Below are 57,671 nucleotides of genomic sequence, written 5' to 3' on the forward strand. Positions count from 1 at the left end.
GTCGGCCCGGGCCCGTTCGGTGTTGGTCGACCGGTTCGGGTCGGGCTGGAGCGATGTCGGGACCTTTCCGAGAACGACGGCGGGCGAAGCGGACGAGCTATGGGCGGCGCTGGAGGGAGCAAGGGAGCAGGCACCCTTCGTGCTCGTCGGTCATTCCTTCGGAGGGCTGCTGGTAGCCAACGCGGCCAGGCGTCGGCCCGATCTGGTGGCAGGTCTCGTGCTGCTCGATCCGACACCCCCGGAGGTGGTCGCCTTCGCACCGCGCAGCCGGCAGATCGCGCGGATGCGTCGTGGTCTCCTGCTGACGGCGGTGCGGCAACTGTTCGGTGTCCACCGAGGTCCCGGAAACCGGGCGGGTCAAGGCTGCGCGGCAGCGTCGGTCTTCGCCGAGCTTTCGCCTGCCGGTCTGGCGAGAGTCGGCTGGGAGACCGTGGTGTACGACGGGGACCTCGGGGACCTGCCTCTGGTACTGGTGATACCCCGGGATCTCATCGGCGGTGAGGCGGTGCTGGCCGGCGCCCGGGACACTGCCGAGGCCGAACGGATCAGCCGCTTCTACCTCCGGAGCAGGGTGCGGTATCTGTCGGCGTCGACGGCGTCACGGCTGGTGCACACGCCGGAGGGAACGGGACACGACTTTCCGCACGAGGTTCCCTCGTTCGTGGTCGGTGTGGTCGGGGACCTGGTGCGGGAGCTCCGCGCAACGGGCCCGTGACTGCCGCGCGAGTCGGTCCCGGCCGGTGTCGGCGGGAGGAGAAGCCCAGGTTCATGACGGTGCCGACGTGCGTGCTGCCGCGGCACGGCGGCTGCCGAGGGCGAGGGCCTTGCCGATCACCCCGGCTCCGCCGGACACCACGTCCGGGCGCCCCGCCGGTCACGACGTCCGTTCCTCGGACGGGGACGTACCCAGGGACGGCACGGAGGCGAGCAGCGCACGGGTGTAGGGGTGTTGCGGTGTGCGCAGGATGGTCTCGGTGGGGGCGCTCTCGACGATCCGGCCGTGCCGCATGACCGCAACGGTGTCGGAGACGTGGCAGACCGCCGGCAGGTTGTGGCCGATGAAGAGCACCGAGAGTCCGAGCCGACGCTGGAGTTCGCGGATCGTGTTGAGGACGGAGGCCTGCACCGAGACGTCGAGCGCCGAGGTGATCTCGTCGGCGATCAGCAGGCCGGGGTCGACTGCCAGGGCGCGGGCGAGGGAAACCCGCTGGCGCTGGCCGCCGGACAGCTGCCTCGGCAGGCGGTCGGCGAGCCGGGGATCCAGGCCGACGAGGCCGAGCAGCTCGGTGACGCGCGCGGCGCGGGCGGCCCGGTCGAGTCGGCGGAAGACGGTGGCGGCTTCGACGAGCGTCTGGCGGGCCGTCATCCGGGGATCGAGCGCGGTGTCCGGATCCTGGAGGACTACCTGGACGAGGCGGCCGAGCCTGCGCCGGTCCCTGACAGTGCGGGTACGGGCCTCCCGGCCGTCGATCAGGACCCGGCCACCCTGCGCGGGGACGAGGCCGACGATCGCGCCGGCCAGGCTGGACTTCCCGGAGCCGGACTCGCCCACGAGCCCGAGCGTGGTGCCGGACGGGATCTCCAGGGAGACGCCGTCCACGGCGGCGAGGGAGGCGCGGGAGCCGGGATGGCGGACGGTGAGGCCGGTCACCTGAAGGTGGGTCATGAGCGGGCCACCGTCTTCAGGACCGCTGTCACCGGTTCCGGGTGCCAGCAGGCGACGCGGTGGGTGGCATCGAAGTCCTGCCACGGTGGAGCCTGCTCGGCGCAGTGGTCCTGGCGGCGCGGACAGCGGGGCTCGAACGGGCAGCCCGGTGCAGGCACGAGCGGGTCGGGCGGTCCGCCCCCGATCGTCGGCAGCGGTCGGCCGCGGTCGGCGGCGAGGTCCGGCACCGAGGCGACCAGGGCCCGGGTGTAGGGGTGCCTGGCGCCGTCGGCGAGGCGGTCGGCGGGCACGGCCTCGACGATGGTGCCCGCGTACATCACCAGCACTCGTTCGCAGAACTCCCCCACGAGTGCGATGTCGTGACTGATGAACAGAAGCGCGGCGGAGGTGTCCCGCCGGATGTCCGTGAGCAGCCGGGTGATCTGCCGCTGCACGGTCACGTCGAGCGCGGTGGTCGGTTCGTCAGCGATGATCAGCCCCGGTCGCGTCATCAGCCCCGCCGCGATCATCACGCGCTGGCGCTGGCCGCCGGAGAGCTGGTACGGACGTGAGCGCAGCAGCGCCGGGGACAGAGCGACCCGGCGCAGGGCGTCGGCAGCCTCCGCGGTGGCCTGTGCACGGCTCGTGCCGCGGTGGGCCCGGACGGCCTCGGTGAGCTGGGTACCGATCCGCAGGGACGGGTTGAGCGCCGAGGCCGGGTTCTGGAAGATCATGGACAGGCCCGTCGCGAGGTGCCGGTCCCGCTCCTTCGGCGTCAGGGCGGCGAGGTCGGCTCCCAGCAGGCGCAGGGTGCGCCGGGACACCCGGGCACCGTGAGGGAGCAGGTCGGCGAGGGCGAGCGCGGTGAGTGTCTTGCCGGATCCCGACTCACCGACGAGCCCGACGGCCTCACCCGGCCGCAGTGACAGGCTCACACCGCGCACCGGCTGGATCGTGCCGCCCGGGGTGGGGAGTTCGACGGTGAGGTCCTCGACCTGGAGGACCAGCCCGTCCTCGGCGGGGCCGCTCGGCGGGGGCGTTGGTGCGGGGGCGCGTGGCGCCGGGCCGCGGCGGGCGACGCTTCCGGCCAGGGCCTCTCCGAGCAGCTGGAAGGCCAGGGCCGCGTAGAGGACGGCCAGGCCCGGGGCCAACGCGGGCAGCGGCTCGGCGTAGATCCGGTCTAGCCCCTGACTGAGCAGCAGTCCCCAGTCGTAACCGGGCGGTTGGACGCCCAGGCCGAGGAAGCTCAGCCCGGAGAGTGCGACCAGAGTGGTGCCCGCCGCCGTGGTGGCGCTCAGGAGCAGCGGCTCCGCGATGTTGGGCAGGACATGCCGCCACAGAAGCCGGTGGCGGCGCAGGCCGAGGACACGGGCCGCGGCCAGGTGGTCGGTGCCCGCGACCCCCGCGGCGAGGGTCTGGGCGAGCCGGGCGAATCCGGGGACGCCCGCCGCCGCGAGGGCCAGCACCGCCCCGGCGGTGCCCGCGCCGAACACGACCGCGAGGAACATCGCGACGAGGAGTGCCGGGAAGGCGAGCAGGAGGTTGATCATCCCGGCGGTCAGCCGGCGGCCGCGCCTGCCGAGGACCGCGGTGCAGGACCCGACGATGATTCCCGAGCCTGCGCCCAGCAGGACCGCCGCCAGCGCGAGCAGCAGGGAGGGCCGGGTGGCGGTCAGTACCCGGGCGAGCAGGTCCCGGCCGAGGCCGTCGGTGCCGAAGGGATGGGCGGCGGAGGGGCCCCGGAGCACCACCGAGGGGTCCGGGCGGTCGGCTGCCGCGCCCCAGACCATCGGACCGGCCACGGCGAGCGCGACGAGCGACGCCAGCATGAACGCGGTGGCCCAGGCGATGGGTGAGCGCCGGAAGCCGGAGGGAAGGCACATGGGTCACATCTCCCGGATGGCCGAACGGGGATCGAGTACGGCGAGCAGCACGTCGACGAGGAGACCGGCGAGCAGCACGGTGGTACCCAGTACCAGCACCATCGCCTGGACCACCGGGAAGTCCTGTGCGACCGCGGACTGGGCCATGGCGGAGCCGATGCCGGGCCAGGCGAAGACCTTCTCGACCAGCACGGTGCCCGCGATCAGGGCGGGCAGCAGACCGCCGGCGACCGTGAGTGCGGCTGTGGCCGTGTTGGGCGCGGCGTGCCGGAGGTAGCGCCGTGCGGGAGACAGCCGTTTGCTCCGGGCGGTGCGCAGGTAGTCCTCGTTCAGCACCTTCAGCGCTTCCACCCGGACGATGCGGAGCAGGACGGCGGTGGGGGCGAGCGATAGCGCGAGGACGGGCAGGACGAAGGACCCGACGCCCGCCGCTCCGGCCACCGGGAGCAGTTGGAGGCCGACGGCCAGTAGCGCGGTGAGTCCGGCGGCCAGGACGAAGTCCGGCACTCCGGCCATGCCGGCGGTGACCGCCGTGAAGGCCAGCTCGGTTCGCGGGCGGCGGCCGTCGCGGGTACGGACAGCGGCGAGCAGGCCGCCGGGCAGGGCGACGACGAGGGTGGCCGCGAAGGCGAGGCCGGCGATCTCCAGCGTGGCCGGTAGCCGGGTGCGGATCATCTCCGCCACCGGTGTGCCGGTGACCAGAGAGGTGCCGAGGTCTCCGTGCAGGAGGCCGCCGAGGTAGTGCCAGTACTGGGACAGGAAGGGTGTGTCGAGCCCGAGGGCGTGCCTGCGGGCAGCGACCAGGTCGGGGGCGGCGTCGACGCCGAGCGCGGCCCGGACCGGATCGCCGGGGACGAGGCGGATCATGGCGAAGGACGCGGTGAGCACGAATCCGAGGGACAGGAGCAGCCGGAGGGTGCGACGGCCGAGGAACACCGTCCAGGGGTGTCGCAGCAGTTGGGGTACGGACATGGTGGGCCCTCGGTCACTGAGGTGGGCGGTCACTGGTGGAGGCGGATGCTGGTGGGCACGAGTTGGCCGCCGAAGGTGGTGGCGAAGGTGGTGCGGTAGCCGTACACACTGCTCCGGCCTTCGGCGATCGGCAGCGCGTCTGCCGATCGGAAGAGCGCGGCGGCTGCCCGGTTCCAGGTGCCGCATCCGGTGGTGTCGGTCTCCCGGAGCCCCTGGGCGACCAGGGCGTCGTACTCGGGATTGGCCACCCCCGCGAAGTTGAGGCCCTGGGCGGGGGCGGCTCCGGAGAAGAAGGGGATGAAGCCGACCGGCAGGGCGAAACCGGGGGTACTGCCGACCACCACGTCGAAGTCGGAGCTCCCGTACATGGCGTTGACGAGGGCGGGCAGGCTCTCGGTCACCAGGTCGACCTCGGCGCCGAGCTCCGTCCACTCCCGGGCCATCAGCTCGGCGACGGAGGGCAGGGTCGGGCCGAGGTCGGGGCTGGTGATCAGACGGAGCCGGAGCGTCCGGCCGGCCCTGGTCAGCGGGCGGCCGTCGCCGGCGCGGGTCCAGCCGGCGGCGCGCAGGGCCTCGACGGCGTTCTGCGCGGGCAGGTTGGCATCGGCGAGATCGGCGTGACAGACGGCGCCCTCTGCGCCGAAGTCGGTGGCGGGGTTGCCGGTGCCGCCGACGGCGACGTTGGCCAGGCCCCGCCGGTCGAGGGCGGATACCAGGGCTCGGCGCAGCTTCCGGTCGGCGAGTACCCGGCCCGGGCGCTGGTTGAAGAACGTGAGCCCGACCACGGTCGCGACGTCCGCGGTGGTCAGACCGTGGCCGGTGAGCCGGGTGCGGTCGGGCCCGCTCACGCCTGCGATGTCGACGCCTCCGGTGAGCAGCAGGTTCGCCGCCGTGGAGGCCTGCGGCACCACCGTGATGACGATGTGCGCGGGGAGACCGGGGCGCGAGGTCGTCGCCCCCGCGGGTCCCCAGGAGTAGTCGTCGCGGACGGTGAACTCGTACGGTCCGCCGGGGGTGTAGCCGGTCAGGACGTAGGGGCCGGTTCCCTGGGTGGCGCGGTCCAGTGAACCGGGGCGGTCGAGGCCGGCGGGGCAGACGATCGGCAGCAGACCGATGGTGCGGGTGAGGAAGGGGTAGGGGGCGGCGGCAGTCGTCGACACCTTGCCGGTCCCGTCGTCGGCGCTCGCGGTGAACGGGACGTTCGGGAGGACGGTCCGGGCACCGGCGAGCTGGTTGGCCGGGTCTCCCGCGTAGGTGAGTGCCCGGGCCACCGCCGAGGCGGTGAGGGGAGTTCCGTCGGAGCAGGTGACGCCTGGACGGAGGGTGAAGGTGGCCGTGGTGGTGGTGGCCTGCCAGGCGGAGGCCAGTCCGGTGACCAGGGTGCCGTCGGGGGCGAGGTTGACGAGGGAGTCGTAGGCGTAGCGGGCCTGGGCGGCACCGAAGGCGGAGTACGGGTCGAAGCTCGGCGTCTCACTGGACTCGGCGATCCGGACGGTGCCTCGGTCCACCAAGGGGGTGCTCGTCGAGGAGGTGGCGACGCCGCAGCCGCCCAGCGCGACGGTCGAGGCCGTGAGAGCGGCCGCCAGCGCGACCGACGGAGTGCGTCGGAACATGGCGTCATGGTCGCACCGGGGATTGGTCATGGTGATTCAACTGACCTGCGCCCAAGGCGTGTTCGAACATCCCGAATCGCCGGGAGGCTTGACCGGGAGCCGTCGGGGGCGGCTGGGGAGGCGATTCTCGATTCACCCTTACGAGGGGTGCCGTGCCCACCGTGCCACCCGCGCGTTGCTCCCGGGCCGCGGCGAGCGGGTGCCGGCCGGGCGTGACATTTCCTCGAGCACCTAATCCGTTAATCAGACTGATTGGTGTCCGGGTGCGCCGCAATTCAGTTACGCGGGGAGGCCCTCACCCACTCGCACGAGTGAACTCGCAGGGGGTCATTTGGTCCATGCGGGCGTGGCTCGACTAGCGTGATCACGGGATCGGACGGGGCATTCCGACGTCCGGGAGAATCGATTCGTTGGATGAGCCCGGCTTTCTGGATGGAATGCTTCATATCCGCCCGGCTGTGCACTGCTTCGGTGTTCACCGCTCCCGGGTTCCCTGTCATACGTATGCGTAGAGAGGATGGAGCAACATGCCGCCTGTAGTACCGCCTTTCCTGATCGGCCTCATCGTCGCACCACTGGCCAAACGCCTGCTCAAGCCCCTGGTGGGTGGAGTCGTCAAAGCGTCCGTCGGCATCGCGATGGAGGTGAAGAAGGCAGCCCAGGAGGCCGGGGAGAACATTCACGACCTCGCGGCCGAAGTGGCCGCCGATGTGGTGGCCGCCCAGATCGCAGCCGGTGAGGCCGAAGGCCAGTCCGTGGACGGCCAGCCGGCCACGGGGCACGGCGCCAAGGGGGAACCGAGGACCCCGAAGATCCGCGCGACCGCCGTCAGCACCGGCGGAAAGACAAACTGACGCCCCATAAGGGATATCGGCCGCCGCCGGGCGCGCATGCCGATTCATTTCGGCTGAATGTTCCCGGCGGCGGCCGTTGACAGGCCGTTCGCCCGTTGAGAACTACCGCCCACAATTTCCCGCTCCGTCGCCGTAAACCGTCGTGTCCGTGGCGGTTCTCCGCGACCTCCGCAAACAGGTGATCGTACACATGCCATCGCTACTGGGTGCCGCCACCGAATTCCGCTCCGTGGAATTGGGTGCGAGCCCGCGCTCGGTCACACCGGGCCGCCAGCGCTGGGACGTCAAGCTGGTCCTGGGACGCCCCCGGACGGCCGAGATCCTCGCCGCCGCGCTGCGCCACATTCCCGGGATCACCGAGGCCCAGGCCAACCCCGTCACCGGCGGGGTGCTCGTCCGGCATGATGCGCGGCTGCGCGCCACGGACATCGGCCGGATCATCCGCAGAGCCGTCACCCGGGTCGCGGAGGAACCGGCCGGAGCAGGGCGTCCGGCACCGGCCCGCCCCGCCCCCGCATCGGCGCCCCGGGCGGACCTCGGCCCGGTCGTGCGCCCGGTGCTCGCCGTCGGGGGCGGGGTCGCGGCCGGCGTCGCGCTGATCAAGGGCTCGACGCTGAGCAGGCAACTGGTCGCCGCGGGCGGGGTTGCCACGGCCACCGCTGTCGTCCTGCGGAAGGCCTGGCGCGGAACGGTCGACACGTCCCGGGACGCGACCGGGACCGGTGCCGAGCGTCACCCCTTGCTGGAGATCGTCGGTCCGCACCGGCGCCGCCTCTACAGGGCTGCCGCCCTGTCCGTCGCCTGCCAAACCGCGGAGATGGCGCTCGGTACCTTCCTCGGATGGACCGGACTGGTCCTCATCAAGGGTGAGGCGGCTCCGCTGGTGAGCCTCGGTCTGACCACGGCATCCGCTCAACTCTGGGGACTCGCGGGGCTGGTGGCCGTCGCCTGTGCCGCGGTGGCGGGCCTCTCGTACGCCTCGAACCTCCAATGGCGCCGACTCGGCCAGGACATCGAGCACGACTGGCGGAGCCGCACATACCGACACGTACAGCACCTCGAACTGGGGCACTTGGAGGGTGAGCGGACGAGCAAGGTCGCCGGCGCACTCACCAACGACGTCGGCCAGCTGGGCGCCTTCTTCGCCGGCCCGGCCAACGACGTGCTGCAACTCGGCACCAGCCTGGCCGTCCTGGTGCCGGCGTTCCTCCTCCTGGCACCGCAGATCGCCTGGATCGCCTTCCTGCCGGTCCCGGTCATCGCCTGGCTGTCGCTGCACCACCAGAAGAAGGCCGCGGCGGACTACGCCGCCACCGGCGAGTGCCGGTCCAAGCTGGGCAGCCAGGTGATCAACTCGCTCGAAGCCGGCGCGACGGTCAAGAGCTTCTGCACCGAGGACTACGAGGCGGAACGCATCGACGTCCTGAGCGAGTCGGTCCAGGAGAGCAGCCGGCAGACCGACCGGAGCACGATCCGCCACGCCGAGACGGTCCGTTCCTGCACCACCGCGTCGATGGCGGCAACCCTGCTGATCGGCGGACTGTCGGTACTCAACGGCACCCTGCGCTTCGAGGTGTTCAGCCCGCTGATCGGGCTCCCCCAGATGCTGCTGATGCGGATGAGCCGGGTCGGCGGCATCACCGACCAGTACCAGCGCACCCTCGCCTCGTACAACCGGGTCCAGCGACTGCGCACCCTGCCCGTCGAGGCCGACGGCGGCGACGGGACGCTCGACCTCGCCGAGGTACGGGGCGAGGTCGTCCTCGACGGGGTCACCTTCGCCTACCCCGGCCGGCCGACGGCCCTGAAAGACCTCTCGCTGACCATCCCGGCCGGGCAGGTGACCGCCCTGGTGGGCGCCACCGGCTCCGGCAAGACGACGATCGCCAGACTGCTGATGCGATTCCAGGACGCCCAGTCCGGGAGGGTACTGATCGACGGACAGGACATTCGGGACCTGCGGCGGCACAGCCTGCGCCACGCCATCGGCTTCGTCGCCCAGGACCCGTTCCTCTTCGACGGCAGCATCGCGGACAACATCCGCTACGGCAGCTTCGCAGCCTCGGACGAGGAAGTGCTCCGGGCCGCTGCCATGGCCGAGGCCCACACCTTCGTCGCGACGTTGCCGGACGGCTACGACACCTTGATCGGTGAACGCGGTGCCGCGCTCTCCGGCGGACAGCGGCAGCGGATCGCCCTGGCCCGGGCGATCCTCAAGGACTCCCCGGTCGTGATCCTCGACGAGGCCACCTCCGCCGTGGACAACGAGACCGAGGCCGCCATCCAGCGCACCCTGCGAGGCTTCGCCACCGACCGCACGATGGTCGTCATCGCCCACCGCCTCTCCACGGTCCGCCACGCCGACCGCATCTACGTCATGGACAAGGGCGGCATCGTCGCCGAACAGGGCACCCACGACGAACTCCTCGCCCAGCACGGACTCTACGCATCCCTCTGGCAGCTGCAGGCCGGCGAACTCGCCGCCTGACCGCAGACAAGAAGCCACTCCGCCCGCCGATCGCGTGACATCACCGCACTCGGCGCGGCCCGGCACGTCCTGCGCGCATGCCCACCCATACTTCTGGAGGTACCCCCATGTCCCGTCGCGACGGAGACGTCCTTCCCCTGACCGCGGCCCAGCGGGAGATCTGGCTCGCCGAGCAGAGCTCCCGGACACCGATTCCGGGCTACCGCGTCGGCGAATGCCTGGAGATCCACGGGCCGGTCGACCCGGAGCTGTTCGAAGCCGCGCTGCGCCGGGTGGTCGACGAGGTCGACGCCCTGCACGTGACGTTCGTGGACGGCGGTGAAGGCCCACGTCAGGTCCTGCGCGAGTCCTGGGACTGGGCGCCCGTCCATCTCGACCTCGGCACCGAGCCGGATCCCCGGGCGGCGGCCATGGACTGGATGAAGCGGGACCTGGCCCGTCCACTGGACCTCGGCCGTGATCCGCTGTTCGGCCACGCCCTGATCCGGCTGTCGGCGACGGAGTTCCTCTGGTACCTGAACTACCACCACGTGGTGCTGGACGCGATCAGCAGCTCCATGGTCAGGCAGCGGGTCGGCGAGGTGTACTCGGCGATGGCCGAGGACGGTGTCGTCCCGCCCTGCCCGTTCGGCTCACTGCGGGATCTCGTCGACAGCGACGCCGCCTACCGCTCGTCCGTGGACTTCACCGCCGACCGCTCCTACTGGACCGGGCGCTTCGCCGACCTGCCCTCCCCGACCCGGCTCACCGACACGTCCGCGACCGACCCGCACCGGGCCCTGCGCGTGGCCGGGGAGGTGGAACTGCGGAGCCCCGAGGCACTGCGGGCCGCGGCGGGCCGGGCCGGTGTCCGGTGGTCCCGGATGGTGGTCGCGGCGACGGCGCTCTACGCCCACCGGCTGAGCGGCGCCCAGGACGTGGTACTCGCCCTCCCCGTCACCGCCCGTCGGGGCTCCGGACCCGACCTGATGTCCGTACCCGGCACCCTGTCCAACGTGGTGCCCCTGCGCCTGACCGTGCGGCCGGACATGCCGTGGGGCGCTCTCGTCGCCCAGGCGGCCCGGGAGGTCGAGTCGGCCGTCGCGCACGAGCGCTATCGCAGCGAGGACCTGCTGCGCGACCTCGGCGCGCCCGGCAGCATCGGAACCGCGTTTCCGCTGATCGTCAACATCATGGCCTTCAACGCCCGGCCGAGCTTCGCCGGACATCCCGCCTCGGTTCACCACTTCGTGTCGGGGTCCACCACCGACCTGGCCGTCTGGGTCTTCGACTACCGGGACGGCAACCCCCCGCTTCTCCGGCTGCACGGCGCCCCTGAGGCGTACGGCGACGACGACCTCGCCGCGCACCAGCAGCGGCTGCTCGCCCTGCTCGAAGCCGTCGCCGAGTGCGATCCGGACGAGTCGGTCGGCCGGATCGGCCTGCTCACGGCCGAGGAACACCGCGAGGTGGTGTCCCTCGGCACCGGGCCGACGGCGGCGGCTTCGACCGGGAGCCTGCCGGAGCTGTTCGGGGAGCACGTCCGGGCGACTCCCGACCTTGTCGCGCTCGTGTGCGGCGACGTCTCACTGACGTACGCGGAGCTGGACGCGCGGTCGAACCGGCTGGCGCACGCGCTCATCGCACGGGGCGCCGGGCCCGAGCGGCTGGTGGCGGTGTCACTGCCGAGGTCGGCCGAGCTCGTGGTCGCGATCCTCGCGGTGCTGAAGACCGGAGCGGCGTACGTCCCGGTCGACCCCGAGTACCCGGCCGCCCGGATCGCGTACCTGCTCGACGACGCCGGCCCGGCTCTGGTGGTGACCGACGCCCGCAGCGGTGAGCGTCTGCCCGACGCGAGCACGGTGGGCCGGCTGGTGCTCGACGAGCCCGGGACGGCCACCCTGGTGGCGGGCTGCCCCGCCTCGGCCCCGAAGCCGGCCGTCGGTCCGAGCCACGCGGCGTACGTGATCTACACCTCGGGCTCCACCGGCAGGCCCAAGGGTGTGGTGGCGACGCACGGCGGTCTGCTCGACGTGCTCACCGACCACAAGCTCGTGCAGTTCGCACCGCTGCTGGAGGAGCGGCGGCGGCTGCGCGTGGCGCTGACCACCTCGGTGTCCTTCGACGCTTCCTGGAACCAGCTGTTGGCCCTCTTCGCCGGCCACGAGCTGCACGTCCTGGACCATGCGACCTGGACCGACCCCGAAGCCTTCGTGGATTACGCCGCGTGCCGCGGGCTGGACTACATCGAGGCCACCCCTTCCTACCTCCACGTGCTCGTCGCCCATGGGCTGCTGGACCATCCGCAGGGCCGCCCAGCACTGATCGCAGCAGGCGGCGAGGCCGTCCCCGAGCAGCTCTGGAGGAGGTTGCGGGCCGCCGACGGTTCCTCCTGCCTCAACCTGTACGGACCCTCGGAGTGCACCGTCAACTCGGTGACCGCTCCCACTGCATCGAGCCCGCACCCGGTCATCGGCCGGCCCGTCACCAACGCCCGCCTGTACGTGCTCGACGCCGCGTTGCGGCCGGTGCCGGCGGGGGTGCGGGGTGAGCTGTACATCGCGGGTGCGGGCGTGGCGCGCGGCTATCTGAACCGGCCGGACCTGACCTCGGGGCGGTTCGTGGCGGACCCGTTCGGGCCGTCCGGCTCGCGCATGTACCGCACGGGCGACCTGGTGCGGTGGAACGAGGACGAAAACCTGGAGTTCCTCGGCCGCACCGACGACCAGGTCAAGGTCCGCGGCTTCCGGATCGAACTCGGTGAGATCGAGGCGGTCCTCGCCGAGCACCCGGGAATCGCGCGTGCCGCCGTCACCGTGCGCAACGACGAGGAACCCTTGCTGGTCGCCTACGTCGTCCCCGCCGCGGGACATGACGTCCGGGCGGACGCGCTGCGGGCCCGGCTGCGGGAGCAGTTGCCCGAGCACATGGTGCCGTCGTCGTTCGTGGTGCTGGACGCGCTGCCGCTGACACCCAACGGCAAGCTCGACCGTCATGCCCTCCCCGCGCCCGGGCATCGGCCCGTTACACCGGGCCGCGCTCCGCGCACCTCGGTCGAGCATCTGCTCTCCGGGCTTTTCGCCGAGGTACTGGGCCTGCCCCAGGCCGGTGTCGACGACGACTTCTTCGCTCTCGGCGGGCACTCCCTGCTGGCCACCCGGCTGATTGCCAGGGCACGGTCCGTGCTGGGCGTGGAGCTGAGGCTGCGCGACCTGTTCGACGCGCCGACGGTGGCGGAGCTGGCGGCCGCGGTGGACCTCGCGGGCCGGGCGCGCCCCGCGCTGGAGCGGTGCGAGCGGCCCGAGACGGTCCCGCTGTCCTTCGCGCAGCGCCGGCTGTGGTTCCTGCACCGCATGGAGGGCCCGAGTGCCACCTACAACATCCCACTGACTCTGCGGCTGTCCGGCACCTTGGACCAACGCGCCCTGCAAGCGGCCCTGTCGGACGTGGTCGAGCGGCACGAGAGCCTGCGCACCGTCTTTCCGGTGGTCGACGGCGTGCCCTGCCAGCGGGTGCTCGGCACGGCAGGGCCGCGGCTGCGCGTGAGCGAACTCGGCGAACGCGACCTGCCGGACCGGCTGGCGGAGGCGGCGCGGTACGGCTTCGAGCTCTCCGAGGAGCCGCCGTTGCGTGCCGAACTGTTCCGGCTCGGTGCCGAGGAGCACGTGCTGCTCCTGGTGGTGCACCACATCGCCGGTGACGGCTGGTCGACGGGGCCGCTCTCGCGGGACTTGGCGACCGCCTACGCGGCCCGGAGCGAGGAGACGAAGCCGGAGTGGTCGCCGCTGCCGGTCCAGTACGCCGACTACGCCCTCTGGCAGCGGGAACTGCTGGGCGAGGGCACTGACCCCGACAGCCTGCTCGGCAGCCAGCTTGCGTACTGGCGGGAGAAGTTGGCAGACCTCCCCGCGCAGGTCGAGCTGCCCTTCGACCGGCCCCGGCCCGCGGCGATGTCCTACCGCGGCGCTCACCTGCCGATCCGGATCGACGCCGGTCTGCACCGGGAGCTGCGCGAAGTCGGCCGCGACGGCGGAGCCAGCCTCTTCATGATGCTCCAGGCCGGGCTGGCCGCTCTGCTGGGCAAGCTCGGCGCCGGTACCGACGTCCCGATCGGCACGCCGATCGCGGGTCGCACCGACGAGGCCCTGGACGACCTGGTCGGCTTCTTCGTCAACACCCTGGTCCTGCGCACCGATCTGTCCGGCGATCCGTCGTTCACCGATCTGGTGGGCCGGGTGCGTTCCGACGCGCTGGCCGCGTACGCGCACCAGGAGGTGCCGTTCGAGCACCTGGTGGAGGCGTTGAACCCGACCCGGACGCTCGCGCACCACCCGCTGTTCCAGACCATGCTCACCCTGCAGAACGCGCCGTCCGGCACCTTCGAGCTGCCACGGCTGCGGGTGGAGACCGGCCTGGTCCCCACCGGGACGGCCAAGTGCGACCTGACGTTCGTCCTGGCCGAGCAGCCCGGCGAGGACGGCTTGTCGGGCGTGGTGGAGTACAGCACCGACCTGTTCGACGCGGCCACCGTCAGCGAAATCGTCGAACGGTGGCTGCGGTTGCTGCGCGCCGTCGTCGCCGACCCCGGCCGGCGCATCGGCCAGGTGGACGTGCTGTCCGCCGACGAGCTCCGGGCACTGCTGCCGGCCGGCGTCGACCGGGATGCGCTCGCCGCCGAGGGCGACGGTCGCGCCACGGGCCACGGCGTCGGGGAGTTGCTGGAGAACAGCCTGCCCGCGCTGTTCGAGCGGCAGGTGCGGGCGAACCCGGACGCGGCCGCTCTCACGGACGGCGAAGTCACGCTGACATACGGCCAGTTGAATGCCCGCGCCAACCGGCTGGCGCGCGCCCTGACCGACCGCGGGGTCCGGCCGGAGGATCTGGTGGCGCTGGCCCTGCCGCGTTCGGCGGAACTGGTCGTCTCGGTGCTCGCGGTCCTCAAGGCCGGCGCCGCGTACGTACCGGTGGACCCGGAGTACCCGGCCGCCCGCATCGCCTATCTGCTCCGGGACACCCGGCCCTCGCTGCTCGTGACGACGAGCCGGATCGAAGAGCTGCCGGGTGCGGAGCACGTGGACCGGCTGCTGCTGGACACCACTGACCTGGACGGGCTGCCGGACACGGACCCGGGGGTCGCCGTCGACCCGGGCCAGGCCGCCTACGTCATTCACACCTCCGGTTCCACCGGCAACCCCAAAGGTGTGGTGGTCCCGCACCGCAACGTGGTGCGCCTGTTCGACACGACGCGGGACCTGTTCGACTTCTCGGCCGAGGACGTGTGGACCCTCTTCCACTCCTACGCCTTCGACTTCTCGGTGTGGGAGCTGTGGGGCCCGCTGCTGCACGGCGGCCGCCTGGTGGTCGTCGACCACGACACCAGCCGCTCGCCCGGCCGGTTCCTGGACCTGCTCGTCCGCGAGCGGGTGACGGTACTCAACCAGACGCCGTCCGCCTTCTACCAGCTGATGCAGGCGGACGCGGAGGCTCCGGAGACCGGCCGCCGGCTCGCGCTGCGCACGGTGGTGTTCGGCGGTGAGGCGTTGGAGCACGCCCGGCTGGCGAGCTGGTACGACAGGCATCCGCAGGACGCGCCGCTGCTGGTCAACATGTACGGCATCACCGAGACCACGGTGCACGTCACACACGCGGCGCTCGACGGGTCCGGCACCGCCGCCGGCCAGATCGGCACCGCCCTGCCGGACCTGCGGACGTACGTACTCGACGACGGCCTGCGGCCGGTGGCCCCGGGCGTGCCGGGTGAGCTGTACGTCGCGGGCGCGGGCCTGGCGCGCGGCTACCTGAACCGGCCCGGCCTGACTGCCGGGCGGTTCGTGACGGACCCGTTCGGACCGCCGGGGTCACGGATGTACCGCAGTGGTGACGTGGTGCGCCGCGCGGCGGACGGCAGCCTGCGCTACGTCGGCCGGGCCGACCAGCAGGTGAAGGTCCGCGGCTTCCGGATCGAACTCGGTGAGATCGAGGCGGCGCTGGCCGCGTATCCGGAGATCGCCCAGGTCGCCGTACTGGCCCGGCAGGACCGGACCGACGACACGCGGCTGACCGCGTACCTGGTGCCGTCCGCGGGCGCCGCACCGAGCTCCGCCGACCTGCGGGAGCATCTGCGCGAGCGGTTGCCGGAGTACATGGTGCCGTCGGCGTTCGTCGTCCTGGACGCCCTGCCGCTGACCGTCAACGGCAAGCTGGACCATCGGGCCCTCCCCGCTCCAGACCTCACTCCGGCGGCCCCCGCCCGGGCGCCGCGCACTCCGCGGGAGCAGATCCTCTGCGAGCTGTTCGCGGAGGTCCTGGGGGTGGCGTCGGCCGGCGTCGAGGACGGGTTCTTCGAGCTGGGCGGGCACTCGCTGCTGGCCACCCGCCTCGCCGCCCGGATCCGCGCGACGCTCGGCGTGGAGATGCCGCTGCGCACCCTGTTCGAGGCGCCGACCCCGGCGGGCCTTGCCGCAGCCCTGGCGGCGGCCGGGCCGGCGCAGGCCGCCCTCGTCCGGCGCGAGCGCCCCGACGTGATCCCGCTGTCGTTCGCGCAGCGACGGCTGTGGTTCCTCCACCAGTTGGAGGGCGCGGGCGCGAACTACCACATCTCCCTGGCCTGGCGGCTGTCCGGGGAGCTGGACCGGCGGGCCCTGGAGGCCGCCGTGGCGGACGTGGTGACCCGGCACGAGAGCCTGCGCACCGTCTTCCCGACGGTGGACGGCGTGCCGCACCAGCAGGTACTGGAGGCGGAGGCAGCCCGCCCGCGACTGCTCGTGAGCCCGGCCACCGAGGCGGAACTGCCCGCTCTGATGGCGGCGGCCAAGGAACGCCTGATCGACCTGGCGGTCGATGTGCCGCTGCGGGTCGAGCTGTTCGAGCTGGCACCGGACGAGCACGTCTTCCAGCTGGTGCTCCACCACATCGCGGGTGACGGCTGGTCGCTGGCCCCGCTCGTGCAGGGTGTGACCGCCGCGTACGCGGCACGCCGCCGCGGCGAGGCGCCGCGGTGGTCGCCGCTGCCGGTCCAGTACGCCGACTACACACTGTGGCAGCAGGAGCTGCTCGGCGACTCCACCGACGGGGACAGCCTGCTCGCCGGCCAGGCGGACTACTGGACCCGGCAGCTGGCCGGTCTCCCGGAGCTGATCCAGCTGCCCGCCGGCCGGGCCCGTCCGGCGGTCGCCTCACACCGGGGCGGTGCCGTACTCGCCGGTCTCGACGCCGAACTGCACCGCGGTCTGCGCGAGCTCGCCCGCGTGCACGGGACCAGTCTGTTCATGGTGCTCCAGGCAGGGCTCGCGGCGCTGCTGAGCAAGCTCGGCGCGGGCGACGACATTCCGGTCGGCAGCCCGGTCGCCGGCCGGACCGACCAGGCACAGGACGAGCTGGTCGGATACTTCGTCAACACCCTGGTGTTCCGTACCGACACCTCGGGCGATCCGACGTTCGCCGAGCTGCTGAGCCGGGTCCGGGACACGGCACTGGCCGGGTACGCCCACCAGGACCTTCCGTTCGAGCACCTGGTCGAGGTCCTGAACCCGCCCCGGTCACTGGCACACCACCCGTTGTTCCAGGTGATGCTGGTACTGCAGAACGCTCCCCGGGCTGATTTCGCGCCGCCCGGGCTGCGCGTCGACGACATGCCGTCGACGTCCACCACGGCCAAGCTCGACCTGATGTTCACCCTGTCCGAGCGGCACGCGGAGGACGGCTCCCCGGAAGGGATCGACGGGTCCGTCGAGTACGCCTGCGACCTGTACGACCCGGCCGTGGTGGAGACGATGATCGGGCGGTGGGAGCGGCTGCTCCGCGCTGCGGTCGCCGATCCGCGGCAGCGCCTGAGCCGCCTCGACCTGCTCACCGCCGAGGAGCGCCGTGAGCTGACGGAGCGGGGCACCGGGCCGGCGGTGGCCGCGGCGCCGGCGGCGAGTGTGCTTGAACTGTTCCGGGCGCAGGTACGTGCGATTCCTGACGCCCTCGCGGTGGTGGGGCCGGAAGCGTCGCTGACGTACGCGGAGCTGGACGCGCGGGCGAACCGGCTGGCGCACGCGCTGATCGCACGGGGCGCCGGTCCGGAGCGGTTCGTGGCAGTGGCTCTGCCGAGGTCGACCGAGCTGGTGGTGGCGATTCTGGCGGTGCTGAAGAGCGGCGCCGCGTATGTTCCCGTCGATCCGGAGTATCCGGCTGCCCGGATCGCGTACCTGCTCGACGATGCCCGCCCCGTCCTGACGGTGACCGCTGCCCGCACCCTGGGCCGGCTGCCGGACGGTGCTGCCGGACGGCTGGTGCTCGACGAGCCGGAGACGGCCGCCGTGGTGGCGAGCTGCCCGACGGCCGACCCGATGGTGGCCGCAGACCCGAGCCACCCGGTCTACGTGATCTACACCTCGGGTTCCACCGGCAGGCCCAAGGGTGTGGTGGCGACGCACGGTGGCCTGGTCAACCTGTTCGCCAACCAGCGGCCGCTGTTCTCCGGGGCCGGCGAGCGGCTGCGGATGGGGCTGACCACCTCCGTGTCGTTCGACGGCTCCTGCGACCAGTTGTTCGCCCTCTTCGCGGGCCATGAACTGCACGTCCTGGACGAGGCGACCTGGTCCGACCCGGAGGCCTACCTCGAGTACGCCGTGCGAGCGGACCTGGACACGGTCGGCGGCACCCCTTCCTACCTGCAGGTCCTGATCGAACACGGTCTGCTGGACCACCCTCGGTGGCGTCCTTCCGTGGTCGCGCTGGGCGGCGAGGTCATGCCGGAGCAGCTGTGGGAGCGGCTGCGGGCGGCCGACGGAGTGTTCTCCCTCAACTACTACGGGCCGTCCGAGTGCACGGTGGACTCGGTCGTCGCGCCGCTGGAGTCGAGTCCGCGCCAGGTGATCGGCCGGCCGTTCGGCGGTGTCCGGCTGCATGTGCTCGACGCCGCGTTGCAGCCTGTGCCGGCGGATGTGCCGGGTGAGCTGTACATCGCGGGTACGGGTCTGGCGCGCGGCTATCTGAACCGGCCGGGTCTGACCTCGGGGCGGTTCGTGGCGGACCCGTTCGGGCCGTCCGGCACGCGAATGTACCGCACGGGTGACCTGGTGCGGTGGAACGAGGACGGAAACCTGGAGTTCCTCGGCCGCACCGACGACCAGGTCAAGGTCCGCGGCTTCCGGATCGAACTCGGTGAGGTCGAGGCGGTCCTCGCCGAGCACCCGGGGATCGCGCGGGCCGCCGTGATCGTCCGGCAGGACCGGGCGCAGGGTTCCCGTCTGGTCGCCTACCTACAGGCCGCCACCGGGGCGGAGCTCCGGCCGGAGGGCCTGCGGGCCCACCTGCGCGAGCGGCTGCCGGAGTACATGGTGCCGGCCGCGTTCGTCTCCCTCGACGCTCTGCCGCTGACCCCGAACGGCAAGCTGGACCGGCGCGCACTGCCCGAGCCCGAGTCCACCGCGACTCCGGCCGGCCGGGCACCGCACTCCCCCCACGAACACGTGCTGGCCGGGCTGTTCGCCGAGGTGCTGGGCCTGCCCCAGGTCGGTGTCGACGACGACTTCTTCGACCTCGGCGGGCACTCCCTGCTCGCTACGCGGCTGGTGGCGCGCGTCCGTGCGACGCTGGGCGTGGAGCTGGCCCTGTCCGCCCTGTTCCGAACCCCGACCGTGGCCGGGCTGGCTGCCGGGCTGGGCGGCGCCGGCCGGGCCCGGCTCGCGCTGGAGCGGGCGGAGCGACCCGGCCTGGTGCCGCTGTCGTCCGCTCAGCGCCGACTCTGGTTCCTGCGCCAGTTGGAGGGCGCCGAGTCGGTCTACAACATGCCGCTCGCGTGGCGGCTCTCCGGACCGCTGGACCTGGCGGCTCTCGAAGCGGCACTGAGCGACCTCGCCGGCCGGCACGAAACCCTGCGCACGGTCTTCCCGGCCACGGACGGCGTGCCCTACCAGCGAGTACTCGCCTCGGCGGAGGCGCTCCCGCGACTGTCGGTCACCCCGGCCGACGAGTCGGCTCTGCCGGAACTGCTGGCGACGGCCGCCGCGCGCGGTTTCGACCTCGCCACCGAACCACCGCTGCGCGCCGAGGTCTTCGAGGTCTCGGCGGACGAGCACGTCCTGCTCCTGGTGATGCACCACATCGCCGGTGACGGCTGGTCGCTGGGCCCGTTGGCCGCCGACCTGGCAACCGCATACGCGGCACGCCGCAAGGGCGGGGCGCCGCAGTGGGCGTCACTGCCCGTGCAGTACGCCGACTACACCCTGTGGCAGCACCGGCTGCTCGGCGACGCGGCCGACCAGGACAGCCTGTTCGCCCGTCAGACGGACTACTGGACGCGGACACTCGCGGACCTGCCGGAGCAGATCCGGCTACCCGCCGACCGCCACCACCCCGCGACACCTTCCTCCTCCGGCGGCCACCTGGCCATCGAGCTGGACGCGGAACTCCACGCAGGCCTGGTCCGGCTGGGCCGGGAGCACGGCGCCAGCGTGTACATGGTGCTGCAGGCCGGTCTGGCATCGCTGCTGGACAAGCTCGGGGCGGGTACGGACATCCCGGTCGGCAGCCTGATCGCCGGCCGGACCGACCAAGCGCTGGACGACCTCATCGGGTTCTTCGTCAACACCCTGGTGCTCCGCACGGACACCAGCGGCGATCCGTCCTTCGCCGAACTGCTGGTCCGGGTCCGGGAGGCGGCTCTCGGCGCGTACGCACACCAGGACCTGCCGTTCGAGCATGTCGTCGAGGCCCTCAACCCGTCCCGGTCGCTCACCCGGCAGCCGCTGTTCCAGGTACTGCTCGCGCTGCAGAACGTGCCCCGCACCGAGTTCGAGCTGAGCGGTCTGACCACCGAGATCGTGCTGGTCCGGACGCCGACGGCGATGTTCGACCTCGGCTTCCACCTACTGGAGCGCGGCGGTACCGCAGGGTCGGCCGAGGGCATCATCGGGCGGGTCGAGTACAGCACCGACCTGTTCGACGCCGCCACGGTGGAGGCACTGGTCACTCGGTGGCTGCGGCTGCTGACGGCAGTGGTCGCCGACCCGGAACGTCCGCTGAGCCGGGTCGACGTCCTCACCGCCGAGGAGCGCCACGAGCTGTTGGTCACCCGCAACGACACGGCCGGCCCGGCACCCGATGCCACTCTGCCCGCGCTCTTCGAGGCGCGGGCCCGGGCGACGCCCCAGGCACCGGCCGTGGTGTTCGAGGACACCGTGCTGACCTACCGCGAGCTGAACCGCCGGGCCAACCGCCTGGCCCACGCGCTGATCGCCCGAGGCGTGGGCCCGGAGCAGGCCGTCGCCCTGCGGCTGCCGCGTTCGGCCGAGCTGGTGGTCGCCGTCCTCGCGGTGCTCAAGACGGGCGCGGCGTACCTGCCGATCGACCCGGACTACCCGGCCGCCCGCATCACGTACATGCTGGAGGACGCCCGCCCGGCCGTCGTCCTCGACGACCTCGCGGCCGTCACACCGGCCGGCGAGCTGCCGGAGCACGATCCGGCCGTCGCCGTGGACGACCGGCACCCGGCCTATGTCATCTACACCTCCGGTTCCACCGGCCGGCCCAAGGCCATCGCGATGCCCGCCGCCGGGCTGCTGAATCTGCTGGAGTGGCACCACCGGAGCGTCGGTGGCGAACCCGGCACGCGCACGGCGCAGTTCACCGCGATCAGCTTCGACGTCTCGGTGCAGGAGGTGCTGTCCGCACTGCTGTACGGCAAGACCCTGGTGGTGCCGACCGAGGAGCAGCGCCGCAGCGCGGAGCTGCTCGCCCACTGGCTGGACCGGCACCGGGTCGAGGAGCTGTTCGCGCCGAACCTGGTGATCGAGGCGCTGGCCGAGGCCGCCGAGGAGGCCGGGCTCGGCCTGCCGCACCTGCGGCTGGTCGCGCAGGCCGGCGAGGCCATGCGGCTGGGTGGTGCCATGCGCCGCTTCCGGGCCCGCCGGCCGGGCCGGGTGCTGCACAACCACTACGGGCCCGCCGAAACCCATGTGATCACCGCCTACGCGCTCCCGGCCGGCCCCGCCGACTGCCCGCTGCCGGTGCCGATCGGCCGGCCCATCGCCAACTGCCAGGCATATGTGCTGGATCCGGCGCTGCGACCGGTGGCCCCCGGTGTGCTGGGAGAGCTGTATCTGGCCGGGGCGGGGCTGGCTCGCGGCTATCTGAACCAGCCCGGTCTGAGCGCCGGGCGTTTCGTCGCCCATCCGTACGGTCCGCCGGGCGCGCGGATGTACCGCACCGGCGACCTGGTGCGCTGGCGTGCCGACGGCGAGCTGGAGTTCGCCGGCCGGATCGACCACCAGGTCAAGGTGCGCGGGTTCCGGATCGAGCCCGGTGAGATCGAGGCCGAGCTGACCGCTCACCCGGGCGTGTCCCAGGTCGCGGTACTGGCCCGGGAGGACCGGATCGTCGCCTACGTCGTCCCCTCGGACTCGACCGGGGCGACCGCGGCGGCGCTGGCGGTGTTCCTGCGCGACCGGGTGCCGGAGTACCTGGTCCCGTCCGCGTTCGTGCTGCTCGACGCGCTGCCGCTGACGCCGAACGGCAAGCTCGACCGGGCGGCGCTGCCCGCGCCGGAGCAGGGCCCGGCCGCCGGCGGCCGGGCGCCGCGCACGCCGCAGGAGCAGATCCTGTGCGAGGTGTTCGCCGAGGTGCTGGGTCTCGCCGCCGTCGGGGTCGACGAGGACTTCTTCGAGCTGGGCGGGCACTCCTTGCTCGCCACCCGGCTGGTCTCCCGGGTCCGGGCGACCCTCGGGGTCGAACTGGAGCTGCGCGCTCTCTTCCGGACCCCGACCGCCGCCGGACTGGCGGCCGGGCTGCCCGGCGCCGGAACCGCGCGGCAGGCTCTGGTGCCCCGGCCCCGCCGCGAACTGATGCCGCTGTCGTTCGCCCAGCGCCGGCTCTGGTTCCTCCAGCAGTTCGGGGCGCCGAGCGCCACCTATCACATGCCGCTGGCCCTGCGGCTGTCCGGAGAACTCGACCGGGCCGCGCTGAGCGCCGCGCTCGTGGACGTGGTGGACCGGCACGAGACCCTGCGCACGGTCTTCCCGCACACCGGCGGAATTCCGTACCAGCGGGTGCTCGACACGGCAGAGGCCGCCGTCCCGCTTGCCGTGCGCACGGCCGGCGAGAGGGAGATGTCCGCGCTGCTGCGCGAGGCGGCGGTGCGCGGCTTCGACCTGACCTCGGAAGTGCCGCTCCGGGCGGAGCTGTTCGCGGTCGCGCCGGACGAGCACGTGCTGCTGCTGGTCATGCACCACATCGTCGGGGACGGCTGGTCCATGGGCCCGCTCGCCCGTGACCTGGCCGCCGCCTACACCACCCGGCAGGGTGGCGGGGCGCCGGCATGGCCACCACTGCCCGTGACCTACGGCGACTACACCCTGTGGCAGCACGAGATCCTCGGCGACGAGGACGACGCCGACAGCCTGTTCGCCCGCCAGGTCGCCTACTGGACGCAGACGCTGGCCGGGTTGCCCGAACAGTTGCAGCTGCCTGCCGACCGGCCGCGCCCGGCCGCCATGTCGTACAGCGGTGACGTGCTGGAGCTCCGGATCGACGCAGAGCTGCACGCGGCCCTCGTGGAGTTGGCACGACGATCGGGGGCGACCCTGTTCATGGTGCTGCAGGCCGCTTTGGCGGCGCTGTACACGCGGCTGGGTGCGGGTACGGACATCGCGGTCGGGAGTCCGGTCGCGGGGCGTACGGACGAGGCGCTGGACGATCTGGTCGGGTTCTTCGTCAACACGCTGGTGCTGCGCACCGACACGAGCGGTGATCCGAGCTTCGCCGAGCTGCTGGGCCGGGTGAGGGAGACGTCGCTGTCGGCGTACGCGCACCAGGACGTGCCGTTCGAGCACCTCGTGGAGGCGCTCAACCCGTCCCGCTCGCTGTCCCACCACCCACTGTTCCAGACCGGTCTGGTCGTGCAGAACGCCCCGGGCGGCGCCTTCGAACTGCCGGGCCTCCAGGTCTCCGGCATGCCCGTGCTCACCGGGACCGCGCGGCTCGACCTGACCTTCGGGTTCGCGGAGGAGTACGGCCCCGACGGCGAGCCGGCCGGACTCAGCGGCGCGATCGAGTACAGCACCGACCTGTTCGACCGTGCGACGGTCGAGACCCTGGCCGCCAGGTGGACCAGGCTGCTGACCGCGGTCGCCGCCGCACCCGACCGGCCGGTGGGCGGCATCGACCTGCTGTCCGCCGAGGAGCGCGACGAATTGCTGCCCGCGGTCGAGGAGGGAGCGGCCGGGGAGAGCCTGCCCGAGCTGTTCGCGGCGCGGGTGGCGGCCGCACCGGACGCGGTCGCGCTGGTCAGCGGTGAGGCCGAGCTCACGTACGCGCAACTCGACGCGAGGGCCAACCGGTTCGCGCATGCGCTGATCGCCCAGGGAGTCGGCCCGGAACAGGTGGTCGCGGTATCCCTGCCGCGTTCGGTGGAATCAGTAGTAGCGGTCCTGGGCATCCTGAAGGCCGGAGCCGCCTACCTGCCCGTCGACCCGGCCTACCCGCGGTCACGCATCACGTACATGCTGGACGACGCCCACCCGGCCGTGGTCGTCGACAACCCCGCCATGCTGACCCAAGGCGACTGGCCGGACACCGACCCGGACATCCCACTCGACATCCGGCACCCCGCCTACGTCATCTACACCTCCGGCTCCACCGGCCGCCCCAAGGGCGTCGTCGTGAGCCACGCCGGTGTGTCGGGCCTGGTGGCGGCGCAGGTCGACCGGCTCGGCCTGGCGCCGGACAGCCGCGTGCTCCAGTTCGCGTCGCCCAGCTTCGACGCGTCGTTCTGGGACCTGTGCAGCGCGCTGCTCACCGGTGCCGCCCTCGTACTGGCCCCGGCCGAGGCTCCGCTGGAGGCCCTGACGGACCGCCGGTTCTCCGTCACCCATGTGACGCTGCCGCCCTCCGCCCTGGCCGCGCTGGACGGCACCGAACTCACGGCGACCACCCTGGTCGTGGCGGGTGAGGCGTGCCCGCCGGAGCTGGTGCAGCGCTGGGCGCACGGACGACGGATGATCAACGCGTACGGCCCGACCGAGACCACGGTGTGCGCGACCATGAGCGACCCGCTCTCCCCGGGATCCGGCGTACCGCCCATCGGGCGACCGGTCGCGGGCTTTGCGACGTACGTTCTGGACGAGCGGCTGCGCATCGTCCCGCCGGGCGTGCCCGGGGAGTTGTACGTCGCCGGCCCGGGTCTGGCACGCGGCTACCTGGACCGGCCGGGCCTGACCGCGGAACGGTTCACGGCGTGCCCGTTCGGGCCGGCGGGCGCGCGGATGTACCGCACCGGCGACCTGGTGCGCCGGCGTGCCGACGGCGAGCTGGAGTACGTCGGCCGGGCCGACCAGCAGGTGAAGGTCCGCGGCTTCCGCGTCGAACTCGGCGAGGTCGAGGCCGCGCTGGCCGATCACCCCGCCGTCGCCCAGGCCGCCGTCGCGGCCCAGGACGACCGGCTCGTCGGCTACGTGGTGGCCCGCCCCGACCTGGCTGCCCGTCCTGCGGAGCTGGCGGCGTACCTGCGCGAGCGGCTGCCGGACTACCTGGTGCCGGCCTTCTTCATGGTGCTGGACGCATTGCCGCTGACGCCCAACGGGAAGCTGGACCGGGCGGTGCTGCCCGTGCCCGAAGCCGCTCCGGCGGGGACCGGGCGGGTGCCGCGCACTCCGCAGGAGCAGATTCTCGCGGAGTTGTTCGCGGAGGTGCTCGGCGTGCCGCGGGTCTCGGTGGACGACGACTTCTTCGAGTTGGGCGGGCATTCCCTGCTCGCCACCCGGCTGGCCGCCCGGGTGCGCTCGGTGCTCGGCGTGGAACTCGAACTGCGCGCGCTGTTCCAGGCGCCCACCGTGGCGGGCCTGGCCGGGGCGCTGGCCGGGGCAGGCCGTGCCCGCCCGGCGCTGGCCCCGTACGAGCGGCCCGAGGCGGTGCCGCTCTCCTTCGCCCAGCGCCGGCTCTGGTTCCTGCACCGGATGGACGGCGCCGCCGCGACGTACCACATCCCCCTGGCGCTGCGGCTGGCCGGAACCCTCGACCGCCCCGCACTGGATCGAGCGCTGGCCGATGTGGTGGCCCGGCACGAGAGCCTGCGTACGGTCTTCCCGGAGGTCGCCGGCGTACCCTGCCAGCGCGTGCTGGACGCTGCCACGGTCCGCCTCCGGGCCCGGCCGACCGAGGTGACACGGGACGAACTGCCGGAGCGCCTGGCCGAGTCCGCCCGGCAGCCCTTCGAGCTCGCGACAGAGCCGCCGCTGCGGGCCGAGCTGTTCGCTCTCGCGCCTGACGAGCACGTGCTGCTGCTGGTCATGCATCACATCGCCGCCGACGGCTGGTCCACCGGGCCGCTGGCCCGCGACCTGGCCGAGGCGTACGCGGCCCGTTGCGAGGACCGGACGGACAGCCGGCCGGCCTTGCCCGTGCAGTACTCCGACTACACGCTGTGGCAGCGCGAGCTGCTCGGCGACACCGCTGACCCGCGGAGCCGGTTCGCCGAGCAACTCGGCTACTGGAAACGGCAGCTGTCCGACCTGCCGGAGCTGCTCCCCCTGCCCGCCGACCGGCGCCGTCCGGCTGTCGCAGGCCGGCACGGAGACCATGTCGGCCTGGAACTCAGCCTTGAACTGCACGCCGCGCTGACGGAATTGGCGCGGAGCACCGGAACGAGTCTGTTCATGGTGCTGCAGGCCGCGTTGGCGGCGCTGTACACACGGCTGGGCGCGGGTACGGACATCGCGATCGGGAGTCCGATCGCGGGGCGCACGGACGAGGCGCTGGACGATCTGGTCGGGTTCTTCGTCAACACGCTGGTGCTGCGCACCGACACGAGCGGTGATCCGAGCTTCGCCGAGCTGCTGGACCGGGTGAGGGAGACGGCCCTGTCGGCGTACGCGCACCAGGACGTGCCGTTCGAGCACCTCGTGGAGGCGCTCAACCCGTCCCGCTCGCTGTCCCACCACCCACTGTTCCAGACCATCCTTGCCGTGCAGAACGCGCCGATGGGCCGCTTCTCACTGCCCGGCCTGGACGTCACCACCTACGCGGTCGCGACCGGCACCGCCAAGTTCGACCTCGGCGTGAGCATGGTCGAACAGTTCGGTCCCGACGGGAGCCCGGCAGGAATCGCGGGCGCGGTGGAGTACGCCACCGACCTGTTCGACCGCTCGACGGTTGCCGCCCTGGTCCGGCGATGGACGCTCCTGCTGGAGTCCGTCACCGCCGACCCCGGACTGCCGATCGGGGAGATCGACCTCCTCGGCGACGACGAGCGGCACCTGCTGCTGGAACGCGACAACGCCACCGCCCGGGACGTGGACACCGTCCCGCTGCCGCAGGCCTTCGCGGCGCGGGTGGCGGCCGCACCGGACGCGGTCGCGCTGGTCAGCGGTGAGGCCGAGCTCACGTACGCGCAACTCGACGCGCGGGCCAACCGGTTCGCGCATGCGCTGATCGCCCAGGGAGTCGGACCGGAACAGGTGGTCGCGGTATCCCTGCCGCGTTCGGTGGAATCAGTAGTAGCGGTCCTGGGCGTGCTGAAGGCCGGCGCCGCCTACCTTCCCATCGACCCGGCCTACCCGCAGTCACGCATCACGTACATGCTGGACGACGCCCACCCGGCCGTGGTCGTCGACAACCCCGCCATGGTGACCGAAGGCGACTGGCCGGACACCGACCCGGACATCCCACTCGACATCCGGCACCCCGCCTACGTCATCTACACCTCCGGCTCCACCGGCCGCCCCAAGGGCGTCGTGGTCGGCCACGGGGGTGTCGCGAGTCTGGTCGCGGGACAGATCGAGCGCTTCGCGATCGAACCCGGCAGCCGGGTCCTCCAGTTCGCCTCGCCCAGCTTCGACGCCTCGGTGTCGGAGATCTTCACCGCACTGCTGGGCGGCGCCACCCTGATGCTGCCCCCCGCCGCCGATCCGGTCGCCGCCCTGACCGATCCGGGCCTCCGCGCCACCCACGTGACGGTGCCCCCGTCCGTCCTGGCCGCAGTGCCGGACGGCACGGTGACGGTGTCGACGCTGGTGGTGGCGGGTGAGGCGTGCCCGCCCGAGCTGGTGGAGCGCTGGGCGCACGGACGACGGATGATCAACGCGTACGGCCCGACCGAGACCACGGTCTGCGCGACCATGAGCGACCCCCTTACCCCGGGACCCGGCGTGCCGCCCATCGGCCGGCCGATCGCCAACGCCCGTGTGTACGTGCTCGACGACCGTCTGCGGCCGGTGCCGCCGGGCGTGACGGGAGAGCTGTACGTCACGGGCGCGGGCCTGGCTCGCGGATACCTCCACCGGCCCGGCCTGACGGCAGGGAGGTTCGTCGCCTGCCCGTTCGGATCCGGTGAGCGCATGTACCGTACCGGCGACCTGGTGCGCCGGCTGGCGGACGGCCAGCTGGAATACGTCGGTCGCGCCGACGACCAGCTGAAGGTCCGCGGCTTCCGTGTCGAGCCCGGCGAGGTCGAGGCCGTCCTGGCCGAACACCCCGCTGTCGCCCAGGCCGCCGTCGCGGCCCAGGACGACTCGCTCGTCGGCTACATCGTCCCGCGCCAGGACTCGGCCCGGGACAGCGGCCTGGAAGCGGACCACGTGGGCGAGTGGCAGGACATCTACGACGCCCTGCCCATCGCTCCCGACGCAGCGGCCTTCGGTCACAACTTCGTTGGCTGGAAGAGCAGTTACGACGGCGGCCCGATTCCTGTCGAGCAGATGCGGGAATGGCGGGACGCGACCGTGACCCGCATCCTGGCCCTGAAGCCGCGCCGGGTGCTGGAGATCGGAGTCGGCACCGGCCTGCTGCTCTCGCAGATCGCGCCCCGGTGCGAGACCTACTGGGCGACCGACTTCTCCGCCACCGCGATCGACGCCCTGACCGCCCAGGTCGCGAAGGAGGAGGGGCTGAACGGACGCGTGGTACTGGAGACCCGTCCGGCGCACGACACCGACGGGCTGCCGGGCGGTGAGTTCGACACCATCGTGATCAACTCGGTGGTGCAGTACTTCCCGACCGCCGAGTACCTCGCGGACGTGATCGGGAAGCTGATGAAGCTGCTCGCCCCCGGTGGTGCGCTCTTCGTCGGCGACGTCCGCAACCTGCGGCTGCTGCGTCCGCTGGCCACCGCTGTGGAGCTGCACCGGGCCGGCGACGGCTCCGACCGCGCGGCCGTGCGCCGCGCGGTGGAGCAGGCCCTCAGGGTGGAGAAGGAACTCCTCGTCGATCCGGACTTCTTCACCGTCCTGCGCGAACGGGGCACGGACATTGGCGCGATGGCCGTGGAGGTCAAGCGGGGCCGCCACCACAACGAACTGACCCGCTACCGGTACGACGTCACGCTGCGCAAGCCGCTCCTCGCCCCGGAGAGCCCGGCCGCATCCGTCGAGCTGGCCTGGGGGCGGCAGATCACCGGGACGGCCGGGTTGCGCGAGCTGCTCGCCCAGCCGCCCGCCGAGGTGCTGCGGATCACCGGGGTGCCGAACCGCCGTGTGGTGGGGGAATCCGCCCTCGCCCGGGCGGTACAGGACGAGGACGGACCGCTCGCGGAACTGCTGGAGCGGTTGCACGCCCCGCAGGAGAGCGACCTCCCCGACCCGGAGGATTTCCACGCCCTCGGCGAGGAGTTCGGCCGCACGGTGGCCGTCACCTGGTCAGCCACCGCGGCTGACGCCGTGGACGTCGTCCTCGCCGGCGCACGCCACGGCTCGGCATTCGAGCCGTGCCGGCCGGCCGGGGCCTCCGGCCGGCCGCTCTCCTCGCTGACCAGCCGCCCGGCCGGCATCCGTGGCACCGGCGCACTCCTCGGCGAACTCCGGGACTGGCTGCGCGGGCAGCTGCCCGACTACCTCGTCCCGTCCGCGTTCGTCGCGATGGACGCGCTGCCGCTGACGGCCAGCGGCAAGCTCGACCGCCGTGCGCTGCCCGCCCCCGACCTCGGCACAGCCGCTGTCGGGCGGGCGCCGCGCACCCCGCAGGAACAGGTCCTCGCGGAGCTGTTCGCCGAGGTGCTCGGGCTGGCACAGGTCGGGGTCGACGACAGCTTCTTCGACCTCGGCGGACACTCACTGCTGGCAACCCGCCTGGCCTCCAGGGTCCGGGCGACCCTGGGCGCGGAGCTGGAGGTCCGGACCCTGTTCGAGACCCCGACCGTGGCCGGGCTGGCGGCCCACCTGGACGGTTCCGGAGCAGCGCGGCCCGCGCTGACCGCCCGGCCCCGTCCGGAGCACCTGGAACTGTCCTTCGCCCAGCGCCGCTTGTGGTTCCTGCACCGGATGGACGGACCGAGCGCCACCTACAACATGCCGCTCGCGCTGAGCCTGACCGGCAGCCTCGACCGGTCGGCCCTGCACGGCGCACTCGCGGACGTGATCGCCCGGCACGAGAGCCTGCGGACGGTCTTCCGCGAGACCGACGGCGTGCCGTACCAGGTCGTGCTGAGCACCGCGCAGGCACACCCGGCGCTGCCGGTGGTCGAACTCTCCGAGAGCCGGCTGGCCGAGCGCCTGGCGAACACGGCCCGGCGCGGCTTCGACCTGGCCGGGGAGCCGCCGATCCGGGCCGAGCTGTACGCACTCGCCCCCGACCGGCACGTGCTGCTGGTCGTGGTGCACCACATCGCCGCCGACGGCTGGTCGATGGGACCGCTCTCCGGCGACCTCGCGACGGCCTACGCGGCGCGCTGCCGGGGCGAGGAGCCTCAGTGGTCCCCATTGCCGGTGCAGTACGCCGACTACACCCGCTGGCAACGCGACCTGCTCGGTGACGCCACCGATCCGGACAGCCTGTTCGCCCGGCAACTGGCCTACTGGAAGGACGAGCTGACCGGAATTCCGCAGCAGGTGCAGCTGCCCGCCGACCGGCCCCGGCCGCCGGTCGCCTCCCAGCAGGGCGACCGGGTCGTGGTACGGCTCGACCCCGAGCTGCACCAGGCACTGCGGGACCTGGCCTCCGCGCGCGGGGCCAGCATGTTCATGGTGCTCCAGGCGGGTCTCGCCGCTCTCCTCAACCGGCTCGGTGCCGGTACGGACATTCCGATCGGCAGTCCGATCGCCGGCCGTACCGACCAGGCACTGGACGAGCTCGTCGGCTTCTTCGTCAACACGCTGGTGCTGCGCACCGACACCAGCGGCGACCCCTGCTTCGGCGAACTGCTCGGCCGGGTGCGGCAGAAGGCGCTCACGGCGTACGACCACCAGGACGTGCCCTTCGAGTACCTGGTCGAGTTGGCCAACCCGGTGCGATCGCTGGCCCATCACCCTCTGTTCCAGATCATGCTGGCCCTGCAGAACGCGCCGCTCGGTGAGTTCGCCCTGCCGGGGCTGGAGACCGGACACCTGGAGGCACCGACCGGGACCTCCCGGGTCGACCTGACGTTCAGCCTGGCCGAGCAGTTCCGCCCGGACGGAGGTGCCGACGGTCTGGTCGGCGCGGTGGAGTACGCCACCGACCTGTTCGACGCGTCCACGGTGGAGCTGCTGTTCGAGCGCTGGGCCCGTCTGCTGCGCGCGGCGGTCGCCGACCCCGGCCGGCCGATCAGCCGGATCGACCTCATGTCCGACGCCGAACGCCACCGGCTGCTGTACGGCTTCAACGACACGGCCGCAAAGACGCCGTCGGCCTCGGTTCCGGAGCTGTTCGCCCGTCAGGTACGTGCCAATCCGGACGCGGTCGCGGTCGCGGCGGGCGGCACCGAGCTGACCTACGCGGAACTCGGCCTGCGGGCCGACCGCCTGGCAGGAGCGCTGATCCGCCAGGGCGTGCGGCCGGAGACGCCGGTCGCGGTCCTGATGGACCGCTCGGCGGAGCTTGTCGTGGCGATCCTGGCGATCGTCAAGGCGGGTGGCGCCTACGTGCCGCTGGACTCCCGCTTCCCGTCCTCCCGGATCGACCTGATCATGCGGGAGAGCGGGGCCGCCCTGGTCCTCACCCCGGAGGTGCTCGCCGCTCTCATGCGGTCCGCGGCCGCCGACCCGTACGAGGCCGACGTCGTCTGCGAACCGGGGCAGGTGGCGTACATCATGTACACCTCCGGCTCGACCGGACGGCCGAAGGGCGTGGCCGTGACCCACGGGGACGTGGCCGGCCTGGCACTGACGCCCGAATGGCGTGGTGGCGGACATGAGCGGGTGCTGATGCACTCTCCGACGGCCTTTGACCTGTCGACCTACGAGCTGTGGGTTCCGCTGCTCAACGGTGGCCGAGTCGTGGTCGCACCGCCCGAGCAGCTCGACCTCGACCTGCTGCAGCACACGATCACTGCGCACGGGGTGACCGGACTGTGGCTGACCGCCGGTCTGTTCCGTCTGGTCGCCGAGGAGCGACCGGGCCTGCTCGCCGGGGTCCGCGAGGTGTGGACCGGCGGCGACGTGGTCTCCCCCGCCGCCGTCGCGCGGGTGCTCGCGGCCTGCCCCGGCATCGAGGTGGTCAACGGCTACGGGCCGACCGAAGCAACCACCCTGGCCACCTGTCACCCTGTGCGCGACCTTCCCGAGAACGCCGCGACCGTGCCGATCGGCGGGCCGATGGCGAACATGCGCGCCTACGTGCTCGACGACCGGCTTCGGCCGGTTCCGGCGGGCATGGTCGGTGAGCTGTACCTCGCGGGGACGGGCGTGGCCCGCGGCTACTTCGGCCGCCCCGGCCTGACGGCTGAGCGCTTCACCGCCGACCCGTACGGGCCGGCCGGAAGCCGGATGTACCGCACCGGCGACCTCGCCTGGTGGCGCCCTGACGGGCACCCCGGGGCGGCGGCCGGGGGCGGCACCCTGGAGTTCGCCGGACGCGTCGACCACCAGGTCAAGCTGCGCGGCCAGCGGATCGAGCCCGGGGAGGTCGAGGCGGTCCTGACAGGCTGCCCGGGCGTCGCCCAGGCGGCTGTGGTCGCCCGTGAGGACCGGCCGGGAGACAAGCGGCTGGTCGCCTACCTGGTACCCGCACCCGAGGGTGCGCCCGGGACGGCGGAGCTGGCCGGCCGGCTGCGCCGCGAGCTGCCCGACTACATGGTGCCGGCGGCGTTCGTCATCCTGGACACGCTGCCGCTCACCGCCAACGGCAAGCTCGACCGAGCCGCTCTGCCGGCCCCCGACTACGGGGCATCGGATGCGGGGCGCGGCCCCCGGACGCCGCAGGAACAACTGCTGTGCGGCCTGTTCGCCGAGGTCCTCGGCCGGGAGCAGGTGGGCATCGACGACGGCTTCTTCGATCTGGGCGGGCACTCGCTGCTGGCCGCCCGGCTGGCCTCCCGGGTTCGCGAGACCCTCGGCCTCGAGCTGGGGCTCCGCCTGCTGTTCGAGGCGCCGACCGTGGCCGGGCTCAGCGAACGCCTGGGCATGAACGGTCCGGACGACGCGCTGGACGTGCTGTTGCCGCTGCGTTCGACCGGGACGGGCACACCGCTGTTCTGCGTCCACCCCGGCGGCGGCATCAGCTGGTCCTACAGCGGGCTGCTGAACCACCTCGGCCCGCAGCACCCGGTGTACGCGATCCAGGCACGCGGCCTCGGCCGCCCCGAGCCCCTGCCGGCGTCCTACGAGGAGATGGCGGCGGACTACGCCGACCACATCCAGAAGATCCGGCCGGAGGGCCCGTATCTGCTGCTCGGCTGGTCCGCGGGCGGCCTGATCGCCCACGCAGTGGCCTGCGAACTGCAGGCCCGTGGCGAGCGCACCGCGCTCCTGGCGATCCTCGACGCCTACCCGGTGAAGGACGTGCGATTCGAGGAGGAGCCGGTGCCCACCGTGCGGGACGTGCTCGTCGGGGTGCTCGATGTCGACCCGGACGAACTGGACGACCAGGAGATCACCTACGCCGAGGTCGCCGAGGTACTGAACCGGCGGGGCAGCGCGCTGGCCGGCCTGAACGAACGCCAGGTCGAGGTGATCGTCCAGATCATGATCAACAACGCGAAGCTCGCCGTCGACTTCGTCCCCGGCCGGTACGACGGGGACCTGCTGCTGTTCAACTCCACCATCGACCGGGACCACGACGACGCCGGTCCGGCTCTCTGGCACCCGTACATCACGGGCCGGATCGAATCCCACGAGATCACCACCCGGCACGACCAGATGACCCAGGCGGGATCGCTGGCCCAGATCGGGCCGGTCCTGGCCGCCAGGATCGCCGAAGCCACCGGTGACGCCGGTGACACCACCCATTCCCCTCAGGAGGACTGACCCATGACCAACCCCTTCGACGACCAGGACGGCACCTTCCTCGTCCTCGTCAACGACGAGAACCAGCACTCGCTCTGGCCGCAGTTCGCGGACGTCCCGGCCGGCTGGACCGTCGTCCACGGCCCCGACTCCCAGGCCTCCTGCCTGGAGCACGTCGAGCGGTCCTGGACCGACATGCGGCCCAAGAGCCTCGCCGACGCCATGAACGCCCAGCGGTAGCACGGCCGACATGACCTCCACCGACACACTGGGCGGGGCCCGCGAAACCGCGGGCCCCGCCCGGCCCGACGACCTCGCCGCGGCCCTGCTCACCCCCGGGGCCCGGCGGGATCCGTACCCGCTCTACGCCCGCATGCGGAGCGAGGACCCGGTCCACCGAAGCCCCCAGGGCATCTGGTACCTCACCCGGTACGCCGACGTCGAGGCGGCCCTGGGCGACCTGCGGCTGTCCAACGACCGGGACAGGATGACCCGCGCCTACAGCGGGCTCGGCGGCGACCTCAAGGCCTTCAGCCGGCTCACCGAGCGACTCGGCCGGGTGATGACCAACACCGACCCGCCGGACCACGCCCGGCTGCGCAAACTGGCCAACAGAGCCTTCACCGCCCGGCGGGTGGAGGCACTGCGCGACGGCGTCCAGCGGATCGTCGACCGGCTCATCGACGAGGCGGTCGCGGCAGGACCGGCCATGGACCTGATCGAGGCCGTCGCCTCCCCGCTGCCGATGTCCGTGGTCTGCGAACTCTTCGGCATTCCGGAGGTGGACCGACCGCAGGTCAAGAGCTGGTTCCGCCGCTTCGGCCGGCTCAGCGAGGACATCGGCAAGTCCGAGGCGGCGATCGACCAGTACGAGGAATACCTGTCCGGGCTCATCCGGCAGCGCAGGCGTGCACCGGGCGACGACCTGATCAGTGCCCTGGTCGCCACCCAGGCGCAGGACGAACGGCTCACCGACTCCGAACTGCTGTCCACCTGCTTCGTCCTGATCACCGCCGGCGACGAGACCACCACCCACCTGATCAGCAACGGCGTGCTGGCGCTGCTGCGCCACCCCGACCAGCTGGCCCGGCTGCGCGCGGACCCGGACCTGATCCGCGGCGCCGTCGAGGAACTGGCCCGCTACGACACGGTGACCCAGGCCATCGTCCGCGTCGTCGCGCAGGACCTGGAGATCGGCCGGCGGACGCTGCGGGAGGGCGACCTGGTGTACCTGTTCCTCGGCGCGACCAACCGCGATCCCGAACGCTTCGAGGATCCCGACCGGCTCGATCTGTCCCGTCCCGGCAACCGGCACCTGAGCTTCGGCCACGGCCCGCACTTCTGCCTCGGCGGCCCGCTGGCCAAGCTCCAGGCGGAGGTGGCCGTCGGCACCCTGGTGCGCAGGCTCCCCGAGCTGCGGCTGGCCGACGCGTCAACCCTGGACTGGCGGGACAACCCACTGCAGCGGCGGCTGACCGCTCTCCCGCTCGCCTACTGACACCGAACGACGAAGGAGTACCGACCATGGCCCGAGAGTTCGAGGTCTGCCGGGAGCAGTACCTGCCCGTCCCGCCCGACCAGGTGTGGAACGCCGTAGCCACCGGCCCCGGCAACCTCGGCTGGCTCTACCCGATGGAGATCGAGCCGCGCGTCGGCGGGAAGGTCACCCGGGGAGACGCCACCGTCGTGGCGTGGGAGCCGCCGCACCACTTCGCTGTCCGGGCAACCCAGGAAGGCGGGTTCTCCAACACGCTCAGCTACCGCGTCGAGTCGTCCGACGGCGTCACGAGCCATCTGCGGATGGGAATCCACTGGGTGCACACCGGTGTCGTCGACGACGCCTGGAACTGGGACGCCAAGACGGACGTCGCCGAGAAGTACGTCGACTTCCACCAGCACGCCCTCGCCGAGTACCTCCGGCACTTCGCCGGTCGCCCCGCCGTCTACGTCAGGGCCCAGCGCCCCGAACCCACCGCCGACCCGGCGAACTTCGCCGCCCTGCGCCGACGCCTCGGCCTCGCCGACGACGCGGCCGTCGGCGACCGGTTCACGCTCCTGGCACCTGGCCCCGAGCACGACCCCGTGGAGGTGGTCGTCGACTGGCTCAGCACCGACTTCGTCGGTCTGCGAGGCCCGGATGCCCTGTACCGGTTCTTCAACGGCAGCACCTGGAACGTGCCGGTCTGGCTCGGCCACCACCTGTTCGCCCCGGAGACCGACGAGGAACAGACCACGAAGGCGTGGACCGCCTGGCTCGACGACACCCACGCCCAGGAGCTCTGATGGAAACCTCCACGCAGACTTTGCTCTTTGCCGCCGAACTCATCGAGGAGAACGGCACCCACACCCTCGTCGTCCAGGACGTGAGGAGAGATACCGTCCAGTCCACTCCGGTCCCCAAAGCCATGGTCGACAAGCTTCCGGTGTTCCTCTCGGCGCTCGTCGCCAAACTCCATCCGGCGCCGGCCCGAAACCGCTGGTAGCCCGCTCGCAGAAGGGGGAGGGCCGAAGACGCGTGGGAAGCCCTCCGCCAACACCCGGGTTCCACAGCCTGGTTCACCGGCTGCAGCGGTCTCGCCGCACTAGATGTCCCGCCGTACGAACTGGTTGTCGGCGGACTCACTCCTTCCGGTAGCGCAGGTCTCCACACCGTCACGCCTCTCACCCCAGGAGGTTACGTAGAAGCACTCATTGAGCCGAGTCCGGGATGCACGGACCGCAGGAGACAGGTGACGGACATGCGAACCGAGGCCATCCAGAGGGCCGAGCTGGTCTTCTCCCTTTTCGACGCCAACGGCAACGGAGTCCTCGACTCCGATGACTTCGACCTCATGACGGGACGTGTTCTGGAGGTGGCCGTCGCATCGGACGACGGCGCCAGGCAGGCCATCCGGGCCGCGTTCCGTCGCTACTGGACCACGCTGGTCACGGAGTTGGACGCCAACGGCGACGGTGTGATCTCCGTCGACGAGTTCCGTCCGTTCGTGCTCGACCCCGAGCGCTTCGGTACCACGATCACCGCTTTCGCCGAGGCGCTCGCCGTACTCGGCGACCCCGACGGGGACGGACTGATCGAGCGCCCGCTCTTCGTCTCGCTGATGACGGCGATCGGCTTCACCGAGGCGAACATCCACGCGCTCTTCGACGCCTTCGGCCCGGACGCCGAGGACCGCATCACCGTGACCACATGGGCCAGGGGCATCGAGGACTACTACGCCCCGGACATGGGCGGGATCCCGGCTGACCAGCTGGTGGCCGTCCGGGCCGTCTGACACGGCCCGGACATGCGGCGTTCCGTGGCGGCGCGTGCCGTCACGGAACGCCGCATGCCGGCACGGACGCCCGACTCGCCCCCACACGCGCGGGCGTCAGCCTTTTATGGCTGCCGAGATGACGGCCGCGCGGGCGTCGGCCCCGTGAGGTGGCGGCGGTGCCGGGCCTGCGCGGACGTCGTCGTGGGTGGCCGTCAGGGGCGGGGTTTGTGCGCGAACACCCACCGGTTCCCCTCCAGCGCGTCGTTCGGCTCGGGAAGGGGACCACGCCCCCGCAGACGGGTGAACTTGAAGGGTGTGTGCATCGAGGTGGACCAGCCCTTCGCCGCCAGGTCACCCGCGGAGTCGGGGCGCGGCCCCCTGTCGAAGAGGTCCAGCAGATCGATGCCGATCTGCTCCCGCGTCGCCGCGTAGATCGCGCTGTCGCGGTATGCCAGCAGGTCCTTCTCCAGCTTGGCCTCGAAGGCCAGGGCGCTGCCCCCGGTGGTGAGCCGGTCCACCGTGTCGATGAGGTATGTCTCGGCGGGACCCGGCAGGTAGAAGAGCAGTCCTTCGGCCAGCCAGACGCTCGGTGCGGCCGGATCGAAGCCTGCGGAGGTCAGCGAGGTGACCCAGTCGTCACGCAGGTCGACCGGTACCTGGACCCGCTTCGCCCTCGGGGCGGCCGAAAGGCCCGCGAGTACCTGTTGTTTGAAGGCCAGCACGCCCGCCCTGTCGACTTCGAAGACGACGCAGTCGGACGGCAGGTCCAGCCGGAAGGCCCGGGTGTCCAGTCCCGCTCCCAGCAGGACCACCTGCCGGACGCCCGTACCGACCGATCGCTGGAGGAAGTCGTCCAGGACTCCGGTCCGCAGACCGAAGTAGCGGGCGAACCTCCCCCACAACGGGTTGTCGTCCCCGTCCGGAACCTGCTGGATCCTCACCGGCCAGTCCGCGCACGCGGGGGCCGCGCGTACGAAGTGTTCCGCGTAGACGTCCTGGGCCAGGCTGTCGGGGCGGTGGGTCTCGATCGCCCGTGCGGCGGCGACCAGGAGGGCGGTCAGTCCCACGCCTGCGTCCACGCCTTCCGCGCCGGTCGGCCGCGTCGCCGTGGTGGTCGTGTCCCCTACGGTGGGATCGAGGAAGTCGGAAGGGTCGCTGCTGGGATGACGGGGGTCCTCGGTGGTGGACGTCTCACTCATCGTTCTCTTCTTTCCGGCAGCAGGACGGGCTTGATCACGCGTCCGGCGTCACAGTCGCGTTCGGCCTCGTTGATGTCGGCCAGCGGGTAGGTGCGGATCAGTTGGTCGAAGGGGAAGCGGCCGGCCTGCCACAGACCGATCAGCCGGGGTATCAGAAGTCCGGGTACGGCATCCCCCTCGCAGATGTGCCGGATGCCGCGGCCCCCGTCGAGCGTGCCCGGTTCGAGCGGCAGGGCCGTGTGCAGACGTGCCACGAGCCCGAGAGTGCCGGTGGGGCGCAGCGCGCGGAGCGTGTCGTTGATGAGCGGGGCGGAGGCCGTGGTGTCCAGGGCGTACTGCGCGCCGCCGTCGGTGTGCCGGCGGATGTGCCCGGCCAGTTGGGCCGTCGCGGCGGACAGCGGGACCGCGCCGAACCGCTCGGCCAGGTCCAGGCGCCCGCGATGCCGGTCGACGGCCACGGTCCGTACGCCGGCGGAGGTGGCCGCCATGACCGCGGTCAGGCCCACCGCTCCCGCGCCGAGTACGACGAGGGTGTCACCGGGACCGGCACGGAAGGTGTTCAGTACGGCTCCGGCACCGGTGAGGGCGCCGCAGCCGAGCGGACCGAGCAGTTCGAGCGGCAGGGCGGGGTCGACCCGGACGGCGTTGCGCGCCGGGACGAGGGCGTATTCGGCGAAGGAGGACTGGCCGAACCACCGGGAGGCCAGCGCTCCCCCGGCGGCGTCGGTGAACCGTGACGCCTCCTCCTCGCGTCCCCCGAAGAGGTTGAGTGAGGCGAAGGAGTCGCAGTAGGCGGGGGCCGCGCCGCGGCAGTTCCGGCAGTCTCCGCATGAATCGAAGCTCAGCACGACGTGGTCACCGACGCCGATCGCGCTGTCCGGGCCGTCACCCGACGCCACCACGACTCCGGCCCCTTCGTGGCCGAGGACGGCCGGCAGCGGGGTGCGGCCGGCTGATCGCCGGACCGCGAGATCGGTCCGGCACATTCCGGATCCCGCGATCTCGACGAGGATCTCACCGGCGGCCGGGCCGGTGCCCACGACCTCCTCGACCGTGAACGGGGACTCGTACGAGCGCAGTACGGCGGCTCGGAACCTCATCGCTCTTCCTCCCGCGGCCGGTGCACGACGAACGGGCGGAGGTTGCCGTAGAGGCCCCACGGACCGCCCGCGACACCGACCCCGCTGTCCTTGACGCCTGCGAAGGGCTGGGCGAGGGAGAGTTCGGCGTGGTGGTTGATCCAGGCCGTGCCGCATTCGAGCCGGTCGGCTGTCGCCGCCGCCCGGTCGAGATCGGTGCCCCACACGGAGCCGCCCAGCCCGAAGCCGGTGCCGTTGGCCGCCTCGACGGCCTCGTCGAGGTCTCGGTACGGCAGCACCGGCAGAACCGGTCCGAACTGTTCCTCGGTCACCACCGGGTCGTCGGGAGGGACGTCCGTGAGGATCGTGGGAGCGAAGAAGTAGCCCGGTCCGTCGAGCCGGTGACCGCCGGTCGCCGCCCGGGCGCCGGCGGCCAGGGCCTGTTGTGTGACCCGCTCGACCCGGGCCAGCTGGGGGGCGTTGTTGACCGGCCCGAGCCGGGTGTCCGGGTCCAGGCCGGGTCCGACGACGACGGTCTTCGCGCGGTGCGCGAGGGCCTCGACGACCTCGGCGTGGAGCCGGGCCGGTGCGTAGACGCGTTTGACCGCCATGCAGACCTGCCCGCAGTTGCGGAAGGCGGCCCAGAACAGCCGGTCCGCGATCCGGTCCACGTCGACGTCGTCCAGGAGGACGGCCGCGTCGTTGCCGCCCAGTTCCAGGGTGACGCGGGCGAGGGAGGCCGCCGCAGCTCCGGCGACGGCCCGTCCGGTCGGCACCGAGCCGGTGAAGGTGACGTGGCGGATCCCCGGGTGCGAGGCGAGGTGGGCTCCGAGGGGTTCCCGGCCGGTGACGACGGTCAGGACGTCCTCGGGCAGAGCTGTGGCGAGGACGGCACCGAGCAGTCGGGTGGCGAGGGGGGTGTAAGGAGACGGTTTGAGGACCACGGTGTTGCCGGCCGCGAGTGCGGGCGCGAACTTGGCCGACGCGAGCTGGAGTGGGAAGTTCCACGGCACGATCGCGGCAACCGGTCCGAGGGGGCGCCAGCGGATCTCGCTGTGCACGGGTCGGCCGTCGTCGATCCGGCGGGTACGGGGAGCCAGATCGGCGAAGTACCGCAGCCGGGCCGCCGTACGGGCGACCTCGGCGTACGACTCGGCCAGGGGCTTGCCCTGTTCCCGGGTGAGCAGCGGAGCGAGGTCCTCCCCGGCAGCCTCCACGGCGTCGGCGGCGGCGTTCAGTCCGGTGGTACGGGCGGCCGGGTCGGCGCGCCATCCGGTCCAGGCGCGCCGGGCCCGGTCGACCGCGTCGTCCAGCTCGTCCGGCCGCTGGTCGGGGGTCTCGTCGAAGGTCTCCCCGGTGGCCGGGTCGATGACGGGAAGGCTTGGGGCAGGGTGTCCGGGGGCGCGGCCGGCTTCGGGTGTCGGCATCCCGGCGTTCAGTTCAGGGCCGGGACGTCGGCGGCGTGCTCCCGGGCCTGCCGGTCCATCTCCGCCCGAAAGGCGGCGACCAGGTGCGGCTGGATCCTTCCGGCATTGCGGTCACCGCCCGAGCAGACCGCTCCCCGCACGCCCACGATGTCCGTGCCGATACGGGTCAGCGGGCCGAGGTCGGCCTGCTTGACGCTGCCTGCGAGGGCGGCGAGCAGACCGGACGCGTGGGCGCGGCGGACGAACTCGCCGCAGATGTCCGGCGGAACGTGGTCGAACAGCCGCGTCCCGTCCTTGATCGCGGTGTCCAGCATGGCCGCGTCGGCACCGGCGCGGGCTGCGATGTCGGGCAGGGCGAGCGGATTGACGCAGCCGACGCGGTGGGCGTCGGCATAGCCCGAGGCGACGACGAGCGCGTCCGGGCGGTGGTCCTTCACCGCCCGGACAACCGCCCGCATGACCTCGACGCCCTGCTCAGGAGTGGTACATCCGTACAGGCCCACCTTGATGTACGTGGCGCCGGAGACGGCCGCGCCGAGCGCGGCCTGCGCCACGGTGCCGGGCTTGTACGGCACGTCGCCCACGGTGGCGGACACCGGTTTGTCCGCCGGTACCGCGTCGCGGATCTCCCGGATGACCCAAGGGAAGTTGGCGCCGAGAGAGCCCTCGTCGGGCTTCTTGACGTCGACGATGTCGAGGTGTTCCGCCGCCTTCGCGCAAGCGAGCGCTTCCTCGACGCCGTCCGGGGAGATGAGAAGCAACACCGTGAACTCCTTCCGCCGCGAGTCCGCCCGGCCTGGGCACGGGGAACTGCGGATCACCTGGTTCATGTGCGGTGTGCTCATCATTTCCAGTGTCCGCGCGGGGCGGTAGGGCGTGCGGAGTTCCCCGGACGGCGCGTGTACGCACGCGAATGGCTCCGAGTGCACCGGCGCGACAGGACTGAGAGCGCCGGTTTGACCGCGGACCTCCTGGACCGTGGCCTGTTCGGCGTCACCCGCCCGTAGGCCGGACGGTTCGAGGTCCTGACCTCGAGGAAGCGGTGGCGCAGGGCGCGCGGCGGGGAGAAGAGCCGTCGCTGCGAGCCCTGTTCAAGACGAAGTAATGGCGCATTCGGCGCTCGTCACGCGAGGGCGCGGATCGCCTCGATGGTCCGGTCCACGCTGAGGGTCCCATTCGCGCAGTCGCGCAGCAGGGCCGTCACCCGTTCGTCCTGGTATTCGCGCAAAGGCTCGGGCGGGGCCTCGGGCGCTGTGGCTCGGGCGACGTCGTCGCGGGTCAGGAGGTAGTCCGCCAGGGCGGCGCAGGAACGGTGCTGGAAGATGATGTCCGGCTTGACCGGGACGCCGAGGACCGTCCCGGCCCGGCGGGCCAGGCGCACGTAGATGATGGAGTTCAGGCCGAGCTGCCGGAACGACGCGTCCTCGTCGAAGCCCAGCGCCTCGTCGCCGATCTCCGGCCGGAGGATCTCGCGCTTGATCCGCTCGATCAGGTCTCGGCGTGGGTCGGGCGCGGGTTCCTGCGTGGCGGTGATCCGGTCGATGAGCGAGGTGAGCACCTTCGATTCGCCCAGTTCCGTGAAAGCCGACACGCCCGCGTCCCGCAGATACCTGATGCAGTCGGTCCAGCGGACGGGCTTGGTGATCTGCTCAGCGAGCAGGTCGCGGACTTCCCGCGCATCGGGGCCGAACGGCCGGCCGGTCACGTTGGAGATGACCGGTGTCCGCAGTTCGCCCACGTCGACCGAGGCCAGCAGGGAGCGGAAGCGCGCGGCGGCCGGGGCCATCGCCGGCGCGTGGAAGGGCCCGCTGACTCGGATCGGGACGAAGCCTCGGACGCCCTCCACCTTCTCGAAGACCGGCTTGATCCGCGCCAGCTCCTCGCGGCTGCCGGAGAGCACGAACTGCTCGGGCGCGTTGTAGTTGGCGATGACGACGCCGGTGGCGTCGTGCTGCTTCAGCGTCTCCTCGACGGTCTGCGCGCAGATGCCGACGACTGCGGCCATCGCACCGCCGCTGACGTGGCTCATCAGTTCCGCGCGGCGTTGCACCAGCGTCAGGCCGGTTTCGAAGTCGAAGGCGCCGGCCGCGAACAGCGCGCTGTACTCGCCGAGGCTGTGGCCCGCGAAGAAGTCCGCGGGTGGCAGGTCCTCCTGCGCCGCTGACCAGTGCAGCGCGTTGACGACGTAGATCGCGGGCTGCGCGTACACGGTGTCGGAGAGCCGTCGTTCCGGGTTTTCCAGGCAGAGCTCTTCGATCGGGTATCCGAGCACCCGGTCGGCGCGGCGACGGAGCTCGGGGAACCTTCCGAACAGGCTTCGTCCCATCCCCTTCTTCTGGGTGCCCTGTCCCGGGAACACGTAGCAGCGCATCAGATCCGCCCGCCCCCGAGGTCGAATCCGGCCGGCGGCGTCGGCCACTCGGGAAGCTCCGTGATCCGGACCACGGCGCACGTCCAGGTGAACCCGGCGCCGACGCCGAGCAGCATGCAGAGGTCGCCGACGGCTACGGCGCGCTCCTTTACGAGGTGTTCGAGTCCGGCGATCTGGTCGCCCGCGCCGAGGTGGCCGACAGTGCGGCCCCAGGACCAGGTCGTGAGATCGAGGTCGATATCGAGTGCGGCGAGGACCTCGCGCTGCAGCACGGTGCGTCCGAAGTGCGGAACGACGAACCGGGCGACGTCGCTCAACAGGATGCCCGCGTCGTGCAGGGACCGCTTGACGCAGTCGCTGAGGCCGGCCCGGAATCGGCGGGTGAACTCGTCGAGCTCCACGTCTCCCAGGTACTGCAGTTTGCGCAGACGCAGGTCGATGGGGAGCGTGGGGTCGTGGTGCGGTGTGAAGGGCGCGTCGCCGCGATGCAGGCGCTCAAGGGTGGGATCCGAGACCGTGGAGGTGCTCAGCACCTGTGCGAACCCGGACCTCTTGCTGAGCACCATCGCCGACGCGCCGTCGCCGGGCACGATGCCGATGTCGCTGTTCCAGCGGTCGATCGCCGGCGGACTGACCTTGTCGGCGGTGGTCACGAGCGCCGCCACGTCGTCGGTGGCCGTGAGGGAGCGCGCCGCGATGTCCAACGCGGTCATGCAGCCGTTGGAAGCGTTCTTGACCTCGAAGGCGAGCGCCGAATGGTCCCCGAGCACTTCGCGGTGGATGTAGGAAGCCGTCGGGTAGAGCTCGAGGCCCTGGAAGTACACGCAGGCGTGCAGCAGCAGCGCGATGTCCTCGGCCCGGTGGCCCGACCTTGCCAGGGCATCTCTGGCAGCGGCCACCGCCATCTCGGGCGGAGCCTCGTCCGTGGCCTCGCAGACGGACTCGAGCTGCGTGTCCTCGGCGTCCTGGGCATCGAACCGGCCGTCGGCGACGGCCTGTTCGACCTTGGTCGCCGGGGGCAGGTAGGTGGCGATACCCGCGATGAACAGGGCCTCTGTCTTCACTTCTCGTTCCCTCTCAGGGTGGTGGTGTCGTGGAGCAGGAGCCCGGCGATGGCCTCGGCGGTCGGGTAGTCGAACACCAAGGTGGCGGGCAGCGTGATGTTCAGCCGCTTGGCGAGGCGCTTGCGCAACTGGACCATGGTGAGCGAGTCGATCCCGAGGGAACGCAGTGCTCTGTCGGCCGGCACGCTGTCGGGTCCGGGCAGACCGAGCACGTCGGCGGCCTCGCTGCGGACGAGGTCCAGCAGCAGAGCCGCTCGTTCGGCTTCGGAGGCGTCCGCCATCCGCGTATCGAGCGACTGTGCGGGCTCGGAGACCTCGGCTCGGCGCCCCTCGGTTGCACGCGGCACCATGTCGCGCAGCAGGGGAGGCGCCTCCGCATCGCCGAGCGCGTGTCGCAACGACGCCAGTTCAAGGTGCACGGGCATCAGCTGGGTATCGGGCCGCGAAAGTGCGACGTCCAGGGCGTGCAGGCCCTCGCCCAAGGTCAGGGCGCCGATCCCCTGACGCCGCAGGCGTCCCAGCTCGGCCTTGCTGAGATGGGCGGTCATGCCCACTCCGGCCTGTTCCCAGAGCCCGAAGGCGAGGCTCAGTCCGGCCAGACCCCGCTTGCGCCGGTTCGCCGCCAGGGCGTCGAGCGTCGCGTTCGCCGCGGCGTACCCGCCTTGTCCCGCGGTGCCCAGCGTTCCGGCCGCCGAGGAGAAGAGTACGAACGCGGCCAGGTCCAGCTGCCCGGTCAACTCGTCCAGCAGGCGCGCGCCCTGGACCTTGGGTGCCATCACCCGGTGCAGCCGCTCAGCGGTGAAGCCCTGCACCAGGCCGTCGTCGAGCACGCCTGCGAGGTGGAACACGGCCGTGAGGGGATGGCGCGGGTCGATCCCTTCCAGTACTGGGGCCACTGCGGCCCGGTCCGCGACGTCGCCCGCGACCAGGTCCACCCGCTCGGCGCCCGCGGCTTCGAGTTCTCGCACGAACGAGCCGGCTTCGGGGGCGTTGCCACCGCGCCGCGACAGCAGCACGAGCCGCCGCACGCCGTGCGTGCGGACCAGGTGCGTGGCCAGCGCGCTGCCGAGCTCGCCGAGACCGCCGGTGATCAGCACGGTGCCGTCCGGGTCGAGGGCGCGTGGCACGGTCAGCACGGTCTTGTGCGCGGCATTCTGCTGCGCGTGGCGCAGGGCATACGGCGCGTCACGTATGTCGAAGGCGGTGAACGTCGCCTCGTCCTGCCGCGCGTCGCGGGGGGAGGGATCAGCGGCCGCCTGCGCGAAGGTGAGGTGCGCGGGCATCGGCCGGAGGACGGCAGCGTCCACGCTGATCCGGTTGCCGAGCGCGCCTGCCGCGCTGCCCATGACCCGGTCACCCTCGTGCAGGGAGGTGACGTCACTGCCGACCTCCATGACGATCCCCGCGAACTCCAGAACCTGTGCGTGCCCCGGGCTCATCCCGGCGGCGCGCACCATGACGCGGACTTCCCACGGCCCGACCGGCTCCGGCGCGCCCTCGTCGTCCGGGGCGACGACGACGTCCAGCTGATCGTCTTCCCTCCGACGCACGTGCCAGCTGCCTTCGTCCGGCAGGACGAACGCGTCGGCCTCGCCGATGGTCGGCCTTGCCCGTGGCACGTGGGCGCTCTCGCCGCGCAGCACGCACTCCGGCTCGCCGCCGGTCTCGATCACGCGCGCCAGGAGCCGGAAGTCCGGGGCGCCTGAATCCAGGTCGATCAGGCGCAGGACGCGCTCAGGTTGCTCCGTGCGGGCCGTGCGCACCATGCCCCACACCGCGGACTGGGCCCAATTGCCTACCTGGTCAACAGGACTTGACGACACTGCGTCTCGGGTGATCCAGACGAGTTCCGCGCCCTGGAGCCGGGCATCGCCCAGGCACACCTGAAGCGTCCTCAGCGCTTCGGCGGCGCTGCGTTCCGCGTCGTACCACTGAGCGGACGCGCCGTCAGGCAGCGTGAACAGCAGTCGCCGAGGAGTGTCCGCCCGTACATCGAGCCACTTCACGAGGGCGTCCAGATCGGGTACGACGTCGGCGCCGAGCCCCGCGCCCAGCTCCGCGTCGCCGACCACGAGGGTGCCCGCAGGGTCGGAGGTTTCGGCCACGGGGTGTACGCGTTCGAAGCCGACGCGGTAGAGGTGCTCGGCGGCCGGGTGTCCGCGACGTCTGCCGCGCTGGAACTTGAGCCTGCCGATCCGGGCCACCAACTGCCCTGCCGGGTCCGAAAGCCATATGGAGGCAGGCGCGAGGCCCTCGTCTCCGTCGGGTTCGAAAGAAACCCGCACGGTCAGCTCTCCACCTGCGGCACGATACAGCTCGACATCCGGCCAGATGAACGGGACCAACGGCCCAGGAGCGGCACCCGCCTCCATCAGACCCGCGACGACGACCTGCAGTGCGGCGTCGAACAGTGCCGGATGCAGGCCGTGGCCGGCCGGATCCAGCGTGTCCGGAAGGGATACCCGCGCGTAGTAGACGCCGTCGCGGCAGGCGAGTTCGCGCAGTCCTCGGAAAGCCGGGCCGTAGTCGAGCCCGTTCGCGAGGGCGCGTCCGTAGAAGGCTTCGATGTCGAGGGCCCGGGCATCGGACGGCCGGCTCCCGAGGTCCGGGGGCGGCATCGTGGCGTCGACGCGCACACCGGTCACGCACTCTCCGGTCACGTGCTGCTGCCAGTTCAGCGGCTCATCCGTGTCCTCGGGCCGGCTGTAGAACGCGAAGGGGCGCCGTCCGTGCGCGTCCGGCTCGCCGACGGTGGCCTGGATCCGCAGCGCGCGGCCCGGAAGGAGGACGACCGGCTCCAGCAGCGTCACGTCCGCCACGGCCTCGGCGCCTGCGGCCCGGGCGGCGAACAGCACAGCGTCGATCAGGCCCGCGCCCGGCACGTAGACCTGCCCGCTGACGACGTGATCGGCCAGCCACGGGCACTCGTCGAGCGACAGCCGGCCCATGAACAGGTGACCGCCGCTGCCGGCGAGAGTCGTGATCGCATCGAACCACGGGTGGCAGTACGGGGACTGATCGGCCGTCATCGCGGTGGGCCCGGCCGGAAGCTCGCCGAGCCAGAAGCGTTGCCGTTGGAACGCGTACGTCGGGATGTCGGCCTTGCCGGCGCCACGGGACCCGAGGACCCGCTCCCAGTCCAGGGGGAAGCCCCGTTCGAACAACGTGGCGGCCGCTCGCCAGAGCCGGTCCACCCCGCCCGAGACACCTTCGGAGGGTGGGACGACCTCCACGAACACTCCGAAGCCCTCGCCGCGCAGCCGCTCCAGCGCGCGGCCGAGCCTCATGGGCTCCGGCTCCGGCTCCGGCAGGTCTCGGAACCAGTAGTCGCCGCCGAGCTCCTGGGCCGGCACGACCTCGCCCGTCAGGCTCGAACAGAAGGGGACTGAAGCCCGGGCAGGGACAATCCCTGGAATCTCACCGCCGACCGCGTCCCCCGAGCGAACGCGAGCACGAAGGGCGATGACACGGGCGCCGTCCTCCAGGCTCAGTGCCCCGCTCACCACCGCAGCGGCGACCTCGCCCCGCACGTCGCCCACCACCGCCGCCGGCTCCACACCCCAACTGCGCCACAGCGCCGCGAGTCCGAGGTATACCGCGAACAGCGTGCACGGCAGCCCGTCCGAGCTGTTCACGTCCTCCTCGCCGCGCAGCACCTCCAGCACGGACCAACCGGTCAACGGCGAGAGGACCGCGTCGCACTCCGCCACGGCGTCGCGGAACACCGCGCTCTGCTCCAGCAGTTCCCTGCTCGTCCCTGGCAGCTGCGCGTCCTGACCGCCGAACACGAAGGCGATCTTCCCCCTCGCCGTGCCGGAGCCGGGCTCGACCGCCCGCAGGGCTTCGGCAGCCTCCATGGCGCTGCCCGCGAAGACCACGGCGCGCGCGTCGAAGTGCGTACGGCCGACGGCGGAGGTGTAGGCGATATCCCGCATCGGCGCGGCGGGCCGCGCGTCGAACCACTCGGCCCAGTGCTGTGCCTGCGCACGCAGGGCGGCCGCGTCGGTGCCCGAGATCACCAATGGGTGGACGAGACCGTCGCCGGGCCGGTCGACGACGACGGTCGCCGGTGCTTCTTCGATGATGACGTGCGTGTTCGTGCCACTGATACCGAAGGAGCTGATGCCGGCACGACGCACCCGCCGGGTCCGCGGCCACTGCCGCGGCTGCCGCAGGAGCTCCAGTTCGCCGCCGGACCAGTCGATCCGGGTGCTCGGCTTCTCCGCGTGGAGAGTGCGGGGCAGCCACTCGTGCTGAAGCGCCATCACCATCTTGATGACCCCGATGACGCCGGAGGCCGCCTGGGCGTGGCCGATGTTGGACTTGGCCGATCCCAGGTGCAGGGGGCGCACGCGGCCCGAGAACACCGCGGCGAGGGCGCCGGCCTCGACGGGATCACCGAGCACGGTGCCCGTGGCGTGCGCTTCGACGACGTCGATGTCGGCCGGGGCCAGTCCCCCGTCGGCCAGGGCACCGCGTAGCACGCGCTGCTGCGCGAGACCGTTCGGCGCGGTGAGCCCCTGGCTGCGGCCGTCCTGGTTCATGGCGGTGCCCCGCACAACGGCCAGTACACGGTCACCGTCGCGCCTCGCGTCCGAGAGGCGCTTGAGCACCAGGACACCGCAGCCTTCGGCCCAGCTCGTCCCGTCGGCGTCGTCGGCGAAGCTCTTGCAGCGACCGTCGGCCGCGAGCCCGTTGAGGCGGCTGAACTCGACGAAGATCTGCGGGGTGCTCATCACGGTCACTCCGCCGGCGAGCGCCAGGTCGCATTCGCCGCTGCTCAACGCCTCGCACGCCAGGCGCAGGGCCACGAGCGACGAACTGCACGCGGTGTCGATGGTGAGCGCCGGCCCGGACAGGCCGAGGGTGTAGGCCACGCGCCCGGAGATCAGGCTCGACCCGTTGCCAGTGATCTTGTAGCCGTCGCTGCTCCCGACGTCCCAGCGCCGAGCGATGTCGTAGTCCGAACTCATCGCCCCGAGGTAGACGCCCGTGTTGCTGCCTTCGACGGACGCGGCGGGCAGGCCGGCCCGCTCGAGTGCCTCCCAGACGACTTCCAGAACGAGCCGCTGCTGCGGGTCCAGGGACAGCGCCTCACGCGGGCTGAGCCCGAAGAACGCCGCGTCGAAGTCCTCGACGTCGCGTACGAAGCCTCCCTTGCGCTCGAAGCGCCTGCCGGTGGCGTCGCGCTCCGTGTCCTCGAGCGTGCTGAGATCCCACCCGTCCCAGCGCTGCGGGAACGGGGACGAGGCTTCGCGGCCGTCGACGAGGAGTTCCCAGAACGCTTCGGGCGTGTCGATCCCGTCCGGGAGCCGGCAGGCCATGGACACGATCGCGACGGGGTCGTCGTCGTCGGGCCGCCTGGGCACCGCGGCGACGGCGGTCGGGACTTCCGGGGTCTCGTACTGCGCATCGGCGTGCGTCAGCAGCAGTGTCGCGATCGCTTGCGGTGTGGGGTAATCGAAGGCGAGCGCCATGGGCAGCGCGACCCGCGTCCGTGCGCTGAGCCGGTTTCGCAGCTCGACCACCATGAGGGAGTCGAATCCCTGGTCGCGCAGCGCCGTGCCGGGGCGCACGTCGTCCGCGGGCAGGCCGAGCAGGGCCGCCGCCTCTCCCGTGACGAGTGCGACCATCGATCCCAGACGCTCGGGTTCGGGCAGCGCGCTCACCTCCTCGCGCCACGCGGCGCCGTTGACGACCGGTACCGCGTCGTCGTGTTCGTCCAGCCAGTAACGGCGGTGTTCGAACGCGTACGTCGGAAGGTCCACCCTGCGCGCGTCAGTGGTCGAGAACACTCGCTTCCACGGGATCGGAACCCCTTGGACGTGCAGGTCTGCCGGCGCCCGCAGCACCTGCCCGATCCCGCCGTGATCGCGGCGCAGGCTGCCCACCACGACGGCCGGCCCGTCGGCTTCGGTTCCCTGCGCCAGGGCTATCCCGAGCACCGGATGCGGACTCACCTCGACGAAGACTCCGAACCCGTCCGCCCGCAGGCGTTCCAGCGCTCGATCGAAGCGCACCGGCTCGCGCAGGTTGCGGCACCAGTACTCCGCGTCGAGCTCCGGCCCGGCCGCCCGCTCCCCCGTCACGCTCGAATAGAAGGCGATCTCCGCATCCGCTGGGGAAAGGCCCGCGAGCTGCTCGCGCAGCGCGGGCAGCAGCGAATCCATGTGCGGGCTGTGCGACGCGTAGTCCACGTCCACGCGCTGGCAGTACGCGCCCGTGGCCTCCATCTGCGCGAGGAAGCGGTCCACCGCCTCGGTGTCTCCGGCCACGACGGTCGATCGCGCGGTGTTCACCACGGCAACGGACAGCGCCTCGCCGTAGGGCGCCAGCTTCTCGAGGACTTCGCCGACCGGGCGCTCCACGAGCCCCATCGCCCCGTCCGGCGCATGTTCGTGCACGGCCCGAGCGCGCGACGCCACGATGCGAGCGCCGTCCGCCAGGCTCAACGCCCCACTGACGACCGCCGCGGCCACCTCACCCTGGCTGTGGCCGACGACCGCCGAGGGTTCGACGCCCCAGGCGCGCCACATCGCGGCGAGACCGACGTACATCGCGAACAACGCCGGCTGCACCACGTCCGTGCGCGTGAAGGGCGGCGCGAGACCGTCCTGCCCACGCACCACCGCGGCGACCGAGAAGCCGGTGTACGGGGCGAGGGCGTCGTCGCAGGCCGTCACGGCCTCGCGGAACGCGTCGTTCTGCTCCCACAGCGACTGGCCCATCCCCCACCATTGGGCGCCCTGGCCGGGGAAGACGAACGCGACGCGGCCGCGACCGGCAGCCGCGCCCGTCACCACCGCGCCGTGGCTCTCGTCCGCGGCGAGCGCCCGCAGACCGGCCACCGCCTCGTCCGTCGTTTCGGCGATCACCGCGCCGCGCGTGGAGTGCTGCGTGCGGGTCGTCGCCAGCGAGTGGGCGACGTCGGACAGCCTCGTCCCGGGCGACTGCTCCAGGTGGCTCGCCAGCCGTGCGGCGTTGCGCGCGAGCGAGCGCGGGCTCGTGCCGGACACCGTCAGGCAGACCGGACCGCTCTCGTCCGGTGTGGCCCGTACCGGAGCGCCCTCGGGCGCCTCGCCGAGGGCGACATGCGCGTTGGTGCCGCCGTATCCGAAGCTGCTCACCCCCGCGAACCGCGGCCCGGCCGGCCACGTAGCTGCCTCGGTGACCACTTCCAGACGTTCGGCGGGGAAGTCGATGCGCGGGTTCGGCGTGCGAAAGTGCAGGCTCGGCGGGATGACGCCGTGGTGCACCGCGAGCGCGGCCTTGATGAGCCCGAGGGCGCCGGCCGCCGGTTCGAGATGGCCGAAGTTCGTCTTCGCCGAACCGATGCGCAGCGGCGTGCGCCGGTCGGGCCCGAACACGGTGCCGAGCGCGCTCGCCTCCGTCACGTCGCCCAGCGGCGTGCCCGTGCCGTGCGCCTCGACGTACGCCACCGCACGCGGCGGGACGCCGGCGTTCTCCCACGCCGAGCGCAGCACCTCCGTCTGCGCCTCGTGGCCGGGGGCGGTCAGTCCGTCTGTCGCGCCGTCGTTGTTGACCGCGCTGCCGTGCACCAACGCGTAGACGCGGTCGCCGTCGGCGAGCGCGTCGGACAGCCGGCGCAGCACGACTACGGCGCAGCCCTCGCCCCGGGCGTAGCCGTCGCCGTCGCCGTCGAAGGCCCGGCACAGGCCGGCAGGGCTCTGCGTACCGAGTTTCGTCATGGCCACCGAGGTGTTCGGGTGCAGCATCAGGTTGACGCCGCCGGCCAGTGCGAAGTCCGACTCGCCGGAGCGCAGGCTCTGCACGGCGAGGTGCACCGCGACCAGAGAGGAGCTCGACGCGGTCGCCACGGCCATCGCGGGGCCCCGCAGCCCCAGGGCGTAGGCGATGCGGGACGGGATCACCGAGTTGTCCCAGCCGATGGCCGAGTGGGCGTGGATCGCCTCGGCGGCGCCCTGCGTGAACAGCGGGTACTCCTGCCACATCGCGCCCATGAAGACGCCGGTGCGCGTACCCGAGAGACTCGCTGTGGAACGCCGCGCGTCCTCGACGGCGGCACAAGCCACCTCCAGGGCGATCCGCTGCTGCGGGTCCATCTGCCGTGCCTCGGCCGGTGGGATGCCGAAGTGCTCCGCGTCGAATCCCGTGACGTCATCGAGGAACCCGCCTCGACGGTTCGCCGCCCGGCCGGACGCCTCCGCGTCGGCCCATGCGGTGGCGTTCCACCGGTCGCTCGGCACCTGACGCACCGCGTCGACGCCTTCGAGCAGAGCCTGCCAGAGGCCGGTCGGGTCCTCGATCCGTGCCGGCAGCCGGCAACCGATGCCGACGATCGCGATCGGCTCGGGGCGGCCGTACGTCCGGCCGGCGGTCTGGTCAGTCATGGGTAGCCCCGATCTCGTCGGACGCGTAGAGCGCCAGGCATGTCTCCTCGATCGCGGCGAGCGGGCCCGCGTCGTTCAGGATCGTCATGTGGTTCGCGGCATCGATCTCCATGAGGCGAAGACCCGGCAGCTCGCGCACCCAGTCCTGCTGGTAGTTCACGTGGTCGAGGGAGAAGGTCTCGCCGACGACCTGGAAGTAGGGTTCGCTCTCGCCCAGGAAGAGCCCGCGCCGGTTACGGAAGTACGTGGACACCACGGCTTCCGGCCGCGGCAGCGGCCTGATGGTGTGCTCGCCGACCCGGTAGGCGAGCTGGATCGCTATGTTGCGCCTGATGAACCGCGCGATCTGCGCAGGTTTCATGGCGAACCCGCGCCCTGCCGCCAACTCCGCGAGCCGCAGGACGAACGCGTCCTCGTCCAGGTCCTCCGCGAGCTCGTCCCGGTGGACGAGACGGGCACGCAGGACCGCCGGGTCCTTCTCCCCCGCCGGCCAGAGCAGGGAATTGACGACCTGCAGGGCCGCGCTCCGCGCCGTCCGGAACCCGTTCGCATTCGACTTCGCCAGGCCGGTCTCGTCCGGCGAGTCCACCATCGTCAGCGAGGCCACGTCCTGGCCCCGCGCCTGCAGCCGCCGGGTCACCTCATAGGCGACGATGCCGCCGAGGCAGAATCCGCCGACGTCGTACGGTCCCTCGGGCTGCACCGAGCGGATGAGCCCGGTGTAGTACTCGGCCATGGCCGTGACGCCCTCGATCGGCGCGTCCCCGGTCAGCAGGCCCCGGGCCTGGATGCCGTAGAACGGGCGGCCGATCCGCTGGGCGATCGTGCGGTACGACTCGACGCCGGCGAGGGCGCCGTGGATCCAGAACACCGCCCTGCCCTCGGACGCGCCGTTGAGGCGCACCAGCTCGGGGGCCAGCGGACGCGCGTGCGCCCGCGTGGAGCGGGCCTCCGCCTCGGGCAGCCTCGCGACCACGTCGTTCAACGTGTCGTGCGGCTGCCACCAGTCGGGCTGGAACCCCGGAAACACGTTGCTGATCCGTCCCAGCATCGCGACCAGAAGCAGGGAGTTGAGACCGTAGTCGGCGAGCGACCTCGTGCCGTCGATCTCGTGGCGCGACAGGCCGAGCACCGAGGCGACGAGGTCGGCGACGAAAGCTTCGCCATCCGGAGGGGCGACGCGGCCGGCGACGAAGACTTCACCATCCGGAGGGCCGACGCGGCCGGCGACGAAGACTTCGCCATCCGGAGGGCCGACGGCTGTGTGCGGGGCCTGATCCGGCCGCGGTGCCTGCTCGGCGAAACACGTCAGCCGTGCGAAGGGGTACCCGGGCAGTGCGATCCGCCTGCGTCGAGCGCCGCGATGCGTCAGGTCCCAGTCCATGAACCTGCCCGCGACCCAGTGTTCTGCTACCTGGTCCAGCTGCGCCGGCATCCCGTCGTTCTCGGCGCCGGCAGCGGGATCGACGCCGTCGGCGAACGCCACATGGGCGAGCGTGTCCGGGTCGCCGTCGAGCCAGCCTCCCAGAATGCGGGCGGCCTCGTCCGTGCCCTGCGCTACGAACGCCAGCCGGCAGCTCATCGCTTCCCGGCCGACCTGCAATGTGTACGCGATGTCCGCCCAGGAGCGCGGATCCGCTTCGGCGAGCCGATGCATCAGCCGGCGCGCCCGCTCGCGCAGAGCGTCGACGCTCTGCGCCGAGAGCACCAGGACCTGCGAGCCCCGGTCGTCGTCCCGGGTAGCGCAGGCGATGTGCTGCTCCAGGACAACATGCGCGTTCACGCCGCCGATCCCGAAGCTGTGCATGCTCGCGCGGCGTGGCAGCAGCCGGCCGGCGTCGTCGGTGCGCTCGGGCCACGGCAGGTTCCGCTCGGCGATGCGCAGCCGCGTCTCCTTGAGGGAGATGTCGCGGTGCAGCCGCCCGAAGCCCGGGAGCGCCGGGATCACGCCGTGCCGCACCGCCAGCGCGGTCTTCACCAGCGCGGCCAGGCCGGAGACGACCTCCGTGTGCCCGATACAGGGCTTCACGTTGCCCAGATACGTCACGTCCTCGCTGTCGTCCTCGCCGCGGCGTCCGGCGCCGAGCGCCGCCAGCTCCGCGCTGTCCGCCAGAACCGAGCTCATGCCGTGGGTCTCGATGTAATCCACGGCGCCCGGATCGATCCCGGCGTCGGCGTAGGCGTGCGCGACGGCTGCCTTCATGCCCCTGATGTTCGGTGCCGTGAAAGACACCCCCCTGCCGCCGTGGGCCACGCCGGTGCCGCGCACGACGCAGTAGACGAAGTCCCCGTCCTCGATTGCCCGGCTCAGTGGTTTGACCAGTACGGCGGCGACGCCTTCGCTGCGCGCCGTACCGTCGGCGTCCTGCTGAAACGGCCGGACGTCGCCGCGCGGGCTGAGCATCCCGGCGGCCCGCATCCCGCCGAACCCCGCGGGCGACATCACCAGGTTCACCCCGCCGACGAGCGCCTGCTCGCACTCGCCGTCGCGGATCGACCGGATCGCCCGGTGCAGGGCCACGAACGAGGACGAGCACGTCGTGTCGTACTGCTCGCTGGGGCCGTTGAGGTCGAGCAGGTACGAGATCCGGTTGGGCACCATCGCGGGCGACGGCAGGCTCATCAGGTCCGTGGCGGCGGGCCGGTATTCGCTCTGCGTCGTGGCGACGAACACGCCCGTCGGCCGGTTCCGCAGCTCGGCCGGCCGGTAGCCCGCGTCCTCGACCGCGTTCCAGGACGTCATCAACAGCAGGCGCAGCTCCGGCGTCACCTGTCGCGCCTCGGTTACCGACATGCGGAAGAAGAGCGGATCGAATTCATGCACGCCTTCGAGGAATCCGCCCCGCAGCGCGGCTGCCTCGTCGCCGTAGGCCGCCCAGTCCGCACGCTTTTCCGGCGGGGCGGTGATGCACCGTGTGCCCTGCTCGACGATCCGCCAGAACTCGTCGACGTCGTCGGCCCCGGGGAAGCGCGCGGACATGCCGACGATCGCCATGCCGTCGAGCGCGGCCTCGTCGAGCTCAGGCTCAGGCTGAACGGGATCGGGCGCCCGGTCCGGCGACGCAGGCTCCGCCGGAAGCACCTGCCGCAGGTCCTCGGCGTATTCGGAGACGATGAACTCGCCCAGCTCGGCGAGGGTGTTGTGCTCGAACAGCACAGTGATGTCGAGGTCGATGCCGAGCGTCCCGCCGAGGGTCCGGGCCACATTCACAGCGAAGATCGAATCGAGCCCGTAGTTCGAGAAGGACTCGCCCCGCCCGATCCTCGTCCGCGGGATGTGCAACGCCTCTGCCAGCACATCGAGCGCGACTGCCTCGATGTGGGCGCGCAGACGGTCTCCTGGCTCGCTCCCGGCGCTCCGATCGGCCGCGGCCGGCGCCGGGCTCTCGCGCACCGGCGCCACTTGCGGCGCGGACAGGCGCGGTACGGCCGTCGCCTGCCGTATGACGCCGTCGCTCTCGGCCACGATGATCTGCTGTCCCAGATCCTCGGCATCCCGCGCGGGCAGGGCGATCCCGCGGAATCCCTCCTGGGTCAGGACGTGCCGCCACTGCGCCGTGGAGAGCAGCGGGCTGCCCTGGATACGCAGGTGCGGGTCCTCGTAGCGCCACCATCCGTCGAGGAGGCCGAAGGAGAACTGGCTGAGCAGGTTGTTCGCGGTCAGCTCGTTCAGGACCAGCAGTCCGCCGGGTTCGAGAAGCGCCTTGGCGTTGCGCAGGGTACGGCGGATGTCCCCGGTGGCATGCAGGACGTTGGCGGCGACCACGACGTCGTACCCGCCGAGGGTGAAGCCCTGATCCGCCACCGGGCGCTCGATGTCCAGGATTCCGCAGGCCAGCCAAGGGTTCTCCGCACCGAACGAACGCTCCGCGTGGTTCAGGAAGACCCTCGATATGTCGGTGTAGCAGTACTCGCGCACGTCCAGCCGCGCGGACCGCAGCGCATCCAGGACGACCGCGCTCGTGGCACCCGTGCCGGCGCCGACCTCCAGGATCCGCGGCGCAGCCGCCGTCCGGGCTCGTGCCCGCCGCCGCAGCCGCACCACCAAGTCGTCCGCCAGCACCTGGTTGAAGAACGCCGACGCCGGGTTGGTCGCGTAGGCGTTCTGCACCAGCTCCAGCGATCCCCCGGGGAAGATGACCTCGGTGGCCGGTCGCCGTCCGCTGAGAATGTCGGGGAAGGCACGCAAGGTGGTCTCCACCAGCAGGTGGGTGGCCGCGAGGTCGGGATTCTCCCGCCACGCGGGCTTTTCCGTCTCCCACTCGCGCCACAGCTGCTCGAGCGGCCGATCCCGCGTGGCACCGTCGAGCAGGATCCTGCCGTCCCGCCGATCGATGTAGCCGGCCGCCTCGAAGACGCGCAGGCACTCGCCGAACCAGGCTCCGTATCCCGGCGCGAGACCTGCCGACTCCCGTGCGGCCTCCGGAGTCCGGCCGGATTCGCGGAACGCGCCGAGCGTGCACAGATGGGACCAGAGAAAGTCGAGCAGCAGCTGCTTCATGATCAGTTCCTTCGAAAGGGCGCGATCAGATCGCGAGCGCGGTCAGCTCTGCGGTGCGGGCGCGCAGCCGCCCCAGTTCGGCGCCCGGCGCCGTCGCCGGTTCCTGGGCATCGGCGGGCACAGCGTCCGGCTGTACGGCAGTGGGGAGGATGACTTCGTCGTCGCCCAGGACGATGCCCCGGTTGTTGAGCTCGGGACCGAACTTCATCAACGTCAGCCTGCTGACCGGCCCCGCGCACAGCCGTTCGATCGCCGCCGTCAGCTCGTCCGGCTGAATGAGCGGCGCCTGCGCTCCGACCAACGCGCCCCGCTCGCCCTCGGTGGGTGCGTTGTTGAAGCAGTAGCCCAGATTCAGCACCTTTCCGGCAGCGCCGTAGTGGCGTTGCAACGTCGGTGCGAAGGAATCGAGGAACGTGCAGGCGGCCGCGTAGTTCGCCTGCTTGATGGCTTTGAGGTAGGAGTTGATCGAGGACAGGAACAAGGCGAAATCGAGCGACTCTCCGCCGAACACCTGCATGCACCGGACGCTCGCGTCGACCTTGCCGCGCAGCACGTCCTCGAACTGCGCCTCGCTCATCCGCGCCAGGCTCGCCCCCGAGAACACCAGGCCCGAGTGGATGACGCCGTGCACCGCGCCGAACCGCCGGACGATCTCGTCCTTCGCCGCGCGCAGGGACGCAAGGTCGGTCGCGTCGGACTGCAGGTACAGCGGCGCAGGCCCGTCCGCGCCGGTCGACTGCGCGATGGCGGCCTCGACTCGCGCGTCCCGCGGCCTGCGTCCGAGCCACACCACCTGGGCGCGGTACCGGCGGATCAAGTACTCGCTGATGGCCGTGCCTAGGGCGCCCGCCCCGCCG

General features: G+C 72.0%; 22 protein-coding genes (1 of these 22 running past the window's edge). 9 read left to right on the top strand and 13 right to left on the bottom strand.

Features of this window, described 5'->3' with window-relative positions; translation table 11 throughout:
* Positions 1–715, top strand: a 715-nt coding sequence (locus JGS39_RS00005) for an alpha/beta fold hydrolase (RefSeq protein WP_219566378.1), incomplete at its 5' end; no start/stop codon positions are given.
* Positions 716–874: 159 nt separating this feature from the next.
* On the opposite strand, the gene JGS39_RS00010 is transcribed toward JGS39_RS00005, so the two are convergent.
* The 4 genes from JGS39_RS00010 to JGS39_RS00025 are packed head-to-tail and all read right to left on the bottom strand — an operon-like array spanning position 875 to position 6,113.
* Positions 875–1,666 carry an ABC transporter ATP-binding protein gene (locus JGS39_RS00010; RefSeq protein WP_219566379.1) on the bottom strand — a complete coding sequence of 264 codons (792 nt, stop codon included), beginning with the start codon at positions 1,664–1,666 and terminating at the stop codon, positions 875–877.
* A complete protein-coding gene (locus JGS39_RS00015; protein ID WP_236065675.1) occupies positions 1,663–3,528 on the bottom strand; it encodes a dipeptide/oligopeptide/nickel ABC transporter permease/ATP-binding protein in 1,866 nt (621 codons plus the stop codon). The genes JGS39_RS00010 and JGS39_RS00015 overlap by 4 nt, the downstream gene beginning before the upstream one ends.
* Before the next feature lie 3 nt (positions 3,529–3,531).
* The gene (locus JGS39_RS00020; RefSeq protein ID WP_219566380.1) at positions 3,532–4,500 is read right to left on the bottom strand and encodes an ABC transporter permease; all 969 of its coding nucleotides are present in this window, start codon (positions 4,498–4,500) and stop codon (positions 3,532–3,534) included.
* A 29-nt stretch (positions 4,501–4,529) separates the two neighbouring features.
* Positions 4,530–6,113, bottom strand: coding sequence for an ABC transporter substrate-binding protein (locus tag JGS39_RS00025; RefSeq protein ID WP_219566381.1), 1,584 nt, complete (start codon positions 6,111–6,113; stop codon positions 4,530–4,532).
* 527 nt (positions 6,114–6,640) lie between these two features.
* On the opposite strand from JGS39_RS00025, the gene JGS39_RS00030 reads away from it, so the two are divergent.
* From JGS39_RS00030 to JGS39_RS00065, 8 genes are all read left to right on the top strand, one after another.
* Complete coding sequence (locus JGS39_RS00030; protein ID WP_219566382.1) at positions 6,641–6,967, top strand: DUF5132 domain-containing protein; 327 nt, start codon at positions 6,641–6,643, stop codon at positions 6,965–6,967.
* A 190-nt stretch (positions 6,968–7,157) separates the two neighbouring features.
* A complete protein-coding gene (locus JGS39_RS00035; RefSeq protein WP_236062811.1) occupies positions 7,158–9,455 on the top strand; it encodes an ABC transporter ATP-binding protein/permease in 2,298 nt (765 codons plus the stop codon).
* A gap of 107 nt (positions 9,456–9,562) precedes the next feature.
* Positions 9,563–33,568 carry a non-ribosomal peptide synthase/polyketide synthase gene (locus JGS39_RS00040; RefSeq protein WP_219566383.1) on the top strand — a complete coding sequence of 8,002 codons (24,006 nt, stop codon included), beginning with the start codon at positions 9,563–9,565 and terminating at the stop codon, positions 33,566–33,568.
* Positions 33,569–33,571: 3 nt separating this feature from the next.
* Positions 33,572–33,787 carry an MbtH family protein gene (locus JGS39_RS00045; protein WP_219566384.1) on the top strand — a complete coding sequence of 72 codons (216 nt, stop codon included), beginning with the start codon at positions 33,572–33,574 and terminating at the stop codon, positions 33,785–33,787.
* 10 nt (positions 33,788–33,797) lie between these two features.
* Positions 33,798–35,045, top strand: coding sequence for a cytochrome P450 (locus JGS39_RS00050; RefSeq protein WP_219566385.1), 1,248 nt, complete (start codon positions 33,798–33,800; stop codon positions 35,043–35,045).
* A 26-nt stretch (positions 35,046–35,071) separates the two neighbouring features.
* On the top strand, positions 35,072–35,830 hold the full coding sequence (locus tag JGS39_RS00055; RefSeq protein ID WP_219566386.1) for an SRPBCC family protein: 759 nt from the start codon (positions 35,072–35,074) through the stop codon (positions 35,828–35,830).
* Positions 35,830–36,030: a hypothetical protein gene (locus tag JGS39_RS00060; RefSeq protein WP_219566387.1), complete on the top strand. Its 201-nt coding sequence runs from the start codon at positions 35,830–35,832 to the stop codon at positions 36,028–36,030. Before JGS39_RS00055 ends, JGS39_RS00060 begins: the two co-directional genes overlap by 1 nt.
* Positions 36,031–36,285: 255 nt before the next feature.
* The gene (locus JGS39_RS00065) at positions 36,286–36,819 is read left to right on the top strand and encodes an EF-hand domain-containing protein (RefSeq protein WP_219566388.1); all 534 of its coding nucleotides are present in this window, start codon (positions 36,286–36,288) and stop codon (positions 36,817–36,819) included.
* A 194-nt stretch (positions 36,820–37,013) separates the two neighbouring features.
* On the opposite strand, the gene JGS39_RS00070 is transcribed toward JGS39_RS00065, so the two are convergent.
* From JGS39_RS00070 to JGS39_RS00110, 9 genes are all read right to left on the bottom strand, one after another.
* Positions 37,014–38,000, bottom strand: a complete 987-nt coding sequence (locus tag JGS39_RS00070) for a class I SAM-dependent methyltransferase (RefSeq protein WP_219566389.1) — start codon at positions 37,998–38,000, stop codon at positions 37,014–37,016.
* A complete protein-coding gene (locus JGS39_RS00075; RefSeq protein WP_219566390.1) occupies positions 37,997–39,100 on the bottom strand; it encodes an NAD(P)-dependent alcohol dehydrogenase in 1,104 nt (367 codons plus the stop codon). Before JGS39_RS00075 ends, JGS39_RS00070 begins: the two co-directional genes overlap by 4 nt.
* Positions 39,097–40,506 carry an aldehyde dehydrogenase family protein gene (locus tag JGS39_RS00080; protein WP_219566391.1) on the bottom strand — a complete coding sequence of 470 codons (1,410 nt, stop codon included), beginning with the start codon at positions 40,504–40,506 and terminating at the stop codon, positions 39,097–39,099. The genes JGS39_RS00075 and JGS39_RS00080 overlap by 4 nt, the downstream gene beginning before the upstream one ends.
* An 8-nt stretch (positions 40,507–40,514) precedes the next feature.
* Complete coding sequence (locus JGS39_RS00085) at positions 40,515–41,270, bottom strand: (5-formylfuran-3-yl)methyl phosphate synthase (RefSeq protein WP_219566392.1); 756 nt, start codon at positions 41,268–41,270, stop codon at positions 40,515–40,517.
* A 359-nt stretch (positions 41,271–41,629) separates the two neighbouring features.
* The gene (fabD, locus tag JGS39_RS00090; protein ID WP_219566442.1) at positions 41,630–42,877 is read right to left on the bottom strand and encodes an ACP S-malonyltransferase; all 1,248 of its coding nucleotides are present in this window, start codon (positions 42,875–42,877) and stop codon (positions 41,630–41,632) included.
* Entirely contained in the window at positions 42,877–43,941 is a 1,065-nt protein-coding gene (locus tag JGS39_RS00095; RefSeq protein WP_219566393.1) for a ketoacyl-ACP synthase III family protein, read from the bottom strand. The genes fabD and JGS39_RS00095 overlap by 1 nt, the downstream gene beginning before the upstream one ends.
* Positions 43,938–52,313, bottom strand: a complete 8,376-nt coding sequence (locus JGS39_RS00100; RefSeq protein ID WP_219566394.1) for a type I polyketide synthase — start codon at positions 52,311–52,313, stop codon at positions 43,938–43,940. Before JGS39_RS00100 ends, JGS39_RS00095 begins: the two co-directional genes overlap by 4 nt.
* Positions 52,306–56,814, bottom strand: a complete 4,509-nt coding sequence (locus JGS39_RS00105; RefSeq protein ID WP_219566395.1) for a beta-ketoacyl synthase N-terminal-like domain-containing protein — start codon at positions 56,812–56,814, stop codon at positions 52,306–52,308. Before JGS39_RS00105 ends, JGS39_RS00100 begins: the two co-directional genes overlap by 8 nt.
* Positions 56,815–56,839: 25 nt before the next feature.
* Positions 56,840–57,671, bottom strand: the 3' portion of a protein-coding gene (locus tag JGS39_RS00110; protein WP_219566396.1) for a non-ribosomal peptide synthetase. It continues 9,839 nt past the right edge of the window; only the last 832 of its 10,671 coding nucleotides appear in the window; the start codon falls outside the window, past its right edge — the gene reads right to left on this strand; it ends in the stop codon at positions 56,840–56,842.

Source organism: Streptomyces poriferorum, from assembly GCF_019399235.1.
Classification (GTDB): Bacteria; Actinomycetota; Actinomycetes; order Streptomycetales; family Streptomycetaceae; genus Streptomyces; species Streptomyces poriferorum.

Bases quoted from the DNA above. Each gene is read 5' to 3' on its own strand.
- JGS39_RS00065 (WP_219566388.1), top strand. From the start codon at position 36,286: ATGCGAACCGAGGCCATCCAGAGGGCCGAGCTGGTCTTCTCCCTTTTC.
- JGS39_RS00070 (WP_219566389.1), bottom strand. From the start codon at position 38,000: ATGAGTGAGACGTCCACCACCGAGGACCCCCGTCATCCCAGCAGCGAC.
- JGS39_RS00030 (WP_219566382.1), top strand. From the start codon at position 6,641: ATGCCGCCTGTAGTACCGCCTTTCCTGATCGGCCTCATCGTCGCACCA.
- JGS39_RS00100 (WP_219566394.1), bottom strand. From the start codon at position 52,313: ATGACTGACCAGACCGCCGGCCGGACGTACGGCCGCCCCGAGCCGATC.
- JGS39_RS00040 (WP_219566383.1), top strand. From the start codon at position 9,563: ATGTCCCGTCGCGACGGAGACGTCCTTCCCCTGACCGCGGCCCAGCGG.
- JGS39_RS00080 (WP_219566391.1), bottom strand. From the start codon at position 40,506: ATGCCGACACCCGAAGCCGGCCGCGCCCCCGGACACCCTGCCCCAAGC.
- JGS39_RS00010 (WP_219566379.1), bottom strand. From the start codon at position 1,666: ATGACCCACCTTCAGGTGACCGGCCTCACCGTCCGCCATCCCGGCTCC.
- JGS39_RS00060 (WP_219566387.1), top strand. From the start codon at position 35,830: ATGGAAACCTCCACGCAGACTTTGCTCTTTGCCGCCGAACTCATCGAG.
- JGS39_RS00045 (WP_219566384.1), top strand. From the start codon at position 33,572: ATGACCAACCCCTTCGACGACCAGGACGGCACCTTCCTCGTCCTCGTC.
- fabD (WP_219566442.1), bottom strand. From the start codon at position 42,877: ATGCGCTGCTACGTGTTCCCGGGACAGGGCACCCAGAAGAAGGGGATG.
- JGS39_RS00025 (WP_219566381.1), bottom strand. From the start codon at position 6,113: ATGTTCCGACGCACTCCGTCGGTCGCGCTGGCGGCCGCTCTCACGGCC.
- JGS39_RS00020 (WP_219566380.1), bottom strand. From the start codon at position 4,500: ATGTCCGTACCCCAACTGCTGCGACACCCCTGGACGGTGTTCCTCGGC.
- JGS39_RS00075 (WP_219566390.1), bottom strand. From the start codon at position 39,100: ATGAGGTTCCGAGCCGCCGTACTGCGCTCGTACGAGTCCCCGTTCACG.
- JGS39_RS00050 (WP_219566385.1), top strand. From the start codon at position 33,798: ATGACCTCCACCGACACACTGGGCGGGGCCCGCGAAACCGCGGGCCCC.
- JGS39_RS00055 (WP_219566386.1), top strand. From the start codon at position 35,072: ATGGCCCGAGAGTTCGAGGTCTGCCGGGAGCAGTACCTGCCCGTCCCG.
- JGS39_RS00015 (WP_236065675.1), bottom strand. From the start codon at position 3,528: ATGTGCCTTCCCTCCGGCTTCCGGCGCTCACCCATCGCCTGGGCCACC.
- JGS39_RS00035 (WP_236062811.1), top strand. From the start codon at position 7,158: ATGCCATCGCTACTGGGTGCCGCCACCGAATTCCGCTCCGTGGAATTG.
- JGS39_RS00105 (WP_219566395.1), bottom strand. From the start codon at position 56,814: ATGAAGCAGCTGCTGCTCGACTTTCTCTGGTCCCATCTGTGCACGCTC.